Source organism: Neomesorhizobium albiziae (genome assembly GCF_900114255.1).
In the GTDB taxonomy this organism is placed as follows: domain Bacteria; phylum Pseudomonadota; class Alphaproteobacteria; order Rhizobiales; family Rhizobiaceae; genus Neomesorhizobium; species Neomesorhizobium albiziae.
Genome location: NZ_FOSL01000014.1, coordinates 57,056 through 106,817, shown reverse-complemented (window position 1 = coordinate 106,817; position 49,762 = coordinate 57,056). Strand labels below are relative to the sequence as shown.

Annotated in this window: 48 protein-coding genes and 2 pseudogenes (1 of these 50 only partly in view); 32 read left to right on the top strand and 18 right to left on the bottom strand. The window is 60.3% G+C overall.

Annotated features, from left to right (window positions below; translation table 11 throughout):
• On the bottom strand, window positions 1-665 hold a 665-nt coding region (locus tag F3H98_RS31835; protein WP_483237994.1), incomplete at its 3' end, for a dioxygenase family protein.
• 306 nt (window positions 666-971) lie between these two features.
• On the opposite strand from F3H98_RS31835, the gene F3H98_RS20390 reads away from it, so the two are divergent.
• Together F3H98_RS20390 and F3H98_RS20385 are read left to right on the top strand one after the other, a co-directional pair.
• Window positions 972-1,199 carry a helix-turn-helix domain-containing protein gene (locus F3H98_RS20390; RefSeq protein ID WP_149762177.1) on the top strand — a complete coding sequence of 76 codons (228 nt, stop codon included), beginning with the start codon at window positions 972-974 and terminating at the stop codon, window positions 1,197-1,199.
• Window positions 1,196-2,455 carry a type II toxin-antitoxin system HipA family toxin gene (locus F3H98_RS20385; RefSeq protein WP_149762176.1) on the top strand — a complete coding sequence of 420 codons (1,260 nt, stop codon included), beginning with the start codon at window positions 1,196-1,198 and terminating at the stop codon, window positions 2,453-2,455. Before F3H98_RS20390 ends, F3H98_RS20385 begins: the two co-directional genes overlap by 4 nt.
• A 321-nt stretch (window positions 2,456-2,776) precedes the next feature.
• Here F3H98_RS20385 and F3H98_RS20380 read toward each other — a convergent pair.
• A pseudogene (locus tag F3H98_RS20380) lies at window positions 2,777-3,785 on the bottom strand (zinc-binding alcohol dehydrogenase family protein).
• A gap of 96 nt (window positions 3,786-3,881) precedes the next feature.
• On the opposite strand from F3H98_RS20380, the gene F3H98_RS20375 reads away from it, so the two are divergent.
• Window positions 3,882-4,256 (top strand): winged helix-turn-helix transcriptional regulator, encoded by a 375-nt coding sequence (locus F3H98_RS20375; protein ID WP_149762175.1) that lies wholly within the window; start codon window positions 3,882-3,884, stop codon window positions 4,254-4,256.
• 159 nt (window positions 4,257-4,415) lie between these two features.
• Window positions 4,416-5,273, top strand: coding sequence for a LysR family transcriptional regulator (locus F3H98_RS20370; RefSeq protein ID WP_244621806.1), 858 nt, complete (start codon window positions 4,416-4,418; stop codon window positions 5,271-5,273).
• Window positions 5,274-5,332: 59 nt separating this feature from the next.
• Here the strand turns inward: F3H98_RS20370 and F3H98_RS20365 are convergent, their stop codons facing one another.
• From F3H98_RS20365 to F3H98_RS20355, 3 genes are all read right to left on the bottom strand, one after another.
• A complete protein-coding gene (locus F3H98_RS20365) occupies window positions 5,333-6,439 on the bottom strand; it encodes a TRAP transporter substrate-binding protein (protein ID WP_149762173.1) in 1,107 nt (368 codons plus the stop codon).
• Between the two features lie 115 nt (window positions 6,440-6,554).
• Window positions 6,555-7,676, bottom strand: a complete 1,122-nt coding sequence (locus F3H98_RS20360) for an L-dopachrome tautomerase-related protein (protein WP_149762172.1) — start codon at window positions 7,674-7,676, stop codon at window positions 6,555-6,557.
• Between the two features lie 176 nt (window positions 7,677-7,852).
• A complete protein-coding gene (locus F3H98_RS20355) occupies window positions 7,853-8,164 on the bottom strand; it encodes a short-chain fatty acyl-CoA regulator family protein (protein WP_149762171.1) in 312 nt (103 codons plus the stop codon).
• Window positions 8,165-8,270: 106 nt separating this feature from the next.
• Between F3H98_RS20355 and minC the strand changes: the two genes are divergently transcribed.
• The 4 genes from minC to F3H98_RS31175 all read left to right on the top strand — a co-directional run bounded on the left by minC (window position 8,271) and on the right by F3H98_RS31175 (window position 10,456).
• Window positions 8,271-9,002, top strand: coding sequence for a septum site-determining protein MinC (minC, locus tag F3H98_RS20350; RefSeq protein WP_149762208.1), 732 nt, complete (start codon window positions 8,271-8,273; stop codon window positions 9,000-9,002).
• Window positions 9,003-9,037: 35 nt separating this feature from the next.
• A complete protein-coding gene (gene minD / locus F3H98_RS20345; protein ID WP_149762170.1) occupies window positions 9,038-9,853 on the top strand; it encodes a septum site-determining protein MinD in 816 nt (271 codons plus the stop codon).
• On the top strand, window positions 9,850-10,113 hold the full coding sequence (minE, locus tag F3H98_RS20340; protein ID WP_149762169.1) for a cell division topological specificity factor MinE: 264 nt from the start codon (window positions 9,850-9,852) through the stop codon (window positions 10,111-10,113). Before minD ends, minE begins: the two co-directional genes overlap by 4 nt.
• 166 nt (window positions 10,114-10,279) lie before the next feature.
• The gene (locus F3H98_RS31175; protein ID WP_188130491.1) at window positions 10,280-10,456 is read left to right on the top strand and encodes a hypothetical protein; all 177 of its coding nucleotides are present in this window, start codon (window positions 10,280-10,282) and stop codon (window positions 10,454-10,456) included.
• A 336-nt stretch (window positions 10,457-10,792) separates the two neighbouring features.
• Here F3H98_RS31175 and F3H98_RS20335 read toward each other — a convergent pair whose 3' ends face one another.
• On the bottom strand, window positions 10,793-10,996 hold the full coding sequence (locus tag F3H98_RS20335; protein ID WP_149762168.1) for a response regulator: 204 nt from the start codon (window positions 10,994-10,996) through the stop codon (window positions 10,793-10,795).
• Between the two features lie 167 nt (window positions 10,997-11,163).
• Here F3H98_RS20335 and F3H98_RS20330 point away from each other — a divergent pair, with 167 nt between their 5' ends.
• From F3H98_RS20330 to F3H98_RS20320, 3 genes are all read left to right on the top strand, one after another.
• Entirely contained in the window at window positions 11,164-11,418 is a 255-nt protein-coding gene (locus tag F3H98_RS20330) for an AbrB/MazE/SpoVT family DNA-binding domain-containing protein (protein WP_149762167.1), read from the top strand.
• Window positions 11,412-11,732 carry a type II toxin-antitoxin system PemK/MazF family toxin gene (locus F3H98_RS20325; protein ID WP_149762166.1) on the top strand — a complete coding sequence of 107 codons (321 nt, stop codon included), beginning with the start codon at window positions 11,412-11,414 and terminating at the stop codon, window positions 11,730-11,732. The genes F3H98_RS20330 and F3H98_RS20325 overlap by 7 nt, the downstream gene beginning before the upstream one ends.
• Before the next feature lie 349 nt (window positions 11,733-12,081).
• Window positions 12,082-12,333, top strand: coding sequence for a type II toxin-antitoxin system Phd/YefM family antitoxin (locus F3H98_RS20320; RefSeq protein WP_149762165.1), 252 nt, complete (start codon window positions 12,082-12,084; stop codon window positions 12,331-12,333).
• A gap of 115 nt (window positions 12,334-12,448) precedes the next feature.
• On the opposite strand, the gene F3H98_RS31170 is transcribed toward F3H98_RS20320, so the two are convergent.
• Window positions 12,449-12,628 carry a hypothetical protein gene (locus F3H98_RS31170; protein ID WP_188130490.1) on the bottom strand — a complete coding sequence of 60 codons (180 nt, stop codon included), beginning with the start codon at window positions 12,626-12,628 and terminating at the stop codon, window positions 12,449-12,451.
• Window positions 12,629-12,653: 25 nt separating this feature from the next.
• On the opposite strand from F3H98_RS31170, the gene F3H98_RS20310 reads away from it, so the two are divergent.
• Complete coding sequence (locus F3H98_RS20310) at window positions 12,654-13,772, top strand: Fic family protein (protein WP_149762164.1); 1,119 nt, start codon at window positions 12,654-12,656, stop codon at window positions 13,770-13,772.
• Window positions 13,773-14,137: 365 nt separating this feature from the next.
• Here F3H98_RS20310 and F3H98_RS32550 read toward each other — a convergent pair whose 3' ends face one another.
• Window positions 14,138-14,473, bottom strand: coding sequence for an isochorismatase family protein (locus F3H98_RS32550; protein WP_425294861.1), 336 nt, complete (start codon window positions 14,471-14,473; stop codon window positions 14,138-14,140).
• On the opposite strand from F3H98_RS32550, the pseudogene F3H98_RS20295 reads away from it, so the two are divergent.
• The 3 genes and pseudogenes from F3H98_RS20295 to F3H98_RS20285 all read left to right on the top strand — a co-directional run.
• A pseudogene (locus tag F3H98_RS20295) lies at window positions 14,355-15,278 on the top strand (nucleotidyltransferase family protein); the annotation flags it as partial. The gene F3H98_RS32550 and the pseudogene F3H98_RS20295 sit on opposite strands and share 119 nt — an antisense overlap.
• A 295-nt stretch (window positions 15,279-15,573) precedes the next feature.
• Window positions 15,574-16,296, top strand: a complete 723-nt coding sequence (locus tag F3H98_RS20290; protein WP_149762161.1) for a DUF899 family protein — start codon at window positions 15,574-15,576, stop codon at window positions 16,294-16,296.
• Between the two features lie 93 nt (window positions 16,297-16,389).
• Entirely contained in the window at window positions 16,390-16,755 is a 366-nt protein-coding gene (locus F3H98_RS20285; RefSeq protein WP_149762160.1) for a VOC family protein, read from the top strand.
• 361 nt (window positions 16,756-17,116) lie between these two features.
• Here the strand turns inward: F3H98_RS20285 and F3H98_RS20280 are convergent, their stop codons facing one another.
• The 6 genes from F3H98_RS20280 to F3H98_RS20255 all read right to left on the bottom strand — a co-directional run bounded on the left by F3H98_RS20280 (window position 17,117) and on the right by F3H98_RS20255 (window position 25,276).
• Entirely contained in the window at window positions 17,117-20,284 is a 3,168-nt protein-coding gene (locus F3H98_RS20280; RefSeq protein ID WP_149762159.1) for an efflux RND transporter permease subunit, read from the bottom strand.
• 156 nt (window positions 20,285-20,440) lie between these two features.
• Window positions 20,441-21,649 (bottom strand): efflux RND transporter periplasmic adaptor subunit, encoded by a 1,209-nt coding sequence (locus tag F3H98_RS20275; RefSeq protein ID WP_188130488.1) that lies wholly within the window; start codon window positions 21,647-21,649, stop codon window positions 20,441-20,443.
• A gap of 60 nt (window positions 21,650-21,709) precedes the next feature.
• Window positions 21,710-21,985, bottom strand: coding sequence for a hypothetical protein (locus F3H98_RS20270; protein WP_149762158.1), 276 nt, complete (start codon window positions 21,983-21,985; stop codon window positions 21,710-21,712).
• Between the two features lie 134 nt (window positions 21,986-22,119).
• Window positions 22,120-22,458 carry a hypothetical protein gene (locus tag F3H98_RS20265; protein ID WP_149762157.1) on the bottom strand — a complete coding sequence of 113 codons (339 nt, stop codon included), beginning with the start codon at window positions 22,456-22,458 and terminating at the stop codon, window positions 22,120-22,122.
• 163 nt (window positions 22,459-22,621) lie between these two features.
• On the bottom strand, window positions 22,622-23,770 hold the full coding sequence (locus F3H98_RS20260) for a porin (protein WP_149762156.1): 1,149 nt from the start codon (window positions 23,768-23,770) through the stop codon (window positions 22,622-22,624).
• A gap of 543 nt (window positions 23,771-24,313) precedes the next feature.
• Entirely contained in the window at window positions 24,314-25,276 is a 963-nt protein-coding gene (locus F3H98_RS20255) for a helix-turn-helix domain-containing protein (protein ID WP_149762155.1), read from the bottom strand.
• Between the two features lie 291 nt (window positions 25,277-25,567).
• Here F3H98_RS20255 and F3H98_RS20250 point away from each other — a divergent pair, with 291 nt between their 5' ends.
• The 5 genes from F3H98_RS20250 (at window position 25,568) to F3H98_RS20230 (ending at window position 31,282) form a co-directional block, all read left to right on the top strand.
• Complete coding sequence (locus F3H98_RS20250) at window positions 25,568-26,254, top strand: TetR/AcrR family transcriptional regulator (protein WP_244621805.1); 687 nt, start codon at window positions 25,568-25,570, stop codon at window positions 26,252-26,254.
• 435 nt (window positions 26,255-26,689) lie between these two features.
• Window positions 26,690-27,127: a hypothetical protein gene (locus F3H98_RS20245; protein ID WP_149762154.1), complete on the top strand. Its 438-nt coding sequence runs from the start codon at window positions 26,690-26,692 to the stop codon at window positions 27,125-27,127.
• Between the two features lie 482 nt (window positions 27,128-27,609).
• The gene (locus F3H98_RS20240) at window positions 27,610-28,356 is read left to right on the top strand and encodes an N-formylglutamate amidohydrolase (protein ID WP_244621804.1); all 747 of its coding nucleotides are present in this window, start codon (window positions 27,610-27,612) and stop codon (window positions 28,354-28,356) included.
• Window positions 28,353-30,221: a flavohemoglobin expression-modulating QEGLA motif protein gene (locus F3H98_RS20235; protein ID WP_149762152.1), complete on the top strand. Its 1,869-nt coding sequence runs from the start codon at window positions 28,353-28,355 to the stop codon at window positions 30,219-30,221. The genes F3H98_RS20240 and F3H98_RS20235 overlap by 4 nt, the downstream gene beginning before the upstream one ends.
• 14 nt (window positions 30,222-30,235) lie before the next feature.
• Window positions 30,236-31,282: a glutathione synthetase gene (locus tag F3H98_RS20230; protein ID WP_149762151.1), complete on the top strand. Its 1,047-nt coding sequence runs from the start codon at window positions 30,236-30,238 to the stop codon at window positions 31,280-31,282.
• Between the two features lie 453 nt (window positions 31,283-31,735).
• Here the strand turns inward: F3H98_RS20230 and F3H98_RS20225 are convergent, their stop codons facing one another.
• From F3H98_RS20225 to F3H98_RS20210, 4 genes are all read right to left on the bottom strand, one after another.
• The gene (locus F3H98_RS20225; protein ID WP_149762150.1) at window positions 31,736-32,809 is read right to left on the bottom strand and encodes an alcohol dehydrogenase family protein; all 1,074 of its coding nucleotides are present in this window, start codon (window positions 32,807-32,809) and stop codon (window positions 31,736-31,738) included.
• Window positions 32,810-32,813: 4 nt separating this feature from the next.
• The gene (locus tag F3H98_RS20220) at window positions 32,814-34,187 is read right to left on the bottom strand and encodes an aspartate aminotransferase family protein (protein ID WP_149762149.1); all 1,374 of its coding nucleotides are present in this window, start codon (window positions 34,185-34,187) and stop codon (window positions 32,814-32,816) included.
• 11 nt (window positions 34,188-34,198) lie between these two features.
• Window positions 34,199-35,689, bottom strand: a complete 1,491-nt coding sequence (locus F3H98_RS20215) for an NAD-dependent succinate-semialdehyde dehydrogenase (RefSeq protein ID WP_149762148.1) — start codon at window positions 35,687-35,689, stop codon at window positions 34,199-34,201.
• Between the two features lie 115 nt (window positions 35,690-35,804).
• Complete coding sequence (locus F3H98_RS20210) at window positions 35,805-36,287, bottom strand: Lrp/AsnC family transcriptional regulator (protein ID WP_149762147.1); 483 nt, start codon at window positions 36,285-36,287, stop codon at window positions 35,805-35,807.
• An 84-nt stretch (window positions 36,288-36,371) separates the two neighbouring features.
• Here F3H98_RS20210 and ehuR point away from each other — a divergent pair, with 84 nt between their 5' ends.
• The 12 genes from ehuR to ctaD all read left to right on the top strand — a co-directional run.
• On the top strand, window positions 36,372-37,757 hold the full coding sequence (gene ehuR / locus F3H98_RS20205; protein WP_149762146.1) for a MocR-like ectoine utilization transcription factor EhuR: 1,386 nt from the start codon (window positions 36,372-36,374) through the stop codon (window positions 37,755-37,757).
• 119 nt (window positions 37,758-37,876) lie between these two features.
• On the top strand, window positions 37,877-38,662 hold the full coding sequence (gene ehuA, locus F3H98_RS20200) for an ectoine/hydroxyectoine ABC transporter ATP-binding protein EhuA (RefSeq protein ID WP_149762145.1): 786 nt from the start codon (window positions 37,877-37,879) through the stop codon (window positions 38,660-38,662).
• Window positions 38,663-38,724: 62 nt separating this feature from the next.
• Window positions 38,725-39,573: an ectoine/hydroxyectoine ABC transporter substrate-binding protein EhuB gene (gene ehuB, locus F3H98_RS20195; protein WP_149762144.1), complete on the top strand. Its 849-nt coding sequence runs from the start codon at window positions 38,725-38,727 to the stop codon at window positions 39,571-39,573.
• An 83-nt stretch (window positions 39,574-39,656) separates the two neighbouring features.
• On the top strand, window positions 39,657-40,316 hold the full coding sequence (gene ehuC / locus F3H98_RS20190; RefSeq protein WP_149762143.1) for an ectoine/hydroxyectoine ABC transporter permease subunit EhuC: 660 nt from the start codon (window positions 39,657-39,659) through the stop codon (window positions 40,314-40,316).
• Window positions 40,316-40,975, top strand: a complete 660-nt coding sequence (gene ehuD / locus F3H98_RS20185) for an ectoine/hydroxyectoine ABC transporter permease subunit EhuD (protein ID WP_149762142.1) — start codon at window positions 40,316-40,318, stop codon at window positions 40,973-40,975. The genes ehuC and ehuD overlap by 1 nt, the downstream gene beginning before the upstream one ends.
• Complete coding sequence (gene eutA, locus F3H98_RS20180) at window positions 40,972-41,763, top strand: ectoine utilization protein EutA (RefSeq protein ID WP_149762141.1); 792 nt, start codon at window positions 40,972-40,974, stop codon at window positions 41,761-41,763. The genes ehuD and eutA overlap by 4 nt, the downstream gene beginning before the upstream one ends.
• A complete protein-coding gene (gene eutB, locus F3H98_RS20175) occupies window positions 41,760-42,779 on the top strand; it encodes a hydroxyectoine utilization dehydratase EutB (RefSeq protein ID WP_149762140.1) in 1,020 nt (339 codons plus the stop codon). The genes eutA and eutB overlap by 4 nt, the downstream gene beginning before the upstream one ends.
• Window positions 42,770-43,762 (top strand): ectoine utilization protein EutC, encoded by a 993-nt coding sequence (gene eutC, locus F3H98_RS20170; RefSeq protein WP_149762139.1) that lies wholly within the window; start codon window positions 42,770-42,772, stop codon window positions 43,760-43,762. The genes eutB and eutC overlap by 10 nt, the downstream gene beginning before the upstream one ends.
• Window positions 43,763-43,801: 39 nt before the next feature.
• Entirely contained in the window at window positions 43,802-44,995 is a 1,194-nt protein-coding gene (gene doeA / locus F3H98_RS20165) for an ectoine hydrolase DoeA (protein ID WP_149762138.1), read from the top strand.
• 7 nt (window positions 44,996-45,002) lie between these two features.
• Window positions 45,003-45,992 carry a N(2)-acetyl-L-2,4-diaminobutanoate deacetylase DoeB gene (gene doeB / locus F3H98_RS20160; protein WP_149762137.1) on the top strand — a complete coding sequence of 330 codons (990 nt, stop codon included), beginning with the start codon at window positions 45,003-45,005 and terminating at the stop codon, window positions 45,990-45,992.
• A gap of 723 nt (window positions 45,993-46,715) precedes the next feature.
• Complete coding sequence (gene coxB / locus F3H98_RS20155; RefSeq protein ID WP_342211625.1) at window positions 46,716-47,702, top strand: cytochrome c oxidase subunit II; 987 nt, start codon at window positions 46,716-46,718, stop codon at window positions 47,700-47,702.
• Window positions 47,699-49,762, top strand: the 5' portion of a protein-coding gene (ctaD, locus tag F3H98_RS20150) for a cytochrome c oxidase subunit I (protein ID WP_149762136.1). It continues 453 nt past the right edge of the window; the window shows 2,064 of its 2,517 coding nt (coding positions 1-2,064); it begins with the start codon at window positions 47,699-47,701; its stop codon lies off the right edge, out of view. Before coxB ends, ctaD begins: the two co-directional genes overlap by 4 nt.

Below are 49,762 nucleotides of genomic sequence, written 5' to 3'. Positions count from 1 at the left end.
TCAGCATCGGTGAATTGATGTCCGCGGAGTTTGAAGCCGGTGTTGTCGTAGGTCCCGGTTTGATCGGCATGCCACAGTTCCACGAGAGCCTGTTCCACCGGTTCGCAATTCCGGGTCAACACGTAACCAGCAATGGTTATGCGTTCGCCGGCCGGTGCGTCACTTGCAAAATCTCGCTTCTCGGGGCTCTTCGGAGTGAAATACGGCCCTTCGGTCTGCGCCGGCGTAAGATCGTCATCATCCACGCAATCTGGCGTAAGTCGCAGCTCTTCCGGAACGCCTGCGGTATGTCCAAGCCTCGGCATCACAATCGGCGCAGCGACGAAGCCGGAAAGGATGGTTCGACGGGTAGGCACTGGCACGTTCCATAGGTTGACTAAGCTTGGATTCTCGCAAGCACCGCCGGCGGAAATGGGGCGAAATACACGAAACTTGTAAATCCAGAATCGCTGCATCTCGCGCGTAGCTGCGCGGCCGAAGCTGGGGAATGGGCCAAGGGCGGCCGAACGGTTCGGCGAAATCGGAAAGACCGCACGAACGGCTGCGCTTTTCGTTGTGGCGCGAGATTTGTTGATGAACTGGCACTCGTAGCCAATTTTAGGCGGTGGCAGCTGGCCGACTGACTCGGGACGCTCGCGTCGGATGACTATTGCTAGTTTTCGCACGCTGGCGGGCCGGGCTCTACCGTCCGCTTGTGCTCTCGCTTCGGCGCGCGCCCCGAGCCGCTTGGCGTCTCGGTCCTTGCAGGTAACGATCCCTTGCGCGAAAGAGGCTTCAGAACGCACCACCAAAGCAGAACCGAAAAGCGTACGTTCCTCCCGTGGGTGGGCAGGGCACGCCACCGGGCCAATAGTCCCGTACGGGATGTTTTTTATCCGTTGGCTGACACTTGCCCTATAATCGTCCCGATCGGTTCTTTTTGTGGTTTTGCCTCCTGTGAACTGCTACAATCATCCCGATAGGGACGATTTATGCCAACGATAACAGACACAGAAAGCCTTGGCCTGCTCATCCGCAAGGAGCGCAAGGCGCAAAAACTTACTCAGGAGCAGCTCGCCGGGCTGACCGGGGTCGGGGTGCGCTTTGTGCGCGAACTCGAAGCTGGAAAGGAAAGCTGTCAGGTCGGCCGCGCGTTGCAGGTAGCGGCTTCTTTGGGGCTCACCGTTTCCATAGGCAGCCGGCGGGAGAGTGCGCCGTGACGCAGCTTCTTGACGTCTGGTTTGGCGAAGCGAAAGCGGGTGCACTCGGTCAGGATGATGGCGGCGCTCTCAGCTATTCCTATGACCGCGACTACCTTTCGGGACGGGAGCCGCGCGCGATCTCTTTTTCCATGCCGCTGCAGGAAGCTGCTCATACGGACCGCATTGTCAGACCTTTTTTTTCAGGTCTTCTTCCGGATGAAGGCGCCCGGCAGCGTCTGGCGGGCGCGCTTGGCATCTCAGCGGGCAATGCCTTCGGCCTGCTTGAAGTGATCGGCGGGGAGTGCGCTGGAGCCCTCTCGCTTTATCCGACAGGAGAAGGTCCGCCTGCTTCGGATGACGACGGGGTCGAAGTTCTGAGCACGGCGCGGCTCGAAGAAATACTCGGCAAGCTGCGCGAACGTCCCCTGCTCGGGGGCGAGGAGGGCGTTCGCCTTTCCCTCGCCGGAGCGCAGGACAAACTCGCCGTCTGCGTCGATGGAGAAGATATCGGGCTCGCCAAGGGCGGCCGCCCGACCACCCATATCCTCAAGCCCTTCATTCAGGCGCTCGATGGCACCGTCGAGAACGAACTATTCTGCTTGCGCCTTGCCGCGCGCCTGAAGCTGCCGGTGCCCGTGGTTGATATGCGCCGTGCCGGCGCGGTCTCGTTCCTGCTGGTCAAGCGCTACGACCGTGTACTGCACAAAGATGGCTCCATCACCCGTCTGCATCAGGAAGACTTCTGTCAGGCCCTGAGCGTGCCGCCCGAACTCAAATACGAAGAAGAAGGCGGCCCCGGAACCCAAAGCTCGCTCGACTTAATTGACCGCGCCACCGCCCGCCCGGCTGCGAACCGGCTAAGCTTTATCCGCATGATCATCTTCCACTACCTCGTTGGCAATGCCGACGCCCACGGCAAAAACTACTCCTTGCTGTATCGCGATACGGTCCCGGACCTCGCGCCGCTTTATGATGTGGTCAGCACGGCAGCCTATTCGCGGCTGTCGAAGAAACTCGCTATGGCCATCGGCGGACGATCTGTTCCCGACACGATTCACTTGAAGCAGTGGCTGGCCCTCGTTCCGGAAACCAAGGGCGCGAAGCGCCTGTTGATGAAGGATATGGCTGATCTCGCAGGGCACATAACGGGTGAAGCCGACAAACTTCTGGCGGAGTTCGAGGAAGCGGGCATCGCCCACGATATCCTCAAAGCCATACGCGCCGTCATAGGGACGCGCGCGACACATTTGCTGCGGATTACAGACGGCGAGTGACCGCCGGAGTGCGCCGTAAAAATTATATAGGCGCTACAATAACATAGCGGTGCCCAGTTTCATCCCGTCGGAGCGCCATAATTTCAGGAACTTAGCGGGCACCGCAGACTGGACAAAGAAATTGGTCTGCGATTTAGTCTGCGGGACTGCGGGGCCGATTGGCGGTCCTTGACGGCGCCTTGCCTACCTGAAATGGCGCGGCTGAGACTATGCTCGAATTCCGCCGCTATCTGCCCCGAATTCCCGGCACGTGTGGACATCTCCACACCACGTAACCCACGTTCGCTTCGCGCGGTCGTGCGGGCCTGAACTTTCATTCTGTCAAAAGCCTTCCAGCACGATTCTTACCTTTGGAGCGCCCGCTTTCGATCAAGGCGTGGGCTTGCTTCAGATTGGCCGGATCGATAGGGCGCAGGACTTTTTTCAGGGTGGTTCGGACCGTACCGTCGTCGACGAGCTTCGCAACCTCGTTGAGCAGCTTAGCCTGCTGATCCATGTCCGGTGTTTGGAACATCGAACGGGTGAACATCAGCTCCCAGTGAATTGAGACCGATTTGCGCTTGAACGGCTGGATGCTAAGCGCCTTGGGATCATCGATTAGCCCGAATCGACCCTGGGGAGCAATGAGCTCCGCGATCTGATCGAGATGGCGGTCCGTCTCGGTCGTGGAAAATACGAAGGCCGGCGCGCCGAACCCGAAGGCGGCAACCTGTTCGGCGATCGGCTTGCTGTGGTCGATGACGTGGTGGGCGCCGAGTTCGGCCACCCAGTCTTTCGTCTCCTGGCGCGACGCGGTTGCGATTACGACCACGTCCGACAACACTCGGGCGAGCTGTATGGCGATCGAGCCGACGCCACCCGCTCCGCCGACGATCACGATCGCGGCACCCGGCACGGGCCGTCGGATGTCAAGCCGGTCAAACAGCATTTCCCAGGCGGTGATCGTGGTCAACGGCGGCGCCGCCGCCTCGGCGTGCGACAGCGTCTTCGGCTTGTGGCCAACGATCCGTTCATCAACCAGGTGGAACTGGCTGTTGGCACCGGGCCGAGCGATCGAACCCGCATAATAAACATCGTCACCGGCCTTCAACGACGTGACCTGCTCTCCCGCTTCCACGACGCGGCCGGCGACGTCCCAACCTACCACCTTGTATTCTCCAGCAACGGGCGACATGCCCTGCCGCAGCTTGGTGTCGACTGGATTGACGGAGATGGCCTCCACCTCGACCAGCACGTCGCGGCCGGAAGCAACGGGGCGTGGCAGGTCGATAAACTCGAGTGAGTCCGGGCGGTCGATGCTGCCGGCGTTCCTGTATCCGATGGCTTTCATCGTTCTGCTCCTGTTGTCCAGAGCATAACGTGAGTGTATACTACGGGCCAATCAATACGCACAATAACCGCCTATAGTGTCGAAAAGGATACTGTGATGGCCAAAGTCCGCCACTCCCGTTTCGATTGTGCGCCCGGCTGCGCGGTCGAAGCGGCGATCGGTCTGATCGACGGGAAATGGAAGTCGATCGTTCTGTTTCACTTGCTGTCCGGCACACTGCGCTTCAATGAAATCCGTCGTCATATCGCCAACGTCACCCCCCGTATGCTGACAAACCAGTTGCGCGAACTGGAAGAAGACGGATTGATCACACGCAAGGTCTACGCCCAGGTTCCACCACGGGTGGAATATAGCCTGTCGCCGCTCGGCCGGAGCATGGAACCTATCCTTCTGGCCCTGAAAGGTTGGGGCGATGCGAACATCGACCTCTACGGGAAGCCGCACAACCGCAAAGCCACTTGTGCGGCTTGAGCGGCTGGATGGCAGCCTCGCTCGGTTCCTACTCGAACAGCCAAGGTTTCTGGCGGGGACTACGCCCGGGAAGTGTGCGCCAGATCGTGAGCGAGCCGGAACCGGCCAGGTCGAAACAGGGAGGGAAAAATGGGAGCGATGAACCTCGAAATAGATCTGTTGCGCTGCTTCGTCGCCGTGGCGGATACCGGCAGCTTCACGCTCGCGGGCGATATCGTCGGTCGCACGCAATCGGCGGTCAGCCAGAGAGTGAAGCGGCTCGAGGATCTGGTGCAGCGGCAGCTGTTCTTGCGAGACAGCAGGGCTTTGTCGCTGACGCGGGAAGGGGAACTCATGCTGGACCATGCGCGGCAGATGTTGATCTTCAATGACGCGACGGTCAGGACGTTCGCGCCGCGTGACGCACAGACCAGAGTTCGCCTCGGCATAGCGGATGACTTCATCCCCCATCACCTGGTTGCCCTGTTGGAAGAGTTTCGTCGCAGACATCCGGGCCTCGAGGTCGATGTGCAGACCGGAATGAGCTGCGGATTGAACCGCGCATTCGATGCCGGCGAGATCGATCTTGTCTTCGCCAAGAAGGACGGCGAGGCGCAGCGGGGTCGGGTCATCTGGCGCGAGCCACTGTGTTGGATCGCCGGCGAAAATTTCAGTTTTGAAGCCGGCGACGCCCTGCCTTTGGTGCTCCTGCCGCCGCCATGCGTCTACCGCGCTGTCGCGATGGACACGCTCAACAAGAGCGGCCGTGCCTTCCGCATCACCTGCACGGCTGAAAGCATCATGGGCGTCCAGGCTGCCGTCGAATGCGGTCTGGGGATTACCGTCCTCGGGCGTTCGTTCGCGCGGTCCGGCCTGGTGTCGCTTTCCGCCCCGGAATGCCTGCCAATCCTGCCCTACACCGAGATCACCATGCTCGGTGAGGAGCGGGTGTCTGCTCAGGTGGTCCACACGCTGGTCGAATTCCTGCGCGGGGCGATGCAACGCAACAGCAGCGCCGTCCAGCCGGTCGAAGCATGACCGTGGCTGCCGTCAAAGGCGGCCGCGGCGATTGATGGATGCCGGGCTGCACGTCAATGTTAAAGCTTTCCGCGGCGCTGCTGCGTCATCATGAACGTGTCGAACGTGTATTCGCTGACCTGCGCCCACAGATAGGCGTCGTTGCGGAACACCGTCTGGCTGTCGAAGATCTTCTTGAAGCCCGCATTCGATGCGTTGATCTCGGCATAGGTTGCGTTAGCCGCCTCGAAGCAGGCTGACAGGATTTCTTGGCTGAACGGCCGGAGCTGCGCGCCGCCCGCCACAAGTCGACGCAACGCCGTCGGATTCTTCTGATCATAGTTGGCCAGCATGTTGCCGTTTGCAGCTTCGCATGCAGCCCGGAGGATCGACTGATAGCTTTTCGGCAGATCGTTCCACTTTGCCAGATTGACAAGGGAATGCAGCGTCGGACCGCCGTCCCAGAAACCGGGATAGTAGTAGTACGGCGCGACCTTGGCGAAGCCGAGCTTGTCGTCGTCATAGGGGCCGACCCATTCGGCTGCGTCGATGGCACCTTTCTCCAGTGCCTGGTATATTTCGCCGGCGGCAATCTGCTGCGGGATGACGCCCAGCTTCTCGACGATCTTGCCAGTAAAACCGCCAATGCGCATCTTGACGCCCTGCAAGTCGGCGACGGTATTGATCTCCTTGCGGAACCAGCCGCCCATCTGGGCTCCCGTATTGCCGCAGGCGAGCCCATAGCAGTTCTGCGTGGCGAAGAATTCGGCGAGCAGGTCGTTTCCGCCGCCATGATACATCCAGGCGTTCATTTGTCGGGCGTTGAACATGAAGGGGACGGCCGTAGCCAGCGCCCAGGTCGGATCCTTGCCCCAGTAATAGTAGCAGGCGGTGTGGCAGGCTTCGACGGTGCCGGCAGTAACTGCGTCCGCTGCCTGCAGGCCGGGCACGAGCTCGCTGGATGCGAACAGCTGGATCTCGAAATTGCCGTCGGTCGCCTCGCGGACGTAGTTGGCCATCGTGGTGGCGGCGCCGAAGATGGTGTCCAGCGCCTTTGGAAAGGACGACGTCATGCGCCAGCTTATCTTGGGCGCCGCCTGCGCGATCGAAGGCCTCGGCAGGGTTGCAGCTGCGGCAAGACCAGAAGCTGCGACGAGTGTACTTTTGATTGCGGCCCGGCGGTTCATTCCTGTCTCCATGCAAGTCGCGATTTCGGCGGCAACGTCCCCGGCGCACCGCACGGGCGGAAGCTGTTCGAATTGGAAAGTACCCTGGATCGCGAACGACCCAGGGAGGTGCGGGCTAGCGGGAGATATATCCGGGCGCCAGCGGCTTGAAGCGGTAGATCAGGTACGGCGTCTTGTTCTGTGCGACGCCGTCATGAAACATCGCGGCGGCCGACACCTGCGAGGCCGAGACGTACATATAACCGTCGGGCGACGACGTGATGCCGTCGGGCCATACCATCTCGGGGTCGGTCGCGATGACATGGTACTTCTTGTCGGTCGTTATGACGCCGACTTCCTTGGTCTCCACCGCCGTGAGGTAGAGATTGCCCTGATAGTCGATGGACAGACCGCCATTGTTGGGCTTGTCGGCATACCGCTCGACTTTCTTGGTCAGATCGCCTGCGGCAATCGAGTCGTCGGCAAGGTCCGCCGCTCTGATGCGATAGACGGAACGACCGCTCAGCGGCGCGTAGTAGACCCACTCGGAATTGACGTCCATGGTGATCCCGTCACATCCGACCTTGATGATGGCGGGCTTGCCATCGCTGCCTGGAACGGTCAGATCCTTGCCGTCCACGGTGATCGCAACGTCCTCCGGAACCGTCGAGGCGTCGCCCTCGAGGACGCGGCGCGCGATCCCGGTCTTCATGTCGATGACGATGATCGCGGCTTGCGAACCGTCCCCGCCCGGGCCGATGTCCTCGTCAGCGATGTAGAACTTGCCGTGCTTGCGGTCGATGACGATGTCCTGCGGCTGCGAGCCGTCCCGCGTGGCAGGCTTCGGCATGTAGTAAATGCGCTCGAGGCTGTCCGTGCGTGTATTCCATCCCACCAGCTTCGGGGTGATACCGGTCCGGAACCCCATGTCGATGATCCACACCACGCCATCCTCGTCCGAACGCAAGCCAAGCACATTGTCGAGATAGTGGTCGGTGCCCTCGCGCGGGGTGTTCCATTCGGCATTCGGGAACGGCTCGAATGTCGTTTCCGACGTGAGCTTCCCGACCCGGACATCCGGCGAGTAGAAGGGGTGATGGCTGAAGATGAGCTGGTTGTCCGGCGTAAAGGCAATGTTGCCGACCGAAAAAGGAAGCTTGGCGACAACTTCGGATTTTGATTGCGCAACTTCGTCGGCGGCGGCGATGCCACAGAAGGCGATGCTGGCTACAAAGCATGTGGCTAGTTTGGATCTCATAGTCTCTCCTCCCAGAATGTGCGGGATTTTGAGTCAGATGATCCGCGAAGTGAAATTCAAACCACTACTAGCATCTATTAGCGATCGCGATGCTGTTCCGTCGCGTCAGCGTATGATGGCCGAACGGGCATGCGTGGGTCCCGGACTTGGTCGTGGTTCGTCGTGGCCGGGGGCGGTCAGGTGATTTGATAAGGCACGGCATCGCGGCGGTACCGGACGACGGAAATCCTGTGCGTAAGCGGCGGGAAGGAGCGGTGGGCGCAATCCGGGCGCGCGCAAATGCGGCATCGCTTCTCGAAAGATGTCGTTCGCCTCACAGCTTGCATCTGCAACAGGAACGGATGGTAGTCGACCTGAACGCTCGCGATCGGTGCACCGATCTCTGCCACGGCCTGGCGGATCATCGGCAGGTTGAAGTTGCACACGCCGTTCGCACGCGTGAGGCCGCGCCCTTGCAACGCGCGCCGCAGGAATGTCGCATTGCGCACACTAAAACAGCCGGGCCTTAAGAGACTTTACCACTCGCTGGGTCCGGAAATTAACCTTTCATTAACCATTTCCCCGATACACCGAAGCAACCGAAAATTTACCAAGATGACTGACGTGTTAACTCAACCCCGGCCGATACGCCTCAAGGGGCGCTCCTTCCTGACGCTCGCACTGACCCCGGAGTTGCCCTTCGAGGATTGGCTGGTGCGGCTCGACGACCTCGCCGCACGTTCAGCAGGATTTTTCCTTCGCCGCCCCGTTGTGCTCGATGTCGAGGGCCTCGATATTGACCGTACGCAGCTTCGTGACCTCGTCGATCGATTGGGAACACGCAACGTACGGATTATGGGCATCGAAGGTGCAAAACCTTCATTGCTGGGCCTGGACCTGCCGCCCGGGATGACCGACGGGCGAGAGGCGCCAGACGTAGAAGCCCCGATCTCGGAGCAGGCAAAGAAGGTCGGCGCCAGCGAAAACATTGCGCTTTCCGGGCCGCCGACAGGCAGGATCACACCCTCAATCGTCCTTACCCAGCCGGTGCGCTCGGGCCAGTCGCTCGTGTTTCCTGAAGGCGATGTGACCGTCGTCGGATCGGTGGCATCGGGTGCCGAGATCGTCGCAGGCGGATCGATTCACATCTATGGCACGCTGCGGGGACGGGCGATGGCAGGCACGACTGGCAACGCGTCTGCGCGCATCTTCTGCCGCAAGCTCGAAGCTGAGCTGATCGCCATCGATGGCTTCTACAAGACGGCTGAGGACATGGAGGAGCTACGCGGGCGGTCCGTCCAGGTCTGGCTAGAAGGCGAAGCGATCAAAACTGGAATAATCGGCTGAGCCGAAGGCGCTTGCAACACAACAGGAGAGGGTCAATGGGCAAAGTTATCGTGGTCACATCTGGCAAGGGCGGTGTCGGCAAGACCACGTCTTCGGCCGCACTTGGCGCCGCCCTTGCGCAAAACGGCGACAAGGTCGTGGTCGTGGATTTCGACGTCGGCCTTCGCAATCTCGACCTGATCATGGGGGCCGAAAGAAGGGTGGTCTACGATCTCGTCAACGTCATCCAGGGGGAAGCCAAGCTGACCCAGGCGCTGATCCGCGACAAGCGACTGGAGACGCTGTATCTGCTGCCGGCTTCGCAGACCCGCGACAAGGACAACCTGACGTCGGAAGGTGTTGAGATGGTCATCTCGGCGCTGAAGAAAGCTTTCGACTGGGTTATCTGCGACAGCCCCGCCGGCATCGAACGCGGCGCAACGCTGGCCATGCGCCATGCCGACATCGCCATCGTTGTGACCAACCCGGAGGTCTCCTCGGTCCGCGATTCCGACCGCATCATTGGTCTGCTCGATTCTAAGACACTCAAGGCCGAAAGCGGCGAGCGGATGGAGAAGCACCTGCTTCTCACCCGCTACGACCCTGTCCGTGCCCAGCGCGGCGACATGCTGAAAGTGGACGACGTGCTGGAGATTCTTTCAATCCCGTTGCTTGGCATCATACCGGAAAGCATGGACGTGCTGCGTGCATCCAATTTGGGATCCCCTATCACCTTGGCGGATGGGAAAAGCGTGCCAGCGATGGCCTATTTCGATGCGGCGCGCCGTCTCAAAGGTGAAACGCTGCCGGTCACGGTTCCAGGCGAAAAGCGGGGCTTCTTCGGCAAAATCTTCGGGAGGAAAGCGGCATGAACCTTTTCCGCTCCTTTTTCCGGTCTCCATCAGCTCCCTCCGCCCGCGAACGCCTGCAGGTACTTCTTGCTCATGAACGAGCCTCCTTCGGCGACTCCGATCTGGTCAACAAGCTGCGTGACGAAATCCTTGCGGTTATCGCCAAGCACATCCAGGTCGATGGCGACAAAGTCAGCGTCAAGATGGAACGCGGCGCGCAGGTCTCGACCCTGGCTGTTGATATCGAGATTCCATTTGAAACGACAAAAAAGGCGGCATGATCGCCGTGATTGTGTCCGGTCTCTGGTCGACCCAGGACGGGCAAGGAAACGATTTGCCATTTCGCATCGGGCAAAGGATTTGAAACCGCTCAGTCATTTTGGCTCAGGAACCCTCGTTACCCCGATGCTCCAAGCGACCGTGTCCGATCAGCAAAGGAGGAGCACAATGACCCGACTCGCACTTCTGGAAAGGTTAAAGGAAATTCAGCAGATGCCGAGATATCAGGGCCGTGACATCTCCACCATCAGTGCTGTCCTATCGAATCAGGCGCTGGCGAGGCATGTCGAACTCTGCGAGGAAGTCGCTGGCGTCACGCCACGGCTCGCGGCACAGGGTGGCTAGGCGAGGTGTGAAGATGCACTGTTCTTTCCGGGATTTTCGAAGGGTCGCGATTGCCGCCTTCTGAGATTCCTTGGTCAACACTCATTTTCGCAATGAAATCAAGGCGATAAATCCTGGTCGACGTGTGGTCACTGTTCGGTGCGATTTCACATGCGATTCCAGGCGCGCTACTGCCTTGCTCTGGGCTGAGTAAAACCCCTCGAGGCAAGTCGCCCTAGCGCCCGCCAACTCCGATTGTCGGCCAGAGCAGGCGGGAAGCGAAGTAGGCATTGAGCTTTGTTCGTACGCGAGCAATGGCGCGCATGCATACAGTGTCACCGCGGGCAGCGCTCACGCTCAATTGTTGATGATCAATGGCTCTGCGATGAAATCGCCAACGTTCATGAGGTTGACGTCGGTAATGAGAGCTCGAAAATCGGGAGTGGCTTCCAGTTTGCCGATCGCCGCTTCCTCGCTGCTTTGGGTGTCTGTCGAGAAGCCGCCATCGTACAGGGCGGCTTCTAACTCCAACTGGATTAGAGCATCGTCCTCGACAACCAAAACCAGAATATTTTCTATGGCCCGCCTTCTCAGCCCATCCCTCCAACTCCATAGAATGGAATTGGTTTCTGCGCGTGCTCTGGGCCTGGGCATCGCATAAACGTACTAACATTGTTGTAACGGTCGTGATGCGCTGCTATATGGGTTGTCAGATCAAGGAGACGGCAATGTTGAGCGCAGTCAAGAAATTCGGAAATTCCGCAGGGGTCATCATCCCCAAGCCGTTGCTTTCCGAACTCGGCGCGCAAGCGGGCGATAGTGTTGAGCTTCGCATCGAAGAGGGCCGGATCATCATTGAGCGTGTTGCCGGACCCGCCCGCAAGGGCTGGGCCGAGGATGCGCAGCGTCTCGCCGCCGACGCAGATGACGGACTTGCATGGCCCGAGTTCGGCAATGACGAGGATGCCAAGCTCACATGGTGAAGCGTGGTGATGTCTGGCTCGCCGCGCTGGATCCCACGGTCGGCAGCGAGATCCAGAGGACACGGCCTTGTCTCATCATATCGCCGCCCGAGATCCACGAGCATCTGCGCACGGTCATCGTTGCGCCCATGACCTCGGGAAGCCGCCCGGCAGGCTTCCGGGTGTCGGTGTCGTTCCAAGGGGTCAACGGCCTTATCCTCCTTGAGCAGTCCCGAGCGCTCGATAAGCGTAGACTGGTGAAACGGTTAGGGCAGGTTCCAGACGACGTTCTGACAGAAACCCTGCGCACGCTGCGCGAACTTTACGAGGAGTAGGGAAGGAAGCGATGGGGCTTCAGGACAAACGGCTGCACCAGGGCGACAGGAACGCGCAGCTTCTCGTTGCCGTCTGAGTCGTAAATGCCGATCATTTCCCTGACGTTCCATGCTGCCCGCCGTGCAAAACCTGCACTTCTTTCAGCCTTGATTCTCGCCTGGCGACTGCAAGGAAATAGTGCGGCGGAGGGAATAATTGTAAACTTACTTGTGTAGGCGTTATGCAAGTGTTGAGCCCTCTTTAATCCGCTGAGCCCCCTTCCAAGATTGTTCTTCCCCAATCGCCCGTCTCTTGTCGATGCCTGTCCAATGGATCATATGACTACTTTGGTCACCGGGAGGTTCCGCGATGAAAGAGATCCAGTTAAAGGACGCGAAGGCACAGTTTTCCCATGTCGTCGACGAAGCCGTAGCGGGGGAGCCAACTGTCGTCACCCGTCACGGTAAGAAGGAAGCCGTCATCATCAGCTACAGCGATTACGAGCGCCTTTCGAGGGTGCCGTCGCTCGGCTGGCTGCTGACGAATTCCCCGCTTGAAGGCGGCGATCTGTCAGTCCGGAGGCGAAAGCCCGCGCGGGTGCTGCGCAATCCGACGTTCTGACATTGTATCTCCTGGACACGAATGTAGTCAGCCTGCTTGCGCCGTTCGAAACGGCGGACACCCTGCTGACGAGGAGCTAGTTAACTGGATCATCGAACGGTCGACCGATCTTTGGCTATCCGTCATCACCGCGGCCGAGATCGAGGACGGTATAGCGAACGCCCAAACGAACCGTGTGGAAATGCAAATCGCTGTATGGTCGAGCATCCGAAAGAATGGCGATGCGGTAAATATCAAGACTAATCGCTGCATTCTCTGCGGCGATTAGTCTTGCCTTGCGGTGAATAAGGCGCATAATCTCCGTAGAGGATGCGGAGATTATGGTAAAGTACATTCACCAGTTGCCCGAATGGCCGACGTTCACGTGGAAGCCTGAAAAGCTCTCCCGGCTGCTCCCAGCCGTCCGGCACCGGCAGGGTCGGCTCTTTGGCCAGATGCAGGCCTTGGGTTTCCCGCTGCGGCAAGAAGCTATCCTGAAAACCCTGACGGAAGACGTTCTCAAATCCAGCGAGATCGAAGGTGAAATCCTGGATCGCGAACAGGTCCGGTCCTCGATTGCCCGCCGCCTTGGCATTGAGGCCGGAGCGGTGCTCCCCGCAGACCGCCATGTCGAAGGGGTTGTCGAGATGATGCTCGATGCCACGCAGAAGTTCCGTGCGCCGCTGACCGACGAGCGATTATTTAGCTGGCACGCCGCGTTGTTTCCGACCGGCCGCAGCGGCATGACCCGCATCGTCGTGGGCGCCTGGCGCGATGACAGGACAGGCCCCATGCAGGTCGTTTCAGGTGCGTTCGGCAAGGAGCGCATTCACTACGAGGCGCCAGCCGCCGACCGCCTTGGCCATGAGATGAGCGCCTTCCTCGAATGGTTCAATGACTGCGAAGACATCGATCCGGTCCTCAAGGCGGGCCTCGCTCATCTCTGGTTCGTCACCATCCATCCTTTCGATGACGGTAACGGCCGTGTCGCCCGCGCCATCGCCGACATGGCCTTGGCCCGATCCGAGGACAGCCCGCAGCGTTTCTACAGCATGTCGGCGCAAATCCGCCTGGATCGCAAGGGCTACTACGACATCTTGGAAAGGACGCAGAAAGCCCCAGACCTCGATGTCACGCCATGGTTGGAATGGTTCCTGCAGTGTCTCGACCGAGCCATAGAAGGCGCGGAACAAACCCTGGCCGACGTGCTCTTCAAAGCCGAGTTCTGGAAGCGGCATGCCGGCGAGACATTCAACGACCGCCAGCGCGACATGATCAATCGTCTCCTTGATGGGTTCGAAGGAAAGCTCACCTCCTCGAAATACGCGATCATAGAAAAGTGTTCACCGGATACAGCGCTGCGCGACATCACGGATTTGGTTGAGCATGGGATTTTGCAGCGGGACCCCGCAGGGGGCCGGAGCACGAGTTATCATTTAAAAGATCAGGAGACACACTGATTGCCGCTCCGGTTGTTGCCGGTCGGGCTCTATCTTGCTTGTGCTCGACCCAACCCATTCGGGTCTCGGCCCTATCGGGTAACGATCCCTAGCAGCTGCAAGGTTGTGTGGGTTGGTTAGCCGATCTTCACCAACTGCCCGTTCTTCCCAACTTCGTCTGGAAGCAAGGGGGCATTGGAACACATCAGGCAGCCACGAACCGCAATTTCCACATTCGCAAGCAAGCGCCACTTGGCCGATCACGCATTCGGTCTGCAGCAGATGACGCGCGTTCCAGCCGCATCTCCATCAAATATTTCTTGGGCGAAGTGTTAAGGTAGCTACCGAACAGGCCAAGTCCATGTTCGGGGAACCGAGAACGACGATCACGAGAGGCTGACCTCGCTCTGCAGCCTGTTCCGTCCAATCCTGGCCAAGTGTTTTAGCACCTCAGCCGTCGCGGCGACGGTGATCTGCTGCGGCATGCGGGGTAGTAGTAGATCCAAGGTCGCGCGGTGCGACTGCTCCGAAGAGCTCGCGACCGCATCGCCCAGAACGACAACCGGGAATCCGAGGTCGACGGCGTCCAGCACCGTCGCCAGTGTTGGTCCCTCGGATGATCCCGAGATTGCCAAGCGCGTAGAAGCCTTCCAGGAGATTAAGGAAGACCTCCGCAGTCGTCGGAAACTCGTCTCCACGCTGACACGGGAAGCCCGACTCATGGCACCCGATCGTCTTACTGGTGATGTGGTCGAGGCTATGGCCACAGCAGGCATCTTCCGTCTGAGAGGCGTTCTTGTCGGTACAGTTGCCTTCCAGACATATGCCGGGCACCTTGGTGTGAGGCTCCCCGGCGCCTCGTTGCAGACGGGCGATGCCGATTTCGCGCAGCACTATTCGATTTCGTCGTCAGTCGAAGATAGCCTGCCGCCGATCCTGGAAATATTGAGGAGCGTCGACCCGACATTCCGCGAGATTCCGCATCGATCTGATCCGCTTCGCGTGACACAGTTCCAGAACGCATCTAGGTACAAGGTCGAGTTCCTGACCCCAAATCGTGGGTCCGATGATTACACCGATAACGCAAGTCCAATGCCTGCGCTGGGCGGAGCATCGGCACAGCCTTTGCGTTTTCTCGATTTCCTGATCCACGAGCCTATCCGGACGGTGATGTTGCACCGATCGGGGGTGCCTGTGACTGTGCCGTCGCCGCAACGCTATGCGGTCCACAAGCTGATCGTCGCCTCTCGCAGGCAATCGGATCCCAACGGCATCGCCAAACGAGAGAAAGATATCTACCAGGCCAGCCTGCTCGTGGAGGCACTCCATGCCACGCGCCGACAAGATGATCTCGCTGAGGTTTTCGCAGAAGCGTGGGGCAGGGGACAGCACTGGCGCGAGGCGATCCAAAAGGGGCTACGCCTGACGCCTCCAAAGAAACGAGAGGAAGTTGAAGAGACAATCAGAAAGGCCCTGTCCGAGGTCGGTGAGGAATTGGACGGTTTCACTTTATCCACCAAGTCCTAGCCAACAAATATTGGGTACGGGAAACTCGGCAATGGGGCCGCGTTGCACCATTTTGCGCTCGCACCCAAACTTCTGGAACGGGGTAAGCACTAGACGTCGCGACACGATTTTGGAATACATCCAATTGGCGCACCGGACGAGATGAGACTGGGCACCGCTATGGTGACATACAATTTCTGTAGCGGCAGTCGCTTTGGCGGGAATACGATAGTCCGCCCATCGCGCGCGACAGCGATTCGGATGGAACCCTAAGGCGGGTGGCCAGTTGAAGGGGTTTGAACTGGGAGACGAGGTCATGGCCGACGGTTCCGCCCTGCAACCTGCCACTGCGATCGCTCACAAGAACCGCGCTCGCCAGCCGAACGAGAGCGCGGAGTACCGCAAGGCACGCGAGGCCCTGCTGGTCGAGGAGATCGAACTCAACCGCCACATCGCGCGCGTCGCCGCCCAGCGTCGCGCCTTGCCGCCTGGCGGCGAGGTGAAGGGCGACTATCAGTTTATGGGCGAAGCTAGTAGCGTGGGCGGCGCCAATCCCGTCGGCTTCGAGGCGCTCTTCGGCGATAAGGACACCCTGTTCGTCTATAACTGGATGTACGGCCCCAAGCGCCAGCGCCCATGCCCCATGTGCACCGCCCTTCTGAGCTGCCTGGACGGCAACGCCGATCACCTCCGCCAGCGGATCGCCCTCGCCGTCGTCGGCCTTTCGGCCATCGAGCGGCAGATCGCCTTCAAGGTCGAGCGTGGCTGGAAGAACCTGCCGCTGTATGCCGACGTCAACGGGAATTTCAGCCGGGACTACCACGCCATCATGGACGATGGGATCGACACCGCCGCCGAGAACGTCTTCACACGGCGCGACGGGACCATCCGGCACTTCTGGGGCGCGGAGCTGGGTTTCGAGTCGGCCGATCCGGACAAGGACCCGGCAACCGAGCCGGACCTGATGATGCTGTGGAACGTCCTGGACTGGACGCCGGAAGGCCGCGGGACCGACTGGTATCCGAAGATCACGTACTAACGGTCAGGGGTTCTGAGCGATGTGAAGGCGCGGTCTGCCTTTGGAAGGAACTGAATATACTGTCGCCGCGGATCAAAGACGGGAGAAGTTTGAATGATTTCCGTCCGATATATCGTTGCCGACGTCGACGGGGCGGTCGCGTTCTATCAAGACAATCTCGATTTCAAAGTCGACAAGCACAATCCGGGCAAGTTCGCCGCGCTGCTGCGCGGTGAATTCACGCTGTATCTCAGCGCCCCAGGTGCAGGAAGCGGCGGTCAGGCGGGCGGAGATCCGAGGCCTGGCGGGTGGAACCGGTTTATGATCGTTACGAACGAGCTCGACGTTCTTATCGAGCGGTTGCGCCGGGCTCATGCACGATTCCGCGGCGATATAAGCGACGGCGGCGCCGGCCGCGCCATCTTGCTCGAAGATCCATCGGGCAACGTCATCGAGCTATTCGAGTTCAAGAAGGTCTGAAGCTAGCGCACTTTTTGATGGTATGCCGGCGTTAACATTCATCCCAGCATTTCGCGCGAGCAATAGAGGCAGGCGGGCTATCCTCATCGACTACCGTGCATCACTCTGGCTGCACACAACCCTACGCGCTGATCTGGATCGCCGCCGAGCAGCAATGCGCCGTATCAGCGGACGTTCGTGACGGGCCGCAAAGGTCTTTTTTTGCCGAAGGCCGCTTAGCTCGCACTGTTGACCGTATGGGCAGTCGCTTCACAACCTTGCCGTTACGGTGGCCTTGCCGATGGGTATCCAGTTCGGGATCTACTCGGTTCAGCCGACGGCGAACCTTTCCTCCTAAGGCGCCGGCGGATGCCTTGCCAGCTTAGAGAGGCTTCTCCGTCGCGCCGTGCTCGCTCCAGGCGGCTGGGCTCTTGCGTACCATCTTGCGCAACGAGACATAAAACACTGGTGTCAGAAACAGCCCGAACAAGGTCACGCCCAGCATGCCAGCGAACACGGTGATACCGGTGACGGCGCGCACTTCGGCGCCGGCACCGTGACCGATGAGAAGCGGCACGGTGCCTGCGATGAAGGCGATCGACGTCATGATGATGGGGCGCAACCGGAGGCGGCAGGCTTCCAACGCGGATTCGACAATGCCCTTGCCCTGGATCTCCAGTTCGCGGGCGAACTCGACGATCAGGATGGCGTTCTTGCACGCCAGCCCCATCAGCACGACAAGGCCGACCTGCACGAAGACGTTGTTGTCGCCGCCGGTCATCCACACGCCGACCAGCGCGGAAAGCAGACACATCGGCACGATCAGAACGACCGCAAGCGGCAGCGTCCAGCTTTCATAGAGCGCGGCCAGAACCAGGAACGCCAGCATTACGGACAGAGGGAAGATGAAAAGCGCGGCATTGCCCTGCGTCGACTGCTGGAAACTCAGATCCGTCCACTCGGTGACCATGCCGTTGGGCAGCACTTTTGCAGCCAGCTCATTGACCTTGGCCATCGCTTCGGCCGACGACAGCAGCCGGGGATCGGCGTCGCCGATCACGTCGACGGCAGGATAGCCGTTATAGCGCATCACCGGGTCGGGCCCATAGGTTTGGTCGATACGCACCATCGAACCGATCGGCACCATTTCGCCCCGGTCGTTGCGGGTGCGCAGCTTTGCGATGTCCTCGACGCTGTCGCGGTACGGTCCGTCGGCTTGGGCGAAGACGCGGAACGTGCGGCCGAACCTGTTGAAATCGTTGACATAGGCGGAACCGAGGTAAGTCTGCACCGTGTCAAACAGTTCGGTCAGGGCCACACCTTGTGCCTTCGCCTTCACGCGGTCGACCTGCAGGTCGAGCTGCGGCACGTTGGACTGATAGGTGCTGATCGGGAAGGTCATGCCGGGGGTCTGCATGACCGTGCCTTGCAGCGCGCCGAGCGCATTCTGCAAGGCGCCATAGCCAAGCTCGGCGCGGTCCTCGATGTAAAGGGAGTAGCCGGAGCCGCTGCCCAGGCCGAAAACCGCGGGCGGCAGAAACGCGAAGGCAAAGCCTTCCTTGATGCTGGCGATCTTCTGGTTGATCTCCGCATTGATTTCCGCCGCACTGCGGTGGCGTTCGTTGAACGGCTTCAGGATGATGAACGAGACACCGGTGTTGGGCGTGTTGGTGAATTGCAAGGCGTTGAGACCGGGGAACGAGACCGTGCTGTCGACACCCTCGACCTCCAGCGCCGCTTCACTGATCCTGCGCAGCACGGCGTCGGTCCGCGACAGCGATGCGCCTTCCGGCAGCTTGGTGCCGCTGATCAAAAACCCCTTGTCCTGGCTCGGAATGAAGCCGCCCGGCACCGTCTGGAACATGAAGCCGGCCGCGGCCAGCAGCAGCACATAGACCGCGAAAACCCCGCCACGCCGGTTGAGGGTGCGCGACACCGCACCCTGATAGCCGTTCGAACTGCTCTTGAAGAAGCGGTTGAACGGGCGGAACAGCCAGCCGAACAGGCGGTCGATGAGCCGCGACGGCATGTCTTTCGGGGTGTCGTGGCCCTTGAGCAGCAAGGCGGCCAGCGCCGGCGAAAGGGTCAGCGAGTTGATCGCGGAGATCACCGTCGAGATGGCGATGGTCACCGCGAACTGCTTGTAGAATTGCCCGACGACGCCGTCGAGGAACGCCATCGGCACGAAGACCGCGCACAGCACCAGCGCGATCGCCACGATCGGCCCGGAAACCTCCTTCATCGCCTGATGCGCAGCATCGAGCGGGCTCAGCCCTTCCTCGATATTGCGCTCGACATTCTCGACCACAACGATGGCGTCGTCGACCACGATACCGATCGCCAACACCAGGCCGAACAAGCTCAGCGTGTTGATCGAAAAGCCCAGGAGATAGAGCACCGCGAACGTGCCGACGATCGACACCGGCACGGCGATCAGCGGAATGATCGACGCGCGCCACGTTTGCAGGAACAGGATGACCACCAGCACGACCAGCGCCACCGCTTCCAGCAGCGTCGAGACCACCGCGTTGATCGAATCGCGCACGAATACCGTGGTGTTGTAGACTGAGACCCACTCCATGCCCGGCGGAAAGCGCGTCGCCAGTTCGCCCATCTTGGCGCGAACGGCATCGGCGATTTCGAGCGCGTTGGCGCCCGGAGCCTGGAAGATACCGATGGCGATCGATTCCTTGTTGTCGAGCTGCGCCCGCAATGTGTAGTCGCTGGCGCCGAGCTCGATCCGGGCGACATCGGCGAGGCGAACCACCTCGCCATTGCTGCCTGCCTTGATGACCACATCGCCAAATTCCTGCTCGGTTTGAAGGCGGCCACGCGCATTGATGGATATCAGGAAATCGCTGTCGCTGGGCAATGGCTCGGCGCCGAGCTGGCCAGCCGACACCTGCAGGTTCTGCTCGCGCACCGCCCGCACCACGTCGCCTGCCGTGAGGCCGCGCGAAGCGACCTTGTCCGGGTCCAGCCATATGCGCATCGCATAGTCACCGGAGCCGAACACCAGCGCCTGACCCACACCCGGCAGGCGCGCCAGCTCGTCCCTGATCTTCAGGTTGGCGTAGTTGCGCAGGTAGAGGGAGTTGTAGGTGTCGTCCGGCGAGAACAGGTTGATGACCATGGTGAAGTTGGGCGATTGTTTTTGTGTGGTTACGCCCTGCCGGATGACCGCTTCAGGCAAGCGCGACTGCGCCTGGCTGACACGGTTCTGCACGCTCACTTGCGCAGAGTCGGGATCGGTTCCGGGACGGAAGGTGACGGTCATCAAAAGCACGCCGTCGGATCCCGCCACCGACTTCATGTACATCATGTTCTCGACACCGTTGATCGCCTCCTCCAGCGGGGTGGCGACTGTCTCCGAAATCTCCTTGGGATTGGCGCCGGGATAGACCGCGCGAACCTGTACGCTGGGCGGAACGACATCGGGATATTCCGAGATCGGCAGCAATGGCAGCGCGATCAGCCCGGCAGCGAATATGATGATCGACAGGACCGCGGCGAATATCGGTCGGTCGATGAAGAACTTGGAAAAGTCCATGGGAGCACACCCTTGTTCGGACGGGTCCGATTTTTTCTGCGACGTCCGAAACCTTGCGTCAGGCAGTTGTCATCGCTTGGTGCGATGCAGTCTGTACGGCGGCTCGGCCGGCCACCTTCCGGCCGGCCAACAACTGCCCCGGCCGGCCCGTCACCATCAGTTTGCCGAAGCCACCGGCTCGGGCTTCGGCTCCGGCGGCGCACCCATTTCGATAGGCTGTGGGTTCACCGGCATGCCCGGCATGAACACCTTCTGGATGCCATCGACGATCACCCGGTCCCGGTGCGCTAGCCCGGCGGTCACGACACGCAATCCGTCGGCCATGCGGCCAAGCTCGACATCCCTGCGCTGCGCCCTGTTTTCGGCATCCACCAGGTAGACATATTTGCGGTCCTGGTCGGTCATCACAGCCTTGTCGTCGATCAGCAAAGCCCTCGTTTCGCGCGCGCCTTCCAGCTGCACCCGTGCGAACATACCGGGAGAAAACCGCCGGTCTGCATTGCCGAGAATGGCCCGCGTGCGGATGGTGCCGGTGTTGGGGTCGACCTGCGTATCGGTGAAATCGACGCTGCCTTGGTGCGGATAGCCCTCCTCGTCGGCAAGCCCGACGCGAACCGCGTTGCGCGAAGCATTGCGTTCACCCAGGCGGGCAAGCGCGTTGTAACGCAGGAAGCTGCGCTCATCGCTGTCGAAGTAGACGTAGACCGGATCCTGCGACACCAATGTGGTGAGCAAAGTCGAATCGGCCTGCACGAGGTTGCCCGCTGTTACCAGCGCGCGCCCAGCGCGGCCTGAAATCGGTGAACGCACCTCGGTGAATTCGAGATTGAGCCGCGCGTCGGCGACCGCGGCTTCGGCCGCGTTCACCACAGCGTTGCTTTGCGCGACGGTCGCCTTGCGCGTGTCGGCCTGGTCGCGGGAAACGGCGTTGCTGGCCAGCAGCGTGCGGGCGCGCACGTCCTGGACCTGCGCCAGTTCGGCCGCACTGTGGGCGCGTTCAAGTTCGGCCAACGCCGCGTCGAGCTGGGACTTGTAGCGGCGCTGGTCGATCACGAAGAGAAGGTCTCCCTTCTTGATCTCCTGACCTTCAACGTAAGCAACGCGCTCCATGTAGCCGCTGACGCGGGCCCGCAGTTCCACCGCTTCGACAGCTGCGATGCGACCGGTAAATTCATCCCATTCGCGTACGGGCTTCGAAAGTACCTGGGCCACGCCGACATCCGGCGCCGGCGGCGGGGTTCCGCCTGCAGCTTCCTGACCGCAGGCACTTATGACAGCGCCGCTCATCACGATGAAGGCGAGTGTTATGAGCCGCCTGATTGTCTGCGTGACAAGCACAATGCGTCTTCCATCAAGCTGATCCATGGGTCATCTCTTCTTGAATTGGCGATCGTCCGTCGAATGGCGCGCTGTCCGCCGCGTGGGTCATTCACGGTCGCGCCGGTGCTGCATCGCGGGCACGGTGACCGTGTTGGTGAGCGACGACGTCGGCGTCGGATCCGGAGCATCCAGACCGTGGAGCAGGAGCCCCGCGAGCAGAACGAGGTAGACGGCCATCGCCGCAGCCAGGTGGGTGATGTGTCCCGCCTGAAATAGGTCGCGGTAACGTCCGCGCGCAGCACCATCGAACTGATGATCCCAGGCAGCCGGAACTGACGGAATGCTGTCGTGTCGGTCGTCTATGAGTTCGCGCTGTTTCATGGGATCGTTCTTTGTCAGTTCGGCATGCTTCGCATCGAATGTTACTAATTGGTAACATCGGGATTGTTACTCCCGAGTAACATCAGTGTCAAGCGCCGCAACAGATGCTATGAAAGCATCCTGACATTGTGGCTCTATCGCCGGGAGAAGGCCGCGATGGTGGCCTTGCAGATCCTATTGAGCTTTCGGCGCGCGACTTCGGTCTGGTTGTCACCGCTCCGAACGCCCTCGGTGAGCAACATCAGCGTATCGGCCAGAATATCGGCCTGGTCGATGCCGGCACGCCGGCACAATTCAGCCAATCGCCTGAGGTGACTTGCCCGCGTTTCCGCGAACCAGCCCGGCCTTTCGGCCATGTCGAAGGAAGCCGAGCGAATGGTCGAGCGCAGCGTCGTCACGCGGTCCACCCATGCGTTCAACTGTTCGACCGAATCGGCATCGATTCCGAAGTGAGCCTTTTCGCCTGAAGACATCCGTTTCCAGTCTCCATTCTGCAGTCCCGGTCACGCAACGAGCCGGGCCTCTGTTGCAAAAAGCCGACAAAAGCGGCCGGTAAGGGCCAGCCATACGGCTGGCCCTTACCGGCCGGAACACGCAAACCGTGTTGTTCACCCGGCTTCCGGTTTGTTCAGCGGATCAGAAATTCCGCTGGAAGCGGAGGAAGCCGCCGAACTCGCCATCGTCAAATGCGTTGGCGGTGTTGTCGTCAAAGTTTTCCGCGTAGGCGATTTCCGGCGTGATGGTGAAGCCGGGAACCAGTTCGTAAGCGACGTTGGCGACTGCCGAGAAGGTCTCGAAGTCGTCATAGGCGAGCTGGACGTTGATTGCGGCCTTCGGCGACACGACGTAGCGACCGCCACCCCAGACCGCCCAGGTGCCACCCCAGTTGCCGTAGTAGTTCGGGCCGGCGTCATCGACGCCGCCGACATCTTCAGCGGACTTGTAGCCGGCCATGACGAACAGGCTGAGGGCTTCCGTCGCCTTCACGTCCAGCTTCGCCTTGACCGCGAACTCTTCCCAGACCGCGTCATAACCACCGACGACGTGGACACCGCCCCAGCCGCCCGAGTAGCCCACACCGGCAACGACATGCGGGACATAATCGTCCAGCGTGTAGTCCACGCCCGAACCCTCTTCGACGGCGACCGCGGCGGTGAAGCCGTTGTCGGTGTTGAAAGTGTAGGAGATCTGGTGCGTGTCGTACGGTCCGAACGGAACCGCGAAGTCGTCGTTGATGATGGTGCCGGCGTAGTCGGTGAAGGTCGTGAACAAGGAATCGGTCTTACCGACCCGGAAGCCGCCGAGCTCGATATAGGCATGGTTCAGGATGAACTCGTCGGCGGTCGAAACGACCGGGCTCTCATTAGTGCCGTCACCGTCGAGATCAACGCCGCCTTGGTTGGTGTCCCACTGGAAGCGCAGCGCCGCATAGGCACGCAACGTGCCGAGTTCGGTCTCGGTACGGGCGTCGAGGTTCAGCTGGATACGGGCACGTTTGTAGTAGGTGTCGTTCTCGTTGTAGTCGCCGTTATCGGCCCAGTCCTTCTTGTCGTAGGACGTGAGGCCGAACAGGTCGCCTGCGCCGATGTCGTAACGCATGTAGCCGCCGATCTTCAGGCAGGTTTCGGTACCCGGGATGTAATAATAGCCGGCGCCATATACGTCGCAGACGCGAACGTATTCGACAGGCTCCGGCTCGGCGACGACGACCGCATCCGCCGCCTGTGCCGAGGTCGCCGCGAAGAGCGCGGCGGCCGAGCCAAATAGAAGTTTCCTTATCGACATATCGATCTCTCCAATTGTCCAAAGCGGTCTAAATCCCCGCTTCACAACGCCTATCCGCAAGCTGCCGAGAGGATCAAAGGACAAAACTGGAGGTATTTTTTGCGGGTCTTAGTGAGGCAATTTTGCAACGAAAACGCCTGTCACCGCATGAAATCCAAATGCACTGAAAGATCAAATTTTGCGATTTCCGGCCATCCGGGGGAAATTTCGATACTCTCCAGAGGGCCCATAGTACGCGCGATAGGCGCCAAGAAATCGATGAATGCGCGAAAATTCCCTCGAACTCAAAAAAATTGGATTCCAATTCCAAAATTTCCGACGTCGGCTTTAGGAATTGGAACCAGATATGTTCTTTGACTTGTAAAGTATGAGTTGACAATGTGACCGTGCTTTTCCTGATCGACGCAGAAGGACTGCTTTGAAAAGGAGGCAACTGATGCGTTTTCATCTCCAGTCAACGCAACAACGAGACCCCGCTTTCCCTGAGCGGGGTCTATTCTTACGTCGCTATGAGTGCGATAACAGCGCTATGTGCGGGCGACCCTAGTAATCGAACGGAAGCAGGTCGTAATCCCCGTTGGCAAGATGCATGTCGAACTGCGCCCGCGCCACGTTCATGGCGACGATGCTCTCGAAGACATCTTGGAGCTGTGGCAGAATCTGGACTTGCCTGCCCCCGTCCTGCAGCAGACGGACAAGTCCTTCCGCTTCGGCCTTTTTCATAAGCCGCCGGATATGCGTTCTCGACACGCCGAACAGCGGCCCGATCTCGTCGAACGGAAATTCGACGACACGCTCGTCGGCCGACGCCCCATCCATCGACATCAGCTTGAAGAGAAGGATGGCGCCGCCATCCGAGGCCGCGAACAAATGCGAGCTACTGATGCTAGAGATCAGCGAACTTCTGTTCAGCAGCGAGTGCAGGCTGGCAGCGAAAAGGCTTTCGAGAAAGTCGCGGTCGTCGATCAGGGCGGAATAATTTCGCAGCGGAAACAACGTATCTGCCGAAGTCAGGGAAACACGAACGATGTCCCTGGCGCCTTCTATCAAAAGCTCAGTGGGAACGATGTGCAGCGCCCGCCTGTCCTCCTGATTTTCGACGCGTTTCACGAGGCCTATCCGCTCCAGAAGCAAGACGGTCGCCGCGGTCGTGTTCTTGCTGCACACGCCCATCGCGGTCGTCAGGCTCTGGATCGAGGAAAGAGCTGTCGTCATCGCCCCGGCGGCGGGAGTGGTGACGCACGGATTCGGCTCGCGCTTCCCGAAATGCAGCGACAGAATGGCCATGCATATCGTCTGGCGAGCGGCATTTGCCATGGCCCTGTTCACGACAAAGCGGCCTTCGAATAACTTCACCATACCGCGCGCATGATCGTGCGCGGCGACTGGAAAGTCCGGGTGCCAGCGCAGGATGCGAATGCGCTGCTCGAACCACTGCGTACGGGTCTCGTGGCTGATGCCGTGCAGCGTCTGCGGTAGCGAAACAGGGCGAAACGGGGCATTCATCTGGTGTGTCCAGGTTTTTTCGGCAACAGAGCGACAGCGTCGGTATCAGGGGGATATCAGGCCCCAGGGAAGCGCTTGATGCGGCGGATTGACTATTTCCGGTTCTGGGTGCCCAACTGAATGGCTGCCCGATAGAGCGAGGCGCCCGTTCAGGCTTGCACAGGCGACAGCCGCGGAAAGACGCGCCGCACGGACACCTGTCAGGGCATACATCGTCGCGAATACGGGGGCAGGATGTTCAGAAAGGCCGATCAACAATAGTGTCCCCCGGTTTCCGCTCGCGGCATCGAATTGACAGCGGGCCAGCCAGCATGTTACTCGACTGTAACATCGCGATTGTTACTGGTGGGTAACATTATGTCAAGAACCGAACTACACGATCCTGACATTGCCCTGCACAGCGGATGTGATGGGGAGATCAAGCGCCCCCCGCGCGAACGAATTCTCAACAGCGCGAGCGAACTCTTCCGCACGCACGGAATTGGCGCTGTCGGTGTCGAGATCATCGCCGAACTGGCGAACTCCAACAAAATGACGCTCTACCGGCATTTCGGTTCAAAAGAAGAACTTCTGTGCGCATGCCTGCGCATGCATGCCGAGAAGACGACCGAGATCTGGCAGTCGCTCGAGGATCGATATCCCGGCGATGCCGCGAAACAGCTGCGCGCCTGGGTCGAAGAAGTAACCGACGTAGTGTTTTCGGATAACAGCGCCTGCCTGCTGGCCAATGTAGCGGTCGAGCAGAAGGACCCGAACCACGGCATCCACAGGATCATTGCCGACGCCAAGGAGGCCTACAGGGTCAAGCTGACCGATCTGTGCCGGCGCGCCGGGGTGGCGGAGGCCGAACAGCTTGCCGATGCTTTGACGCTTTTGTTCGAAGGCGCCAGGATCATCAGCCAGAGCGCGGGACCGGACGGACCGCATCAGAAACTGAAGCAATCCTGTCTCGCGATGATCAACGCATTCTCGCGTTGATCGGTGTGAGAACGGGTGACCTCGATAAATTCTATATTAGGCCCGCCGTCCCCTCACCGGGTGGCGGGCTTTTTGCGCTTTCTGCGGTCCTTTCGAGAGAATCCGTGACAGTAGCGTCAGTTCTCAATCCTTTCGGTTATGCCGATGCAATCCAATCGCGCAGATCGCGGATGCTGAAGAAAGGGGCTCGTCACATTAACTTGGGCGTCCGGGCTCGGGACATATAGGCATCGAGTTCGGCGTCGACGAACAGCCACGCATTTTTCATGCACTCGCCAATTGAACTGGCCGGATCCTTGCGAAGCGTCCACGTTTTCGTGAATGAAGCCCTCCAGGCATCATCGTGATTGGACTTCACGATCCGTTTAAGTCACGCTGACCATAGACATAAGTCGGAAATGGGTGGGCCAACTATCGTCCGAATAGGAGGCCAAAATGAAGCACCAGACTCTCGAAGAACTGCAGATCGTCGCCGAGGTCGATCAGGCCTACCTGCACCAGGCCATGTCGCGCAGCGACCGTCTTGAACGCTGGGCGGAGCTCCTTGAACGGAATCCTGACCGGCGCCTCTCGACGCTCCACCAGACCGAGTATCAGCCGGCTAGCGCGCGCGCGGCAATGCGCGGCGACGACTCGCCGATCTCTGTCGCTTTCAAGGATCCTGTCCTCCGCGCCGCCGGGTTGGAAAACGACAGCTACGGCGAAGCGAAGCGGTTCTTCGAACTGACCGACAGGCAATTGCACGAGATCATCTGCTATTGCCATTTCGGCGCGACGGTGAAGGCCGCAACGGCCGCTTGTCACATCCGTGCGGCGATTGCCGGGAGAGAGCCCGGCATACTTGCTCGCTTGCGCGAGGCGCTCGTCGGATAAAGCCGGCGACGCTTTCGCAGCATCATTTGTTGAAGCGGCTCGTTGGGCCGGCGGAGCGCATTGGCAAATTTCTGAGCGCCGTCGTCTTCGCCGGCACCTGCATCCCAACTGATCGATGCTGTTGCGGTAACCGATCTCGGCGACCAAGCTGGGGTAGCTGTTGGGCCAGATTTGCCGCGACCGTAATCGAGAAATTGGAGACAAAATCGAATCTTTGCGTCGGGGCCATGGGGCGCAAGTTACCGACCCACTTCTCGACCTAGCGCTTGCAACTTCCCGAGCCCTTAGTACAGGATGGAACGAAGATTCCGCAGATGACGTTTATCATGCAAGGTTCCCTCGATAGTAAAACCCGGCTTGTGCGACGAACCGGAACCGTCTGCCCCCTCCGCGCATTTCGGTAGATCGTGATTAAACCCACTTACGACAAAGGTCAGAGCGGGTCACTTGCAGGTTGGACAATCAAGCTCGGTGATTCCCCCGTGATCGGCACGGCGATCCACAGTGGGTCCGAAGTTGGGCGCGCTTGCCAATCGCTCATGTGTATCTCCGGCCCTGATCGGCAGCGGGAAGAGGATCCCTTCACCGAGCACTTTATCGCTGATTTCCCAACGCAGATCATCGTTCATCGATCGCGCTTTCAAGTCGATCTGAACCGCCCGCGCGAAGCTGCGGTCTATCGGTCGCCGGAGCAGTCCTGGGGCCTGAACGTATGGCGAGAGCCACCGGCCGAAGACATTGTGAACGAGTCACTCGCCTTTCATGACGCATTCTACGGCGAGCTCAAGCGTGTCGTTGCCGATGTCGAGAAGCGTTACGGCAGGTTCGTCCTTGTCGACGTCCATAGTTACAACCACCGGCGCGAAGGGCCCAAAGCAGTGCCTGCGTCGCAAGATGTCGCCCCGGACATCAATATCGGCACATTCTCAATGGACCGCGCACGCTGGGGGCCGGTTGTCGACGCCTTCATGGAGGCGCTGCGCGCCCAGCATCTCAACGGCGAGCCGATCGACGTGCGCGAGAATGTGTCTTTCCAGGGCAAGGGCGAACAGACCCGTTTCGTCCATGCCAATTTCCCCGAGACCGGGTGTGCCATCGCGGTCGAGTTCAAGAAGATTTTCATGGACGAATGGAGCGGCGGCCCCGACTGGGCAGCAATCAAACGCTTGCGCACCATGCTGGGGTCAACGGTGTCCGTCCTTGAGGCCGCACTGCGGCGCATGCCATGAATCCGAAAGTCGTTGAGGCTACGCTTCCGTTGGCACAAATCGAATTGGACCTGGAAGCGCTTGTCCGGGACGGCAAGCCGATCCGCCGCGAGTTCGGCGCCGGCAACCGTTTGCATATCGATCGGCCGCTGCCCTTTCTCTGCGTCTATGTCGGGTCGCATAAGAATGCGGCGTTCCAGATTGTTTCGGCCAACGCGTCCTATCTGATCGTGGCCGACATTGACTTCGCCGGCGGGGTTGCGCAGCTGGTAGCGCAAAGGATGCGCGATCATTGCGGCGCATTCCTCGTGCTCGACGTTGGCGAGTTGGCTGAAGACCGGTTCCTGACGGAGGACGTACCGTTCCTGCCGCCTTTCGAGATTGCACTTTCTAGCGGCGACACGGCCGCAGAAAAGGCGGCGCTCAAGCGCTTCGCCGCCGCCACGGCCGGACGCGAGGCAAAATACCGCACGCCCCGCGTGGAAGAATTCAATCCCATGACAAGCGCCGAAGCACGGCTCTTGAATGGTCTCGATGATGTGGCGAGGCTCGCGGTGCGCTTCGCGCCGATCTACAAGGTGCCGGGCACCGAGCGCATCTATCCTGAATTGCGAGAACTTATCGTCGCCAATATGGTGGATTCTGCGCTTCAGGCCGTCAGCGCCTTTCTGAAGGCATCAAAGCTGGAACAGCCGGCAACCCATCGTTCTCTGGGGCGGCGAGCCTATATCGACGCTGTCGTGCGCGCCGACCGGGCAATCGACAGAGTTGCGTCGACATTCGATTTTCTGCTTGCCGTGACACCGATCAACGCCGAACCGGCTTGGCTGGCATTCCGCGCAGGCAGCTTCCAGCATGTGCCCGCACTGCTCTACAGGCCGCTCGAGTTCGAGGTCGCCGCCCAGAAGCGGAAGCTCTATTCGGTCTCACTCGACCATCTGGAAGATCCGCTCCTGACCAAATTGCTCTCCGAAAAGCAGCAGGAACTCGATCTCCAGCTGTCGATGCTCGCGGCCCGCGAAACGCCCCGCTTCGTGGAACTCGGACGAGCACTCTATGGCAGCGTCGAGCCGAGCCTGGCAGCGAGGGCACGCACCATTCTCGAAAAGACGCCCCGCGTTGCGTCGGCATTCCGGCAGAAAGGATTGGACGCTGACGCTGTCGCCGCAGCCGCGCGAGAAATGATCGCCGGATACCGCGATATCTACTCCGATTTCGATGCTTCCGTGGAGATCCGCGGCGACCTGCCGGCCGGCCTCCTCGTCTCTCGAAACAGACTGCTGGTTTCGCGCGATACTAAACTTCCATCGGAGCGTCTGACTGCGCTGCTTAGTCACGAGATAGGCGTTCATCTGCTGACCTATTTCAACGGAGATGCTCAGGGGCTCGCCATCTTCCGCAACGGGCTCGCCGGCTACGAGGGGATGCAGGAGGGACTGGCCGTGCTGGCGGAATATCTGGCCGGCGGCATGACCGCAGCGCGGCTGCGGCAGATCGCAGCCAGGGTCATCGCGTGTCAGGCAATGCTCGAGGGCGCAACGTTTGAGGAAACCTTCCGCATTCTCCATAGGGATTTCGGTCTCGATGATCGCAATGGCTTCAACATCGTTCTGCGTGTCTTTCGAGGCGGTGGTCTTTCAAAAGACGCCATCTATCTACGCGGCGTGGCGCAAGTTCTCGACCATCTGAAGAATGGTGGCAGCCTCACACCGTTCTGGATCGGCAAGATCTCAGCCTCGCATTTCGGCGCGATCCAGGAACTCAACGCGCGCGGATTGTTGCGTGCGCCGCGCCTCGAACCTGCGTTCCTCTCTTCCGACGCGGCGCGTTCGCGCCTCAAGAAAGCGATGGCGGGGATCGATCCGATCGATATGGTTGAAACTTGAGCGGAGCTTCCCCAATGCGCATTGCGTTCTTTGTCAATTCGATTGCGACCGAGACGCCAGGCTATACGACGACGACGCTGGCGCTGACTGCAATCCAGCGCGGCCATTCTGTTGTTTATGTTGAACCAGGAGACTTCATATTGCGTCCGGATGACAGTCTGGCTGCCAGCGTCGGGGTCCTGCCCGACGCTTCCTACAAGTCAGCCGACAAGGTGTATGCTGCCCTGCAGGATGCCGCAAAGCAGAAGAAGACTTTCGCAATAAGCGACGTCGACATATTGTTTCTGCGAAACGACCCTTCGCTCGACGCCACCGATCGACCATGGGCCGCCAATGCAGGCCTCATGTTCGGGCGGCTCGCAGCCGAACGCGGCGTGATAGTCGTCAACGATCCGGACGGTCTGACGCAGGCACGGAGCAAGCTTTACCTGCAAACCTTTCCCGAGGCGGTTAGGCCGGCGACCCTGATATCGCGAAGCGTTGCCGAAATCCGCGCATTCGTCGACAAGCACTCGAAGGGCTGCATCGTCAAGCCACTCCAGGGGTCGGGTGGCAAGAACGTCTTCCATATTGCGACGCCAACTGATTCCAACCTCAACCAGATTTTCGAAGCCGCCAGCGGTGACGGTTATCTCATCGCGCAGGTCTATATTCCGGAGGCCAGGGCTGGTGACGTGCGTCTTTTCGTGATGAACGGCCTGCCGCTGGAGTGCGATGGCAGTTACGCCGCCTTTCGCCGCGTCCCAACCAAGGGCGACGTTCGCTCTAACATTCACGCCGCCGGAACCGCCCGCAAGGTCAAGATAACGGACACAATATTGAGTATTGCTGAGATGGTACGCCCAAAATTGGTCAACGACGGGATGTTTCTGGTTGGGCTCGACATCGTCGGCGACAAACTTCTGGAGATCAATGTCTTCACGCCAGGCGGGCTGACACGGCTCGCCGCCATGTACAAGACTGATTTTGCTACACGCGTCATCGTTGCGCTGGAGCAGAAGCTGGTGCTGCGCCGGGCCTATGGAAAGACGATGCCGAATTCGCGGCTGGCGACACTTTGAGGAAAGCAGGTAAGTCAACCATCAGGTCAGCCGGTGCGGCGCTTCACACTCCAGGAGCTCGCGCTGAAAACCGCCTATGATGACAGAGCAATACGGCGATAGAGGTGCCACCATCGCTCGAGTCCGAAGCCTCAATTGTTTGCTGTTTCCACATCCCGCGCATTCGTGATTTCAGATCGACGCGGACGTCGCGCTGATGGGAACAACCCTGACCCGCGGGCGAGGGGGCCACGAGCTCTGCTCGAAGTGATTTGACGACATGAGCTGGAATGAATCTTGTGCGCGAGGCATGGACATGCCGATCGCCACGGTCGGGACGAAATCGAGCAGGCGAACTACGTTTGCGAAAAATTCTCAACGGGGAGGCGCAAAGCTTTGTCGGTGCGCATGATGCAATGCGCTGTCGGTGAGTTTGCGCGGAATTTATTGCAAGAAACGGTCACAAAACGGCGCTCAATCAGGCACGATAACGAGTTTCCCAACGAAGTTCTTGTCCATGAAATCTGTCTGGGCGCGGTGGAAGTCCGAGAGCTTGTAGACGCCGCCGACGATCGGCTTCAGCTTGCCTGCTTCGATCAGGCGAACGATGCGACGGAAGTCGCCGCGTGTCCCCTGGCTTGAGCCATGCAGTTGCAACTGCTTCAGATACATTGTTCTGAGGTCGAGCTGCACCACCGGACCTGCGATGGCGCCGGCGGTCGTGTAGCGCCCTTCCGGACGCAGGATCGTCAAGAGATCGTTGAACATCGGTCCGCCGACCAGATCGGCAACGACGTCGATGGGCTGGCCGCCAGTCGCCTGATTGACGAGCGCTGGCAGGTTGGGGACATCGCGAGGGATCGCCGCCTCGGCACCGATGTCGAGCACCGCTTGCTCCTTGCCGCGGCCGACAACTGCGTAGGGGATGGCGCCACGGGCGCGCGCCAGCTGGATGATGCCTGACCCGACGCCACCCGACGCGCCGGTAACCAGGATGCGTTCGCCTTCCGTCAAGCCCGCGCGCACCAGCATTTGCTCACCAGTGAGATAGGCGCAGCAGAATGTGGCGAGTTCGATGTCGGTGAGGTCCGTGTCGACGACATGCGCGTTTGATGCCGGCAAAGCCTGATACTCGGCATACCCGCCATCGCAGCCATGGCCCATATAGTCGATGTCGGCCAGTGAATCGTCGTCGCGGTTGTAGATTGAGAAGTCGACCATCACCCGTTCGCCGATACGCTCCTCGGCCACGCCGTCGCCGACAGCCGAGATTGTGCCCACCGAATCCGCGCCCTGGATGCGCGGGAAGCTCAGTGTGTTGCCCTGCCGCCGCCATGTCGGTATGGCCGCGGGGTCGGCCTCGGTGCCATAGGCACCTTGCCGGACCCAGACATCGGTGTTGTTCATGCCGCAAGCCGTCACCTTGATGACCACCTCGTCGGGCGCAGGCCTGGGCGTTGGCACATCGGTCCTGTATTGGAGCTTGTCGAGTCCTCCATGTCCGGTGAGGAACACGGCAGCCATGGTCGATGGAAGCTTGCCCTTCATTGGCTCAACCCAACACGGCCTTGACGGCCTCGACGGTCGCGGCGACGACGATGTCGGCCTCCTCCCTGCTCAAACAGAGCGGCGGAGCAAATCCGAGGATGTCGCCTTGCGGCATGGCTCGCCCGATAACGCCGCGTTCCAGCAGCGCCGCCGCAACCTGCGGGCCGATCTTGTTAGAGGGGTCAAAGAAGGTGCGATCGTCCTTGTCTTCGACGAATTCGACCGCCGCCAGCATGCCGTCGCCGCGCACATCGCCGACATGCTTGTGCCCTCCCACGGCGCTTGCCAGAGACTCACGGAAATAGGCACCGACGGAGCCTGCATTGTTGACCAGCTGCATCTCGTCGATCAGTTCAAGATTGGCGACACCGGCCGCCGCGCAGATCGGATGTGCAGAATAGGTCCAGCCATGACCGATCGCGCCCAGCTGGTCGGACCCTTGGATCAGGATTTGCCAGACCCGGTCCGAGACAATGACGCCCGACAGCGGCGCATAGGCCGAGGTCAGGCCCTTGGCGATGGTGATGAGGTCGGGCTTTATTGCGTAGTGGTCGCAGCCAAACATCGTCCCAAGACGCCCAAAGCCGGTCACTACCTCGTCGGCGACGAGCAACACATCGTACTTCTTCAGTACCGCCTGAATCTTCTGCCAATAGCCGGACGGCGGTGGGACGATGCCGCCGGTGCCGAGGATCGGTTCACCGATGAATGCCGCGACCGTGTCCTGACCTTCGGCGAGAATGAGTTCTTCTAGCCGGTCGGCGCAAAGCTGAGAGAACTGATCCTCGCTCATCGATCGGTCCTCGCGGCGGAAGTAGTAGGGCGCCTCCGTGTGTAGGATCGGCGCACGCGGCAGGTCGAAGGCGTTATGAAAAAAGTGCAGGCCGGTAAGCGATCCTGTCATCACGCCGGAGCCGTGATAGCCGCGCCAGCGCGAGATAATCTTCTTCTTTTCCGGCCGACCGAGGATATTGTTATAGTACCAGATCAGCTTGATGTTGGTTTCGTTGGCGTCGGAACCTGAAAGGCCGAAGTAAACGCGGCTCATGCCTTGGGGCGCGCGGTCGATGATCATCTTGGCGAGGCGGATCGAAGCGTCGGTGCCGTGACCGACGTAAGCGTGATAGTAGGCCAGATCCTTGGCCTGCGCTGCAATCGCGTCGGCGATCTTGTGTCGGCCATATCCGACATTGACGCAGTAGAGCCCCGCGAAGGCATCGATACTTTCCTTGCCCGTGACGTCGCGAATGCGCACGCCCTCCCCACCAGCCATTACGCGCGTGGGCGTTTCGCCGCGTGCATGGGTGCCCATATGCGTTGAGGGATGGAAGAAGTGATCGCGGTCCCAGGCAGTCCGCTCGTTGGTCAGGTCCAGCATGTTTGAAGTCCTTATGCCGCGTCGATACAGAGATATTTTAGGTCCGTGAACGCTTCGATGCCGTGGCGCGAGCCTTCGCGCCCGAGGCCTGATTGTTTGACGCCGCCGAAGGGGATCGGCGCACCGGTAATCTTCACGCGATTGATCGCCACCATGCCGAAGGCAAGCGAGCGGCCCATGCGTGACTGGCGACGCCCGCTTTCGGTAACAACATAGGCGACGAGCCCGTATTCGGTATCGTTGGCGCGGGCGACGATTTCGTCTTCGCTGTCGAAGCAAGCAACTGCTGCCACTGGCCCGAACGTCTCCTCGCGCATGATGAACGCATTGTCTGGAACGTCGACCAGCAGCGTCGGTTCGAAAAACAGCGTGCCAGGGAGATTGCGCCTGCCACCGACGAGGCAGCGCGCACCTTTCGCGAGTGCATCCTGGATCTGCACTTCGACTTTGGCTATGGCGCGCTCGTGCATCAGCGGCCCCACGTCCGGGTTCTCCAGTCCCGTGCCAAGCGTCAGCGCACCGACGCGTTCGGCAAGCCGTGTGCAGAAGCGATCATAGACACCGCGCTGCACATAGATGCGGTTAGCCGCCAGGCAATCTTGCCCTGAGGTTGCGAACTTCGCGTCAATGGCGATCTGCACGGCACGGTCGAGGTCCGCATCGTCGAAGACGATCAACGGCGCATGGCCGCCGAGTTCCATCACCAATCGCTTCATTGTCGGAGCGCACTGCATGGCGATCAAACGGCCAACCTCTGTGGAACCTGTAAAGCTCATGGCCCGGACACGGGCATCGCTGCACATCCTGGCAACGATCGTGGCCGCGTCGCCGGTGATTACATTGAACACGCCTGCGGGCAGGCCGGCTCGTTCGCCAAGTTCAGCCAGCGCCAGCGCCGAAAGTGGCGTTTCCGACGAGGGATGTGCAACGATGGTGCAACCGGCTGCAAGTGCCGCGGCCGCTTTGCGCGTCAGCATGGCCGATGGAAAGTTCCATGGCGTCACTATCCCCACAACGCCGACCGGCTCGCGTCGCACGATCATATCCGCATCGGGCAGGTGGCTGGTGACGCTCTCGGCGTTTAGCCTTTTTGCTTCCTCGGCATACCACTCGACGAAAGATGCGGCGTAGTCGATCTCGCTACGCGCTTCCTTCAACGATTTGCCCTGCTCGAGGGTCATGATCAGGGCGAGGTCTTCCTTTGATGCCAGGATCAGATCGAACCAATTTCGCAAGGTGGCGGCGCGTTCCTGAGGCAAGCGGTTGCGCCAGGAGCGCAGCGTACGCTGCGCGGCATCGATCGCGGCGGCGGTATCCGCTGCATCAAGTGCGGCGACGCGCGCGATCGTGTTGCCGCTCGCCGGATCGGTCACCGCAAAGCAACGACCGGCGCCATCGGCTGTCCATCTGCCATCGACATAGGCAAGCTCGCGCAGAAGCCGTCGATCGGTCAGGTTGGCCAGTTCGTTGTGATGTGGAATTGTCGAAAGCGTCGTTGGCATGGCTGCGTCTCCGTCGTGATCTGGAACCTAGCCATCAAACTTGGAGAGTGAGCCCAAAGAAACCGCCCTGAGCAAAGCATTGGGCTAAACGGGTCACGGCTGGTAGAGAAATCGACTACGTGCCCGCTGCGATTTCAGCCGCCAGCGGCTGGTCCTTAATAGCGCGGGTTACAACATAGGTAAAATACCGGTCGATGCCGATCTCGCGGGCGAGGAGCCCGTCGATCAGCCGCTGGTAGGCGTCGATGTCGCGCGTGACGATCTTCAGCATGTAATCGATGCCGCCGCCAACCGACCAGCAGGCAACCACCTGCGCAATGTCGCGGATAGCGCGCTCGAACCGGTCGAAATCGGCTTGTCTATGGCTTCCCAGCGTAACCTCGACCAGCACGGTCGTGATCGGAGCGACCTGTCGCAGATCGACAGAGGCATGATAGCCGGTGATGATCCCAGCATCTTCCAGCTTGCGCAATCTGAGCCAAGCGGGGGTCGCCGATAGACCTACCCTTTCAGCCAGAGCAAGCTTGGTGATGCGCCCATCGCGCTGAACCGCGTCGAGTATCTTCAGATCAATGCTATCGAGCTTGAGGTCAGCCATGGGTCCACGACAAATTGTTGTTTAGGCACATGACGGCGATGATGGCCCATTGTCAATTGCACTGATTTGGCGCTCTATTCTGTCATGACAATTTGGTATCCGGATCCAAGCCTGATCCGTCGCCCTGCCTATCTCTCACTGGCCGACCAGTTCGCGCGCGCCATTCATGATGGCCAGTTGCCACATGGCACGCGGCTGCCGACCCATCGCAGGCTGGCCTATGATTTGAAGCTTTCGGTGCAAACCGTCAGCCGCGCCTATGAAGAGCTGATCCGGCGCGGCTTGATTTCAGGTGAGATCGGGCGCGGCAGTTTTGTCCAGACCATGCGCCGTGAGGTCGAGCCTCCCTATCTGCCGGAGCGTCTCGGCGAGCTGATCGATCTGTCGATCCTGAAGCCGGTCTGCGAGCCGATGCACCTGGAGAAGCTCAAGGAAGCGCTGGGCTGGCTCGGCGCCAACCTGCCGGCGAGTTCAGGGCTTTCCTTCAGGCCGAACGTCGTCTTTCCCAGGCATCGAACCATCGCCGTCGAGTGGCTGAGGGCCTGCGGTCTTGCACCGTCTCAACAAAACATCAGCGTGACCAATGGCGCGACGGCCGCAATGACGGTAGCGCTGATGAGCGTCGCGCCGCCTGGCTCGACCGTGGCTACTGAGGCGATCGGACACCACACTTTAATTCCTCTTGCAAGCTACCTCGGCTTCAACCTTCACGGCCTGGCGATCGATGAACAGGGAATCATCCCCGAAGCCTTGGACGAGGCGTGCAGGACGAGCGATATCCGAGCCGTCTTCGTGCAGCCTTCGGTGATCAATCCGACCGCCACACTGATGCACGGTGTTCGTCGTTCGGCGCTGGCCGAGGTCGCCCGCCGCCATGACATCGCAATCATCGAGGGTGACGTTTTGGGACCGCTGGTCGAGGATCGCCCGCCGCCGATCGCCTATTTTGCGCCCGAAAGGACGCTTTACTATACCAGCTTCACCAAGATCACCGCGCCAGGTTTGCGCATCGGCTATCTCGTTGCACCCGACCGCTATGTAGCGGCCGTTGCCAATCGCCATCTGGTCACCAACTGGATGGCCACACCCATAGTCGCCGAGATCGCGTCGAAATGGGTGGTCGATGGCACGGCCATGGAACTGGTCCACTGGCAGAGGGCGGCGCTGGCGCGTCGCCAGACCATCGTGAAGGAAGTATTGGGCGAGGGCGAGTACCTGACGCATCCGCAGGCGCTGCATCTGTGGCTTCCGCTTCCCGGCAGCCGGACCGAGGAAAGTTTTGTTGCTCAGGCGCGGCTGCAGGGCGTTGCAATCGCCCCGGGCGCCTCTTTTAGAACGTCGGATGCACTCTGGCTGCCGGCAGTTCGCATCTCGCTCGGCTCGACAACGGAGGGCGAACTGCGCGCCGGGCTCGGCGTCATTGCGCGGCTAATGATGGGCGAGCCGGAACATCTGCTGCTCGCGATTTGAGCGCTACCGGCACAAAACTTGGACAATCCGACTATATTGTCATGATATTATTTTCTTGATTGACATGATTTGATTGTTTTCTCATCGTTCGTCCCGTGACCCCGGGAAATGGACCCCAGATGGCTGAGCCGATCATCGCGATCGATGGCATTACCAAGAGCTTTGGTGCTTTCAAGGTGCTGGACAAGCTGTCGCTGCAGGTGATGCCTGGCGAAAAGCTGGCGCTCATCGGCCCCTCTGGATCCGGCAAGACGACCATCCTTCGCATCCTGATGACGCTTGAGCGGATTGACAGCGGCCATATCCGGATCGAGGGCGAAGAACTTTATCACATGCCGAAGAACGGCAGCTTGGTGGCGGCAGACGAACGGCATCTGACGAGGATGCGCCAGAAAATCGGCATGGTCTTCCAACTGTTCAATCTGTTTCCGCATATGTGCGTGCTTGACAATGTGACGCTGGCGCCGCGCCTGACCAAGGGCACGCCACGCGAAGCCGCCGAAAAGCGGGCAATGGACCTGCTGGACATGGTTGGAATGTCGGCCAAGGCCAAGGCCATGCCGGCGCAACTGTCCGGCGGCCAGAAGCAGCGTGTGGCGATTGCCCGGGCGCTGGCGCTGTCGCCAAAGATCATGCTGTTCGACGAGGTCACCTCGGCGCTCGACCCGGAACTGGTTGAGGAGGTGCTGAACGTGATGCGCAAGCTTGCATCCGAAACCGACATGACGATGCTTCTCGTTACCCACGAGATGGGCTTTGCCCACGACTTTGCCGACCGCGTTCTGTTCTTCGACCGCGGCCGCATCGTCGAGGAGGGCAAGCCGGACGAGATATTCCGCAATCCCAAGCAGGAGCGGACGCAAACCTTCCTGCGCAAGATCATCGCGGCCGGACATCGCGTCTGACCGCATGTCGCGGCCTGGGAGGGCCGCATCGCAACACGAACAAAAACCAGGAGATGGGAACGATGAGGAAACTTGCAATTCTGAGCGGTATGGGTGGTCTTGCAGCCGTCATTGCCGTCACACTGCCATCAACCGCACAGGACAATGCGAAGCTTGAACAGTTGAAGAGCCAGGGTTTCGCCCGCGTTGCCATCGCTAATGAGCCGCCCTATACGGCGGTCGCTGCCGACGGCAAGGTTTCCGGCGCCGCTCCCGATGTCGCGCGTGTCATCTTCCAGCGTCTTGGCGTGCCCGAGATCGTCGCTTCGATCTCCGAATATGGCGCTATGATTCCTGGCCTTCAGGCAGGCCGTCACGACGTGGTCACCGCCGGCCTGTTCATGAAGCCGGAGCGCTGCGCGGCGGTCGCCTATTCGGAGCCGGTGCTTTGTGATGCCGAGGCGCTGCTGGTGAAGAAGGGTAACCCCAAGGGCTTCAAGTCCTATGCCGACATCGCCAAGGATACGAGCGCCACGATCGGCGCCCCGGGCGGCGGCACCGAGGAGAAGCTCGCACTGGAGGCGGGCGTGCCGCGCGAACGTGTCATCGTGGTACCAGACGGCCAGAGTGGGCTAAAGATGGTGCAGGACGGCCGCATCGATGCGTATTCGCTGCCGGTGCTGTCGATCAACGACCTCGTCAAGAAGGCAAACGACCCCAACCTGCAGGTCGTCGCACCGGTCGAAGGCGCACCCGTCTATTGCGACGGCGCCGCCTTCAAAAAGGGCGACGAAGCGCTGCGCGACGCCTTCAACGTCGAACTCGCGAAACTGAAGGAATCGGGCGAGTTCGCGAAGATCGTCGAGCCCTATGGTTTCTCTGCCGCGGCAGCAATGTCGACCACGATGGAGAAGCTCTGCACAGCGAAGTAACCTCCCTCCATTCGTCCGACGCCTGGCCGCGCGTGAAGCCGGGGCGTCGGACACTTTTTCGACAACGAGGCAGCGCCCCGCCGATGACCGACTGGTCCGGATATCTCAGCCTGATCCTGCAAGGCGCAGTCGTTACGGTGCAACTCACCGTGATGGGCTCGATCCTGGCGCTGCTGATGGCATTCATTGCCGGGCTTGGCCGCATCGCGCCTTTCGCGGTCCTTCGTTGGCTGGCGACCGCCTATATCGAGTTCTTTCGCGGTACGTCGATTTTCGTACAGCTGTTCTTTGCCTATTTCGTGCTGCCCTTCGCTGGTTTCACGCTGACACCACTGCAAGCCGGCGTGCTGGCACTCGGGCTTAATGTCGGTGCTTACGCCGCTGAGGTCGTACGGGGCGCGATCCTGTCGGTCGGCAAGGAGCAGTACGAGGCATGCATCGCGCTCAACCTGTCACGCTGGCAATGCATGCGCCGCGTTATCTTGCCGCAAGCGCTGCTCGTCATGCTGCCGACCTTTGGCAACAACGCCATCGAATTGCTAAAGGCGACCTCCGTGGTCTCGCTGATTTCTCTGGCCGACATGACTTTTCAGGCCAATATCGTCCGTTCGCAGACCGGCAACACGCTGATCCCCTTTGCCACGATCCTCGCGCTCTATTTCTTCTTTGCCATGATCATCGCCTTCGCCATGCGCGCGCTTGAGCGGCGCATGGCACGCGGCCTCGACGGGGTACGCGCCTGATGGAGTGGGATTGGGAGTTCGTATGGCAGATCATGCCCACGATGATCCAGGGCGTGAAGATCACCATCCTTGCGACGATTCTTGGCTCGGCCTTGGCCGTCGTGGTTGGTCTGGCCATCGCATTACTGCGCCGCTCGCCGAGCCGTCTGGTATCGGGGACAACCGGCCTTATCGCTGAATTCATTCGCGGCACGCCCTTGCTGGTGCAGCTCTACTTTATTTTCTACGTCCTGCCGGACATTGGCATTCTGTTGCCGCCGCTGGTCGCAGGTGTAATTGGGCTTGGCTTGCACTACGGCACCTACACGGCTGAAGTCTATCGCGCCGGTATCGACAATGTGCCGCGTGGCCAATGGGAAGCGGCCAAGGCGTGCAATTTGTCGGCCAACCAGACATGGACCCGGATCATCCTGCCGCAGGCCATCCCACCAATGATCCCGGCGCTGGCCAACTATTTCATCGCCATGTTCAAGGAGACCCCACTGCTTTCGGCAATCACCGTGCTCGAATTGATGAACCAGGCAAAGAGCGTCGCCAACACCTACTACCGCTACATCGAGCCCATCACCCTTGTCGGCGCTTTCTTCCTCGTCATCAGCCTGATTTCGGTCATCGCACTGCGCTGGCTTGAGCATCGCTACGGGAGGATTGAGCGATGACTGCACACACCAAACCGCAACTGGAGATCAAGGTTCAACACATCCGCCCAGAACTCGACGCGCGCCCGCTTCAAAAACGCGTTGGCCTGGTGATCCTGGCGACGGATCATACAACCGAGCCTGACTTTTGCCGTATGGTGGCCAGCGACCGGATCGGCACTTACGTGGCGCGCGTCGACTACGCCAATCCGACGACACCGGAGAACCTTTACAGGATGCAGCCGGCATTGGCTGCCGCCGCCGCACTGATCCTGCCCGGGGAGGAATTGGACGCGCTTTGCTATTCCTGTACTTCCGCTTCGGTGGTCATCGGCGACGCCGAGATCGAACGCGCGCTTCACAAAACCAAACCTGGCGTACCAGTCGTAACACCCACGGCGGCTGTATCGGCTGGCCTGCGGACGCTTGCAGCACGGCGCATCAGCGTGCTGACGCCCTATACCGTCGAGACCAGCCGCCCAATGGCGGACTATTTCATCGGCCAGGGTTTCGACATCGATCGGTTCACATGCCTCGGTTTCGACGACGACCGCGAAATGGCGCGCATCAAGCCGCAAGCGTTGGTTGAGCTTGCGCGTGTGGCAACGGCACCGCAATCGGCTGCATTGTTCGTCTCCTGCACTGCGCTGCGGGCGGCGAGCGTTGTCCCGCAGATGGAGGCGGCGACTGGAAGGCCCGTCGTCAGCAGCAATCTTGCGACCGCATGGATGTGCCTTCACCTGTGCGGCGAGACAGCCGGGCGGCCGCACCTTGGTCGATTGATGGCACAAGCACTGCCGGCAAGATGACAGTCACCCTTCACGATATTCGGGCGGCCGCAACGCGCATTGCAGGACGCATCGATCAGACGGCGATGGTCAGGTCGCCTTCGCTGAGTGCCTTGGCAGGTATCCCGGTGCAGCTGAAGCTTGAGAACCGGCAGGTGACGGGCAGCTTCAAGCTACGCGGCGCATCCAATGCGATCGCCCAACTCGACGCGGCAGTAAAGCTGAAGGGCGTCGTGGCCGCATCGACGGGCAATCACGGCCGGGCGCTGGCGCATGCCGCAAGGCTTGAAGGTATCCGCGTGGTCATCTGCATGTCGAGATTGGTGCCGTCCAACAAAGTGGATGAGATTCGGCTGCTGGGCGCCGAGCTGCGTATCGTCGGCGACAGCCAGGACGACGCGCAGATCGAAGCGGAGCGGCTGGCTGCAGAAGAAGGGCTGCAGATGGTACCGCCCTTCGATCATCCGCACGTCGTGGCGGGCCAGGGAACGCTCGGCCTTGAGATCATCGAGACCGCGCCGGATGTGGAGACCGTGCTCGTACAATTGTCAGGCGGCGGGCTGGCCGCCGGTGTCGCTGCCGCCGTGAAAGGTCTCAAGCCGACCATTCGTGTGGTGGGGCTCTCGATGGCGCGCGGCGCGGCGATGAAAGCGAGCCTCGACGCTAAGCGGCCGGTGGCGGTCGAGGAACTGCCCACCTTGGCCGACTCGCTTGGCGGAGGCATCGGCCTCGACAACCGCGTCACCTTCTCCATGTGTCACGACTTGCTGGACGAAGTCGTGCTGCTGTCGGAAGTCGAGATCGCGCAGGGCGTGCGTCATCTCTATGCCCAGGAACGCGAAATTGCCGAAGGCGCCGGCGCGATAGCTGTCGCGGCGCTGCTGGCCGGCAAAGTGAGCTCGAACGGACCCATCGTTGCGTTGGTCTCGGGCCGCAACATCGACATGGAACTACATCGTCGGATCGTTTGCGGCGAGCTGACCGAGTTCGAGCGGATGGATGTCGCAAAAAAAGGAAACCCGGGCCGATGCCACTGATGACCATCCTGACCGAAGCGGAGCTGCGGCGGGTCGTTCGGCTGGATTTGGAAGCCGTTGCCTGTGTCGAGAAGGCGTTTTGCGCTCTCGCTACCGAAGCCGTCGTCATGCCGCCGATCCTGCGGCTCGACGTCGTTGAACGTCGTGGCGAAGTCGATGTGAAGACGGCATACGTGCCCAGCATCGATGGCTTCGCAGTCAAGATCAGCCCCGGTTTCTTCGACAATCCGAAGCTTGGACTGTCGTCGCTCAACGGCATGATGGTGCTGCTGTCGGCCAGAACGGGCATTGTGGAGGCACTGCTGCTGGACAATGGCTATCTGACCGACATACGCACCGCCGCGGCCGGTGCCGTCGCAGCAAAGCACCTCTCGCGCCCGGATTCGCATGTCGCGGCAATCTTCGGCGCCGGCGTGCAGGCGCGGCTGCAACTCGAAGCCTTGAAACTCGTCCGGCCAATCGAAGAGGCGCGTCTTTGGGCGCGCGATCCTGCCAAGGCGATGGACACGGCAAGCGAATTGTCCCGTCATCTTGGCATTCCTGTATCGGCAGAGCCTGATCCAGCCAAAGCAGCCGCTGGCGTAGACATCATCGTCACCACCACGCCCGCAACTGAACCGCTGATCCTTCCCGAGTTTTTGAAGCCGGGCCAGCACATCACCGCGATGGGCTCCGATTCCGAGCACAAGAACGAGTTGGCGCCAGGCGTGTTCAAGATCGCCGACCTCTATGTCGCCGACAGCGCTGCCCAAACGCGCCGGCTGGGCGAGTTGCATCACGCCATCGACGCCGAAGTCATTGGAGCCGACGCGGCCGTGACCGAACTTGGCGCCGTGATTGCCGGCAAGGCCGTCGGGCGGCGCGGGCGCCATGATATCACCATCGCCGATCTGACCGGCACCGGCGTACAGGACACCGCGATCGCCGCGTTCGCTCACGACCGCGCCCGCGCAGCCAAAGTCGGCACGCCTTTCGAAAGCTGAAGACCTGGCCGCAGTCGCCCCCCACAACGAGGAAACGAAATGGTTGAACCCAACCTCAAATTCACCCGTGCCGAATATGGCGAGCGGCTCGTAAAGGCCCGTCGCGCCATGGAGGCAAAGGGCATCGACTTACTGATCTGCTCGGACCCATCCAACATGAACTGGCTGACCGGCTATGATGGCTGGTCCTTCTATGTGCATCAGGCCGTGCTGGTGCCGCCGCAAGGCGAACCGGTCTGGTATGGGCGTGGCCAGGACGCCAATGGTGCCAAGCGTACCGCCTATCTGCCGCACGACAACATCGTGTCCTATGCCGACCACTACGTTCAGTCGACCGAACGCCACCCGATGGATTGTCTCGCCAAGATCATCGCTGAGCGCGGCTGGGACAAGCTGACGATCGGCGTCGAAATGGACAATTACTGGTTCTCTGCCGCGGCCTTCAATTCGCTGCAGCGCCATTTGCCCAACGCACGCTTCGTTGATGCCACTGCCCTGGTAAACTGGCAGCGCGCGGTGAAGAGTCCCACCGAGATCGACTACATGCGCAAGGCTGCGCGCATCGTCGAAGCCATGCATCAGCGCATCGTCGACAAGATCGAGGTAGGCATGCGCAAGTGCGATCTCGTCGCCGAGATCTACGACACGGGCATCAGGGGCGTCGATTGCCCCGACGGTCGGATCGGCGGCGATTATCCGGCCATCGTGCCCTTGCTGCCGTCGGGTGCGGACGCCTCCGCTCCGCACCTCACCTGGGACGACAAGCCTATGAAGGCCAATGAAGGAACCTTTTTCGAGATCGCCGGCTGCTACAATCGCTACCATGCGCCGTTGTCACGCACGGTGTTCCTGGGCAAGCCTACGCAAGCCTTCCTCGATGCCGAAAAGGCTACCCTGGAAGGCATGGAAGCCGGGTTAGCGGCCGCGAAGCCCGGCAACACCTGCGAGGACATCGCCAACGCGTTTTTTTCGGTGCTGAAGAAATACGGCATCGTCAAGGACAACCGCACCGGCTATCCGATCGGCGTTTCCTATCCGCCAGACTGGGGCGAACGGACGATGAGCCTGCGCCCTGGCGACAGGTCCGAACTGAAACCCGGCATGACTTTCCACTTCATGACTGGCCTTTGGCTCGAAACAATGGGGCTTGAGATCACCGAATCCATCCTGATCACCGAGACCGGCGTCGAATGCCTGGCCAACGTGCCGCGCAAGCTGTTCGTCAAGGATTGAGCGGATCATGAAAGCCAACCCGATTTCGCCGACGATCCCGCTGGACGCCGAAGGCGTCCATCATGGTCACCTACGTCTGCCCTACAGCCGCGACGACTCTGCCTGGGGCTCGGTGATGATTCCGATCTGCATCGTTCGCAACGGCAGCGGTCCGACGGCGCTGCTGACAGGGGGCAACCACGGCGACGAATATGAAGGGCCGCTTGCTCTGTTCGACCTTGCCCGTTCACTCGATGCGCGCGCGTTGAGCGGCACTGTCATCGTCGTTCCGGCGATGAACTATCCGGCCTTCCGGGTCGGCACGCGCACCTCACCGATCGACAAGAACAATATGAACCGCTCTTTTCCCGGCAAGTCGGACGGGACCGTGACCCAGAAGATCGCCGATTACTTTCATCGCGAACTGCTGCCGCGTGCCGATATCGTGCTGGACTTTCATTCTGGCGGAAAGACGCTGGATTTCCTGCCGTTCTGCGCCGGCCACCTGCTGCCAGACAAGGCACAGGAGGCTAAGGTCTTTGCCGCGGTCCGTGCCTTTGGCGCGCCTTGGTCGATGCAGATGACGGAGATCGACGCCGTCGGAATGTACGACACTGCGGCAGAGGAGATGGGAAAGGTTTTTGTGACGACGGAGTTGGGCGGCGGCGGAACCTCGCGGGCCGAAACAGTCCGCATCGCCAGGCGCGGCGTGGACAATCTACTCAAACATGCTGGCATTTTGCGTGGCGCGCCCGAAATTTTGCCAACGCGATGGCTCGAAATGCCGGACGGCTGCTTCTGCTTCGCCGAGGAAGACGGCATGATCGAGACGACGGTCGATCTCGGTGAAAAGGTCGAAGCGGGCAGCGTTGTGGCCCGCATCTGGCCCATCGGTCGCACCGGCAGCGAACCGCACGAGATCAAGGCGAATATTTCGGGCATTCTGGTCGCGCGTCATTTCCCGGGACTGGTCCAGTCTGGCGATTGCGCCTCTGTTGTCGCAACTATGGCTGACTAGCGCGCCACGGTTCGTCGAGCCAGAATAAGGTGGCGTTTGCCTTGGGGGCTGGCGCCACGCGCCTGCGCGTCGAGACCGAGCTGCTATTGTAACGCTTTGTCTTTCGTCACTCGCAGCAGTCCGGCAAGCCCGGCGCCACCAATTTGGCCGGCGAAGAGTGGTATTAACAGCAGCGTCGATGGGCTGGAACGAGGCTCTGACGCACCGATTGTTCTTCGGTAACGATAACGTAACCCTGGTGGTGAAGGACCGCATCGAGACCGGACTTGCATTACCTTTGGGTGTACTACGACAGCGATAAGGAAATGTCCCAGGGGAGTGGTCCGGGCATTTTTTCAGCCGTCCTTTCTTTCTTCCTTCCATCTCTTCAAAGATCGGGGTCTCGGCTAGACGACTTTCCCTTCGACGCTGGTGTCAGCGTGCCCTTCGTCGTCAGGCCCTCGGCCCCGCGGACGTGAGCCATCGCATCTGGGGTTGGGGCGAGACACAGCCGTGCCGGTCGATCGGGCCACTCAGAAATCGTTATCGCCTGGATTGGGCGATGCGCTCTCGACACTTCGCAGCGGGAACTTTTTGCTTACGGGCAAGTTCAGGGCTTGGAGGTGCTTGAGTATTTTTTGGCAGATACGGGGGCAACGATCCTAGCCACCCCGAACAGCTAACCACAGGAGAGAGAGGATCGCAGCGACCCCCCACAATTGGTTGGCGCGCTCTCTACGATCAGTGCGGCTGCGCACTCTCGTGCGTCTTTCTTTGCCTATTTTTCCAACGTGCCTTTCCAGTTGCTCTGGCCTCCAATCCGCGTTGGATCCCGCAGGGGAGGAGGCTCACCAGGTTCTCCAACTGTCGGTGGTGCTCTTTTGTGGTGCAGCCGCGATATGGTTGGGCGTGGTTGCAGCACTGCTCTACACGGCGCGCCGCCGGCGTAAAAGTCTTAGCGAACAGTCCGCCAGCCGCTTTATCCTATTTGGCGGTGCCGTCCTTCCGTCAGTCACCTTGGCTGCGTTGTTGAGTTATTCACTTTGGCTGATGCCAGGATTGAGGCCGTTCGGCCAGGCGGCCAGCGCGGTGTTGCATGTTGAAGTAACGGGCAAACAGTACTGGTGGCACGTGGTCTACCGCCGCTCGAACGGGCCGGTTGTCGTGTCGGCCAACGAAATCCGCCTTCCAGTCGGGCAACGCGTCGAGTTAACGCTTGCAAGCTCCGACGTCATCCATTCATTTTGGATCCCGGCACTCGGCGGCAAGATGGATATGATCCCGGGCCGCACTAACCGGTTGTCGCTGCTGGCAAACAAGGCGGGAACGTTTCGCGGGCCTTGTGCCGAATTTTGCGGCACCTCCCACGCGTTGATGGCCTTTGCCGTTGTCACCATGGAGGCTCAAGCCTTTCAAGAATGGCTTGGCACGCAGGCGCGGCCATCGCCAAGGGCTGCAGATGACGGTGCAGCCCTGTTCTTGCGCCACGGCTGCGGCGCCTGTCACGCCGTTGCCGGCATCGACGCGCGCGGCACGATCGGCCCGGACCTTTCCCATCTCGGCTCGCGCTTGACGCTGGGCGCCGGCTCACTGCCAAATACCGCAGACGCCATCGCTCGCTTTATTACAGAACCGGAGCGCATCAAGCCTGGCGTGCAGATGCCGTCCTTTGCCATGCTGCCACAAGATGACATCCGCAACATTGCCGCCTGGCTGAAAGACCTCGAATGAGCAGGCCGGCGAAAACCCTCCCGGCGAAGGGCCGCCAAGCGCAAGAAGAAAGGCTGCGATCCGTCTGGGCCAACCCGCAAGGTTGGCGGTACTGGACTACCGTCAATAACACGCAAATCGGTCTTTGGTACGCCTCGGCCTCATTTGCCTTCATGCTGTTTGCGGGCGTGCTGGCATTGCTGGTTCGGTTACAGCTGGCCGCGCCTCAGAACGACCTGTTGTCGGCCGACTTCTTCAACCAGGCCTTCACGCTGCATGGCACGGTGATGATGTTCCTGTTCGCAGTGCCGGTCTTCGAGGCGGTGGCGATTTTCCTGCTGCCGCCAATGCTGGGCGCGCGCGAGTTGCCGTTCCCGCGATTGGGAGCCTTCGGCTTCTGGAGTTTTTTCCTCGGCGGCATCTTCGTGTGCGGCTCGATCTTTTTCGATGCTGCACCCTCCTCGGGCTGGTTCATGTATCCACCGCTTGCCACCGACAAGGAGATGTCGGGGATCGGCGCCGATATCTGGTTGCTAGGGCTTTCCTTCATTGAAGTGGCCTCCATTGCCGCGGCAGTCGAACTTATCGTCGGCATCATGAAGTGCCGCGCGCCGGGAATGCGCATCAATCTGATGCCGCTGTTTGCCTGGTATCTGCTTATCGTGGCTGGAATGATCCTGTTTGCATTTCCACCGCTGATCGCCGGCGACATCCTGTTTGAGATGCAGCGTATGTTCAACTGGCCTTTTTTCGATGCGGAGCGTGGCGGTGACCCGCTGCTATGGCAGCATCTGTTCTGGATCTTCGGCCACCCTGAGGTCTACATCATCTTCTTGCCTGCGATCGCGCTGATGGCGATGATCGTTCCGACGTTTTCGCAGCGGCCGATCGTTGGCTATTCCTGGATCGTGCTTGCCGCTGTCGGCACCGGTTTCCTGTCGTTTGGCTTGTGGGTCCATCACATGTTCACGACTGGATTGCCGCAGATCTCGCTGGCCTTCTTCTCGGCGGCGTCCGAAGCGGTGGCCATCCCGACAGGCGTACAGATTTTCGTCTTTATCGCGACGATGCTTGCGGGCCGCGTCATCATTTCCACCCCGATGCTGTTCGGGATAGGGGGTTTGGCCACCTTCATCATTGGCGGCCTGACTGGCGTCATGGTGGCGCTGGCGCCCTTCGACTGGCAAGCGCACGACACCTATTTCGTCGTCGCCCACCTGCACTATGTGTTGATTGGCGGCATGCTGTTTCCCGTCACCGCCGGCATCTATTATTATTATCCGCTCGTCAATGCCAGGCACCTGTCAGACCGGCTCGGCACCATCGCCTTCTGGCTGATGTTTGTGGGTTTCAATGTCGCGTTCTTCCCGATGCATCTCTCCGGCCTGCGCGGCATGCCACGCCGTGTCTTCACATATCCGGCAAACGTCGGCTGGGACATGCTGAACCTGCTATCCACCGTTGGCGCCTTTATCTTTGCGAGCGGCATTTTGGTTGTCGTCTTCGACGTGTTGAGGCCAAAGCACCGGCAGCCGAGAGCCAAGATCAATCCATGGAATGCAGGCACGCTGGAATGGATTTCAGAACCGGAAGAAAACTGGGGCGTGCGCTCGATCCCGCTGATTGAAAGCCGCTATCCGCTGTGGGATCAAAAAAACCTCGCCCGCAATGTCAATGGCGGCCGCTTCTATCTAGCCGACGCCGAAGAAGGGCGACGGGAAGGTCTTGTTACCTCGGTTCTAGACGCCAAGCCGCAGCAGGTTCTTCGCGTCGGCGGCACCTCTTACGTCACGATTGTTTCAGCCTTCGCACTTGGTGCAGTCTTTATCGCCTTGACCTTCCACTGGTGGATCGTGGCAGCCGCAAGCGGCATCACAAGCTTTTGCGCCATCCTGTGGTGGCTGTGGACCGGCACAGCGGAAATCCCTGAGAAGCTGGCAAAGGATGTCGGCCTCGGCCTCACCTTGCCGCTCTACGCGTCGGGACCGGCATCGGTCGGCTGGTGGGCAATGTTCATCACCATGGTCGGCGACGCCACGGCGTTCGCCAGCCTTGTCTTCAGCTATTTCTTCTACTGGACG

What these genes read in the sequence shown, in the direction of transcription:
- F3H98_RS20330 (WP_149762167.1), top strand. Translation starts at nt 11,164, where the DNA reads ATGTTGAGCGCAGTCAAGAAATTCGGAAATTCCGCAGGGGTCATCATC.
- F3H98_RS20265 (WP_149762157.1), bottom strand. Translation starts at nt 22,458, where the DNA reads ATGTCTTCAGGCGAAAAGGCTCACTTCGGAATCGATGCCGATTCGGTC.
- F3H98_RS20280 (WP_149762159.1), bottom strand. Translation starts at nt 20,284, where the DNA reads ATGGACTTTTCCAAGTTCTTCATCGACCGACCGATATTCGCCGCGGTC.
- doeB (WP_149762137.1), top strand. Translation starts at nt 45,003, where the DNA reads ATGAAAGCCAACCCGATTTCGCCGACGATCCCGCTGGACGCCGAAGGC.
- F3H98_RS31170 (WP_188130490.1), bottom strand. Translation starts at nt 12,628, where the DNA reads ATGCGCCTTATTCACCGCAAGGCAAGACTAATCGCCGCAGAGAATGCA.
- F3H98_RS20215 (WP_149762148.1), bottom strand. Translation starts at nt 35,689, where the DNA reads ATGCCAACGACGCTTTCGACAATTCCACATCACAACGAACTGGCCAAC.
- F3H98_RS20210 (WP_149762147.1), bottom strand. Translation starts at nt 36,287, where the DNA reads ATGGCTGACCTCAAGCTCGATAGCATTGATCTGAAGATACTCGACGCG.
- F3H98_RS20285 (WP_149762160.1), top strand. Translation starts at nt 16,390, where the DNA reads ATGATTTCCGTCCGATATATCGTTGCCGACGTCGACGGGGCGGTCGCG.
- eutA (WP_149762141.1), top strand. Translation starts at nt 40,972, where the DNA reads ATGACTGCACACACCAAACCGCAACTGGAGATCAAGGTTCAACACATC.
- ehuC (WP_149762143.1), top strand. Translation starts at nt 39,657, where the DNA reads ATGACCGACTGGTCCGGATATCTCAGCCTGATCCTGCAAGGCGCAGTC.
- F3H98_RS20290 (WP_149762161.1), top strand. Translation starts at nt 15,574, where the DNA reads ATGGCCGACGGTTCCGCCCTGCAACCTGCCACTGCGATCGCTCACAAG.
- F3H98_RS20390 (WP_149762177.1), top strand. Translation starts at nt 972, where the DNA reads ATGCCAACGATAACAGACACAGAAAGCCTTGGCCTGCTCATCCGCAAG.
- F3H98_RS20365 (WP_149762173.1), bottom strand. Translation starts at nt 6,439, where the DNA reads ATGAACCGCCGGGCCGCAATCAAAAGTACACTCGTCGCAGCTTCTGGT.
- F3H98_RS31175 (WP_188130491.1), top strand. Translation starts at nt 10,280, where the DNA reads ATGACCCGACTCGCACTTCTGGAAAGGTTAAAGGAAATTCAGCAGATG.
- F3H98_RS20260 (WP_149762156.1), bottom strand. Translation starts at nt 23,770, where the DNA reads ATGTCGATAAGGAAACTTCTATTTGGCTCGGCCGCCGCGCTCTTCGCG.
- eutC (WP_149762139.1), top strand. Translation starts at nt 42,770, where the DNA reads ATGCCACTGATGACCATCCTGACCGAAGCGGAGCTGCGGCGGGTCGTT.
- F3H98_RS20255 (WP_149762155.1), bottom strand. Translation starts at nt 25,276, where the DNA reads ATGAATGCCCCGTTTCGCCCTGTTTCGCTACCGCAGACGCTGCACGGC.
- F3H98_RS20320 (WP_149762165.1), top strand. Translation starts at nt 12,082, where the DNA reads ATGAAAGAGATCCAGTTAAAGGACGCGAAGGCACAGTTTTCCCATGTC.
- F3H98_RS20325 (WP_149762166.1), top strand. Translation starts at nt 11,412, where the DNA reads ATGGTGAAGCGTGGTGATGTCTGGCTCGCCGCGCTGGATCCCACGGTC.
- ehuR (WP_149762146.1), top strand. Translation starts at nt 36,372, where the DNA reads ATGACAATTTGGTATCCGGATCCAAGCCTGATCCGTCGCCCTGCCTAT.
- F3H98_RS20230 (WP_149762151.1), top strand. Translation starts at nt 30,236, where the DNA reads ATGCGCATTGCGTTCTTTGTCAATTCGATTGCGACCGAGACGCCAGGC.
- F3H98_RS20375 (WP_149762175.1), top strand. Translation starts at nt 3,882, where the DNA reads ATGGCCAAAGTCCGCCACTCCCGTTTCGATTGTGCGCCCGGCTGCGCG.
- minD (WP_149762170.1), top strand. Translation starts at nt 9,038, where the DNA reads ATGGGCAAAGTTATCGTGGTCACATCTGGCAAGGGCGGTGTCGGCAAG.
- F3H98_RS32550 (WP_425294861.1), bottom strand. Translation starts at nt 14,473, where the DNA reads ATGAGTCGGGCTTCCCGTGTCAGCGTGGAGACGAGTTTCCGACGACTG.
- F3H98_RS20225 (WP_149762150.1), bottom strand. Translation starts at nt 32,809, where the DNA reads ATGAAGGGCAAGCTTCCATCGACCATGGCTGCCGTGTTCCTCACCGGA.
- F3H98_RS20220 (WP_149762149.1), bottom strand. Translation starts at nt 34,187, where the DNA reads ATGCTGGACCTGACCAACGAGCGGACTGCCTGGGACCGCGATCACTTC.
- doeA (WP_149762138.1), top strand. Translation starts at nt 43,802, where the DNA reads ATGGTTGAACCCAACCTCAAATTCACCCGTGCCGAATATGGCGAGCGG.
- F3H98_RS20245 (WP_149762154.1), top strand. Translation starts at nt 26,690, where the DNA reads ATGAAGCACCAGACTCTCGAAGAACTGCAGATCGTCGCCGAGGTCGAT.
- minE (WP_149762169.1), top strand. Translation starts at nt 9,850, where the DNA reads ATGAACCTTTTCCGCTCCTTTTTCCGGTCTCCATCAGCTCCCTCCGCC.
- ehuA (WP_149762145.1), top strand. Translation starts at nt 37,877, where the DNA reads ATGGCTGAGCCGATCATCGCGATCGATGGCATTACCAAGAGCTTTGGT.
- F3H98_RS20270 (WP_149762158.1), bottom strand. Translation starts at nt 21,985, where the DNA reads ATGAAACAGCGCGAACTCATAGACGACCGACACGACAGCATTCCGTCA.
- F3H98_RS20275 (WP_188130488.1), bottom strand. Translation starts at nt 21,649, where the DNA reads ATGGATCAGCTTGATGGAAGACGCATTGTGCTTGTCACGCAGACAATC.
- minC (WP_149762208.1), top strand. Translation starts at nt 8,271, where the DNA reads ATGACTGACGTGTTAACTCAACCCCGGCCGATACGCCTCAAGGGGCGC.
- ehuB (WP_149762144.1), top strand. Translation starts at nt 38,725, where the DNA reads ATGAGGAAACTTGCAATTCTGAGCGGTATGGGTGGTCTTGCAGCCGTC.
- ehuD (WP_149762142.1), top strand. Translation starts at nt 40,316, where the DNA reads ATGGAGTGGGATTGGGAGTTCGTATGGCAGATCATGCCCACGATGATC.
- eutB (WP_149762140.1), top strand. Translation starts at nt 41,760, where the DNA reads ATGACAGTCACCCTTCACGATATTCGGGCGGCCGCAACGCGCATTGCA.
- F3H98_RS20360 (WP_149762172.1), bottom strand. Translation starts at nt 7,676, where the DNA reads ATGAGATCCAAACTAGCCACATGCTTTGTAGCCAGCATCGCCTTCTGT.
- F3H98_RS20310 (WP_149762164.1), top strand. Translation starts at nt 12,654, where the DNA reads ATGGTAAAGTACATTCACCAGTTGCCCGAATGGCCGACGTTCACGTGG.
- F3H98_RS20235 (WP_149762152.1), top strand. Translation starts at nt 28,353, where the DNA reads ATGAATCCGAAAGTCGTTGAGGCTACGCTTCCGTTGGCACAAATCGAA.